The organism is Mesorhizobium ventifaucium (assembly GCF_935822925.1).
Lineage (GTDB): Bacteria > Pseudomonadota > Alphaproteobacteria > Rhizobiales > Rhizobiaceae > Mesorhizobium > Mesorhizobium ventifaucium.
Map to the genome: position 1 here is coordinate 1 of NZ_CAKXZS010000024.1, position 56,123 is coordinate 56,123.

Annotated in this window: 56 protein-coding genes and 5 pseudogenes (1 of these 61 running past the window's edge); 24 read left to right on the forward strand and 37 right to left on the reverse strand. The window is 60.6% G+C overall.

Annotation, left to right across the window (positions count from 1 at the left end; all coding sequences use genetic code 11):
* Window positions 1–793 precede the first annotated feature (793 nt).
* The 7 genes from pcaF to NMG70_RS20730 form a co-directional block, all read right to left on the reverse strand.
* Window positions 794–1,996, reverse strand: a complete 1,203-nt coding sequence (gene pcaF, locus NMG70_RS20700) for a 3-oxoadipyl-CoA thiolase (protein WP_254026256.1) — start codon at window positions 1,994–1,996, stop codon at window positions 794–796.
* A 2-nt stretch (window positions 1,997–1,998) separates the two neighbouring features.
* A complete protein-coding gene (locus NMG70_RS20705; RefSeq protein WP_091600592.1) occupies window positions 1,999–2,670 on the reverse strand; it encodes a 3-oxoacid CoA-transferase subunit B in 672 nt (223 codons plus the stop codon).
* Window positions 2,667–3,389: a 3-oxoacid CoA-transferase subunit A gene (locus NMG70_RS20710; protein WP_254026257.1), complete on the reverse strand. Its 723-nt coding sequence runs from the start codon at window positions 3,387–3,389 to the stop codon at window positions 2,667–2,669. Before NMG70_RS20710 ends, NMG70_RS20705 begins: the two co-directional genes overlap by 4 nt.
* A gap of 321 nt (window positions 3,390–3,710) precedes the next feature.
* Entirely contained in the window at window positions 3,711–4,214 is a 504-nt protein-coding gene (locus NMG70_RS20715) for a hypothetical protein (protein ID WP_254026258.1), read from the reverse strand.
* Window positions 4,106–4,705 carry a Gfo/Idh/MocA family protein gene (locus NMG70_RS33005; protein WP_367185568.1) on the reverse strand — a complete coding sequence of 200 codons (600 nt, stop codon included), beginning with the start codon at window positions 4,703–4,705 and terminating at the stop codon, window positions 4,106–4,108. Before NMG70_RS33005 ends, NMG70_RS20715 begins: the two co-directional genes overlap by 109 nt.
* Before the next feature lie 182 nt (window positions 4,706–4,887).
* On the reverse strand, window positions 4,888–5,772 hold the full coding sequence (locus NMG70_RS20725) for a sugar phosphate isomerase/epimerase family protein (protein ID WP_254026260.1): 885 nt from the start codon (window positions 5,770–5,772) through the stop codon (window positions 4,888–4,890).
* Window positions 5,773–5,880: 108 nt separating this feature from the next.
* A complete protein-coding gene (locus NMG70_RS20730) occupies window positions 5,881–6,840 on the reverse strand; it encodes a LysR family transcriptional regulator (RefSeq protein WP_254026261.1) in 960 nt (319 codons plus the stop codon).
* Window positions 6,841–6,907: 67 nt separating this feature from the next.
* On the opposite strand from NMG70_RS20730, the gene NMG70_RS20735 reads away from it, so the two are divergent.
* The 8 genes from NMG70_RS20735 to NMG70_RS20770 are packed head-to-tail and all read left to right on the forward strand — an operon-like array spanning window position 6,908 to window position 12,534.
* Complete coding sequence (locus NMG70_RS20735) at window positions 6,908–7,261, forward strand: Dabb family protein (protein WP_254026262.1); 354 nt, start codon at window positions 6,908–6,910, stop codon at window positions 7,259–7,261.
* Complete coding sequence (locus NMG70_RS20740; protein WP_254026263.1) at window positions 7,258–7,545, forward strand: YciI family protein; 288 nt, start codon at window positions 7,258–7,260, stop codon at window positions 7,543–7,545. The genes NMG70_RS20735 and NMG70_RS20740 overlap by 4 nt, the downstream gene beginning before the upstream one ends.
* A gap of 5 nt (window positions 7,546–7,550) precedes the next feature.
* Window positions 7,551–8,627: a maleylacetate reductase gene (locus NMG70_RS20745; RefSeq protein WP_254026264.1), complete on the forward strand. Its 1,077-nt coding sequence runs from the start codon at window positions 7,551–7,553 to the stop codon at window positions 8,625–8,627.
* 7 nt (window positions 8,628–8,634) lie between these two features.
* The gene (locus NMG70_RS20750; RefSeq protein ID WP_254026265.1) at window positions 8,635–9,531 is read left to right on the forward strand and encodes an SDR family NAD(P)-dependent oxidoreductase; all 897 of its coding nucleotides are present in this window, start codon (window positions 8,635–8,637) and stop codon (window positions 9,529–9,531) included.
* On the forward strand, window positions 9,446–10,246 hold the full coding sequence (locus NMG70_RS20755) for an SDR family NAD(P)-dependent oxidoreductase (RefSeq protein ID WP_254026266.1): 801 nt from the start codon (window positions 9,446–9,448) through the stop codon (window positions 10,244–10,246). Before NMG70_RS20750 ends, NMG70_RS20755 begins: the two co-directional genes overlap by 86 nt.
* 1 nt (window position 10,247) lies before the next feature.
* Window positions 10,248–10,793, forward strand: coding sequence for an MFS transporter (locus NMG70_RS20760; RefSeq protein ID WP_254026267.1), 546 nt, complete (start codon window positions 10,248–10,250; stop codon window positions 10,791–10,793).
* Window positions 10,787–11,467 carry an MFS transporter gene (locus tag NMG70_RS20765; protein ID WP_254026268.1) on the forward strand — a complete coding sequence of 227 codons (681 nt, stop codon included), beginning with the start codon at window positions 10,787–10,789 and terminating at the stop codon, window positions 11,465–11,467. Before NMG70_RS20760 ends, NMG70_RS20765 begins: the two co-directional genes overlap by 7 nt.
* The gene (locus tag NMG70_RS20770; protein ID WP_254026269.1) at window positions 11,464–12,534 is read left to right on the forward strand and encodes a 2,3-butanediol dehydrogenase; all 1,071 of its coding nucleotides are present in this window, start codon (window positions 11,464–11,466) and stop codon (window positions 12,532–12,534) included. The genes NMG70_RS20765 and NMG70_RS20770 overlap by 4 nt, the downstream gene beginning before the upstream one ends.
* A gap of 70 nt (window positions 12,535–12,604) precedes the next feature.
* On the opposite strand, the gene NMG70_RS20775 is transcribed toward NMG70_RS20770, so the two are convergent.
* The 5 genes from NMG70_RS20775 to NMG70_RS20795 all read right to left on the reverse strand — a co-directional run bounded on the left by NMG70_RS20775 (window position 12,605) and on the right by NMG70_RS20795 (window position 17,679).
* The gene (locus NMG70_RS20775; protein WP_436798440.1) at window positions 12,605–13,393 is read right to left on the reverse strand and encodes an intradiol ring-cleavage dioxygenase; all 789 of its coding nucleotides are present in this window, start codon (window positions 13,391–13,393) and stop codon (window positions 12,605–12,607) included.
* 104 nt (window positions 13,394–13,497) lie between these two features.
* Window positions 13,498–14,277 (reverse strand): ATP-binding cassette domain-containing protein, encoded by a 780-nt coding sequence (locus NMG70_RS20780; RefSeq protein ID WP_254026271.1) that lies wholly within the window; start codon window positions 14,275–14,277, stop codon window positions 13,498–13,500.
* Window positions 14,277–15,389: an ABC transporter permease gene (locus NMG70_RS20785; protein ID WP_254026272.1), complete on the reverse strand. Its 1,113-nt coding sequence runs from the start codon at window positions 15,387–15,389 to the stop codon at window positions 14,277–14,279. Before NMG70_RS20785 ends, NMG70_RS20780 begins: the two co-directional genes overlap by 1 nt.
* An 81-nt stretch (window positions 15,390–15,470) precedes the next feature.
* Window positions 15,471–16,424 (reverse strand): sugar ABC transporter substrate-binding protein, encoded by a 954-nt coding sequence (locus NMG70_RS20790; RefSeq protein WP_254026273.1) that lies wholly within the window; start codon window positions 16,422–16,424, stop codon window positions 15,471–15,473.
* 430 nt (window positions 16,425–16,854) lie between these two features.
* On the reverse strand, window positions 16,855–17,679 hold the full coding sequence (locus NMG70_RS20795) for an enoyl-CoA hydratase/isomerase family protein (protein WP_254026274.1): 825 nt from the start codon (window positions 17,677–17,679) through the stop codon (window positions 16,855–16,857).
* Window positions 17,680–17,792: 113 nt separating this feature from the next.
* Between NMG70_RS20795 and NMG70_RS32680 the strand changes: the two genes are divergently transcribed.
* A complete protein-coding gene (locus NMG70_RS32680) occupies window positions 17,793–18,371 on the forward strand; it encodes a TetR/AcrR family transcriptional regulator (protein ID WP_301555171.1) in 579 nt (192 codons plus the stop codon).
* 1,067 nt (window positions 18,372–19,438) lie between these two features.
* Here the strand turns inward: NMG70_RS32680 and NMG70_RS20805 are convergent.
* Complete coding sequence (locus tag NMG70_RS20805; RefSeq protein ID WP_254026275.1) at window positions 19,439–20,233, reverse strand: alpha/beta fold hydrolase; 795 nt, start codon at window positions 20,231–20,233, stop codon at window positions 19,439–19,441.
* Window positions 20,234–20,376: 143 nt separating this feature from the next.
* Here NMG70_RS20805 and NMG70_RS20810 point away from each other — a divergent pair, with 143 nt between their 5' ends.
* Window positions 20,377–20,847 (forward strand): MarR family winged helix-turn-helix transcriptional regulator, encoded by a 471-nt coding sequence (locus NMG70_RS20810; protein ID WP_254026276.1) that lies wholly within the window; start codon window positions 20,377–20,379, stop codon window positions 20,845–20,847.
* 24 nt (window positions 20,848–20,871) lie between these two features.
* Here the strand turns inward: NMG70_RS20810 and NMG70_RS20815 are convergent, their stop codons facing one another.
* Both NMG70_RS20815 and NMG70_RS20820 read right to left on the reverse strand, forming a co-directional pair.
* The gene (locus NMG70_RS20815; protein WP_254026277.1) at window positions 20,872–21,651 is read right to left on the reverse strand and encodes an SDR family oxidoreductase; all 780 of its coding nucleotides are present in this window, start codon (window positions 21,649–21,651) and stop codon (window positions 20,872–20,874) included.
* Window positions 21,648–21,971: a nuclear transport factor 2 family protein gene (locus tag NMG70_RS20820; protein ID WP_254026278.1), complete on the reverse strand. Its 324-nt coding sequence runs from the start codon at window positions 21,969–21,971 to the stop codon at window positions 21,648–21,650. Before NMG70_RS20820 ends, NMG70_RS20815 begins: the two co-directional genes overlap by 4 nt.
* Before the next feature lie 100 nt (window positions 21,972–22,071).
* On the opposite strand from NMG70_RS20820, the gene NMG70_RS20825 reads away from it, so the two are divergent.
* Both NMG70_RS20825 and NMG70_RS20830 read left to right on the forward strand, forming a co-directional pair.
* Complete coding sequence (locus NMG70_RS20825) at window positions 22,072–22,986, forward strand: LysR family transcriptional regulator (RefSeq protein ID WP_254026279.1); 915 nt, start codon at window positions 22,072–22,074, stop codon at window positions 22,984–22,986.
* 113 nt (window positions 22,987–23,099) lie between these two features.
* A pseudogene (locus NMG70_RS20830) lies at window positions 23,100–23,361 on the forward strand (LysR substrate-binding domain-containing protein); the annotation flags it as partial.
* 82 nt (window positions 23,362–23,443) lie between these two features.
* Here NMG70_RS20830 and NMG70_RS20835 read toward each other — a convergent pair.
* Window positions 23,444–24,409 carry an AraC family transcriptional regulator gene (locus NMG70_RS20835; RefSeq protein ID WP_254026280.1) on the reverse strand — a complete coding sequence of 322 codons (966 nt, stop codon included), beginning with the start codon at window positions 24,407–24,409 and terminating at the stop codon, window positions 23,444–23,446.
* A 164-nt stretch (window positions 24,410–24,573) separates the two neighbouring features.
* Between NMG70_RS20835 and NMG70_RS20840 the strand changes: the two genes are divergently transcribed.
* From NMG70_RS20840 to NMG70_RS20865, 6 genes and pseudogenes are all read left to right on the forward strand, one after another.
* Window positions 24,574–25,536 carry an aldehyde dehydrogenase family protein gene (locus NMG70_RS20840; protein WP_254026281.1) on the forward strand — a complete coding sequence of 321 codons (963 nt, stop codon included), beginning with the start codon at window positions 24,574–24,576 and terminating at the stop codon, window positions 25,534–25,536.
* Window positions 25,484–26,020: an aldehyde dehydrogenase family protein gene (locus tag NMG70_RS20845; protein WP_254026282.1), complete on the forward strand. Its 537-nt coding sequence runs from the start codon at window positions 25,484–25,486 to the stop codon at window positions 26,018–26,020. The genes NMG70_RS20840 and NMG70_RS20845 overlap by 53 nt, the downstream gene beginning before the upstream one ends.
* 38 nt (window positions 26,021–26,058) lie before the next feature.
* A complete protein-coding gene (locus NMG70_RS20850) occupies window positions 26,059–26,577 on the forward strand; it encodes a hypothetical protein (RefSeq protein WP_254026283.1) in 519 nt (172 codons plus the stop codon).
* Window positions 26,567–27,927 (forward strand): annotated as a pseudogene (locus NMG70_RS20855) (class-II fumarase/aspartase family protein); the annotation flags it as partial. The gene NMG70_RS20850 and the pseudogene NMG70_RS20855, both read left to right, overlap by 11 nt.
* A 107-nt stretch (window positions 27,928–28,034) precedes the next feature.
* A complete protein-coding gene (locus tag NMG70_RS20860; RefSeq protein WP_254026284.1) occupies window positions 28,035–28,790 on the forward strand; it encodes an SDR family NAD(P)-dependent oxidoreductase in 756 nt (251 codons plus the stop codon).
* Between the two features lie 240 nt (window positions 28,791–29,030).
* Window positions 29,031–29,726, forward strand: a complete 696-nt coding sequence (locus NMG70_RS20865; protein ID WP_254026285.1) for a type 1 glutamine amidotransferase domain-containing protein — start codon at window positions 29,031–29,033, stop codon at window positions 29,724–29,726.
* A gap of 124 nt (window positions 29,727–29,850) precedes the next feature.
* Here the strand turns inward: NMG70_RS20865 and NMG70_RS20870 are convergent.
* Window positions 29,851–30,189: pseudogene (locus tag NMG70_RS20870) on the reverse strand (aldo/keto reductase); the annotation flags it as partial.
* Between NMG70_RS20870 and NMG70_RS20875 the strand changes: the two are divergent.
* A complete protein-coding gene (locus NMG70_RS20875) occupies window positions 30,181–30,795 on the forward strand; it encodes a hypothetical protein (RefSeq protein WP_254026286.1) in 615 nt (204 codons plus the stop codon). The pseudogene NMG70_RS20870 and the gene NMG70_RS20875 overlap by 9 nt on opposite strands.
* A gap of 189 nt (window positions 30,796–30,984) precedes the next feature.
* On the forward strand, window positions 30,985–32,148 hold the full coding sequence (locus tag NMG70_RS20880) for an extracellular catalytic domain type 1 short-chain-length polyhydroxyalkanoate depolymerase (RefSeq protein WP_254026287.1): 1,164 nt from the start codon (window positions 30,985–30,987) through the stop codon (window positions 32,146–32,148).
* 360 nt (window positions 32,149–32,508) lie between these two features.
* Here the strand turns inward: NMG70_RS20880 and NMG70_RS20885 are convergent, their stop codons facing one another.
* From NMG70_RS20885 to NMG70_RS20895, 3 genes are all read right to left on the reverse strand, one after another.
* The gene (locus NMG70_RS20885; RefSeq protein ID WP_254026288.1) at window positions 32,509–33,024 is read right to left on the reverse strand and encodes a hypothetical protein; all 516 of its coding nucleotides are present in this window, start codon (window positions 33,022–33,024) and stop codon (window positions 32,509–32,511) included.
* Between the two features lie 297 nt (window positions 33,025–33,321).
* Window positions 33,322–33,534: a hypothetical protein gene (locus NMG70_RS20890; protein ID WP_254026289.1), complete on the reverse strand. Its 213-nt coding sequence runs from the start codon at window positions 33,532–33,534 to the stop codon at window positions 33,322–33,324.
* Between the two features lie 405 nt (window positions 33,535–33,939).
* A complete protein-coding gene (locus tag NMG70_RS20895; protein WP_254026290.1) occupies window positions 33,940–34,227 on the reverse strand; it encodes a hypothetical protein in 288 nt (95 codons plus the stop codon).
* Between the two features lie 1,384 nt (window positions 34,228–35,611).
* Here NMG70_RS20895 and NMG70_RS20900 point away from each other — a divergent pair.
* The gene (locus NMG70_RS20900; RefSeq protein WP_254026291.1) at window positions 35,612–37,597 is read left to right on the forward strand and encodes an MASE1 domain-containing protein; all 1,986 of its coding nucleotides are present in this window, start codon (window positions 35,612–35,614) and stop codon (window positions 37,595–37,597) included.
* On the opposite strand, the gene NMG70_RS20905 is transcribed toward NMG70_RS20900, so the two are convergent.
* The 4 genes from NMG70_RS20905 to NMG70_RS20920 form a co-directional block, all read right to left on the reverse strand.
* Window positions 37,563–37,862 (reverse strand): DNA-binding transcriptional response regulator, encoded by a 300-nt coding sequence (locus tag NMG70_RS20905; RefSeq protein WP_254026292.1) that lies wholly within the window; start codon window positions 37,860–37,862, stop codon window positions 37,563–37,565. The two genes, NMG70_RS20900 and NMG70_RS20905, sit on opposite strands and share 35 nt — an antisense overlap.
* Window positions 37,863–38,443: 581 nt before the next feature.
* A complete protein-coding gene (locus tag NMG70_RS20910) occupies window positions 38,444–38,587 on the reverse strand; it encodes a hypothetical protein (RefSeq protein ID WP_254026293.1) in 144 nt (47 codons plus the stop codon).
* Between the two features lie 325 nt (window positions 38,588–38,912).
* Window positions 38,913–39,992: an AI-2E family transporter gene (locus tag NMG70_RS20915; RefSeq protein WP_254026294.1), complete on the reverse strand. Its 1,080-nt coding sequence runs from the start codon at window positions 39,990–39,992 to the stop codon at window positions 38,913–38,915.
* A gap of 108 nt (window positions 39,993–40,100) precedes the next feature.
* A complete protein-coding gene (locus tag NMG70_RS20920) occupies window positions 40,101–40,925 on the reverse strand; it encodes an LssY C-terminal domain-containing protein (RefSeq protein WP_254026295.1) in 825 nt (274 codons plus the stop codon).
* An 853-nt stretch (window positions 40,926–41,778) separates the two neighbouring features.
* Here NMG70_RS20920 and NMG70_RS20925 point away from each other — a divergent pair.
* On the forward strand, window positions 41,779–42,018 hold the full coding sequence (locus tag NMG70_RS20925) for a hypothetical protein (RefSeq protein ID WP_254026296.1): 240 nt from the start codon (window positions 41,779–41,781) through the stop codon (window positions 42,016–42,018).
* A 549-nt stretch (window positions 42,019–42,567) separates the two neighbouring features.
* On the opposite strand, the pseudogene NMG70_RS20930 reads toward NMG70_RS20925, so the two are convergent.
* The 3 genes and pseudogenes from NMG70_RS20930 to NMG70_RS20940 form a co-directional block, all read right to left on the reverse strand.
* Window positions 42,568–42,789 (reverse strand): annotated as a pseudogene (locus NMG70_RS20930) (DoxX family protein); the annotation flags it as partial.
* 55 nt (window positions 42,790–42,844) lie between these two features.
* Window positions 42,845–43,276: a Rossmann-fold NAD(P)-binding domain-containing protein gene (locus NMG70_RS20935; RefSeq protein ID WP_254026297.1), complete on the reverse strand. Its 432-nt coding sequence runs from the start codon at window positions 43,274–43,276 to the stop codon at window positions 42,845–42,847.
* 124 nt (window positions 43,277–43,400) lie between these two features.
* Window positions 43,401–43,592 (reverse strand): Rossmann-fold NAD(P)-binding domain-containing protein, encoded by a 192-nt coding sequence (locus NMG70_RS20940; protein WP_254026298.1) that lies wholly within the window; start codon window positions 43,590–43,592, stop codon window positions 43,401–43,403.
* Window positions 43,593–43,889: 297 nt separating this feature from the next.
* Between NMG70_RS20940 and NMG70_RS20945 the strand changes: the two genes are divergently transcribed.
* The gene (locus NMG70_RS20945; RefSeq protein ID WP_254026299.1) at window positions 43,890–44,516 is read left to right on the forward strand and encodes a hypothetical protein; all 627 of its coding nucleotides are present in this window, start codon (window positions 43,890–43,892) and stop codon (window positions 44,514–44,516) included.
* 262 nt (window positions 44,517–44,778) lie between these two features.
* On the opposite strand, the gene NMG70_RS20950 is transcribed toward NMG70_RS20945, so the two are convergent.
* The 8 genes and pseudogenes from NMG70_RS20950 to NMG70_RS20985 all read right to left on the reverse strand — a co-directional run bounded on the left by NMG70_RS20950 (window position 44,779) and on the right by NMG70_RS20985 (window position 52,286).
* The gene (locus NMG70_RS20950; RefSeq protein ID WP_254026300.1) at window positions 44,779–45,603 is read right to left on the reverse strand and encodes an SDR family NAD(P)-dependent oxidoreductase; all 825 of its coding nucleotides are present in this window, start codon (window positions 45,601–45,603) and stop codon (window positions 44,779–44,781) included.
* A gap of 120 nt (window positions 45,604–45,723) precedes the next feature.
* Window positions 45,724–46,617 (reverse strand): LysR family transcriptional regulator, encoded by an 894-nt coding sequence (locus tag NMG70_RS20955; protein WP_254026301.1) that lies wholly within the window; start codon window positions 46,615–46,617, stop codon window positions 45,724–45,726.
* A gap of 220 nt (window positions 46,618–46,837) precedes the next feature.
* The gene (locus NMG70_RS20960; protein WP_254026302.1) at window positions 46,838–49,084 is read right to left on the reverse strand and encodes a xanthine dehydrogenase family protein molybdopterin-binding subunit; all 2,247 of its coding nucleotides are present in this window, start codon (window positions 49,082–49,084) and stop codon (window positions 46,838–46,840) included.
* An 11-nt stretch (window positions 49,085–49,095) separates the two neighbouring features.
* Window positions 49,096–49,568: pseudogene (locus NMG70_RS20965) on the reverse strand ((2Fe-2S)-binding protein).
* 460 nt (window positions 49,569–50,028) lie between these two features.
* Window positions 50,029–50,643, reverse strand: a complete 615-nt coding sequence (locus tag NMG70_RS20970) for a c-type cytochrome (RefSeq protein WP_254026303.1) — start codon at window positions 50,641–50,643, stop codon at window positions 50,029–50,031.
* 321 nt (window positions 50,644–50,964) lie between these two features.
* Window positions 50,965–51,267: a DUF982 domain-containing protein gene (locus NMG70_RS20975; protein WP_254026304.1), complete on the reverse strand. Its 303-nt coding sequence runs from the start codon at window positions 51,265–51,267 to the stop codon at window positions 50,965–50,967.
* Between the two features lie 437 nt (window positions 51,268–51,704).
* Window positions 51,705–51,995: a hypothetical protein gene (locus NMG70_RS20980; protein WP_254026305.1), complete on the reverse strand. Its 291-nt coding sequence runs from the start codon at window positions 51,993–51,995 to the stop codon at window positions 51,705–51,707.
* Between the two features lie 108 nt (window positions 51,996–52,103).
* Complete coding sequence (locus tag NMG70_RS20985; protein ID WP_254026306.1) at window positions 52,104–52,286, reverse strand: hypothetical protein; 183 nt, start codon at window positions 52,284–52,286, stop codon at window positions 52,104–52,106.
* Window positions 52,287–52,790: 504 nt separating this feature from the next.
* Here NMG70_RS20985 and NMG70_RS20990 point away from each other — a divergent pair.
* Window positions 52,791–53,540: a DUF1236 domain-containing protein gene (locus NMG70_RS20990; RefSeq protein WP_254026307.1), complete on the forward strand. Its 750-nt coding sequence runs from the start codon at window positions 52,791–52,793 to the stop codon at window positions 53,538–53,540.
* Between the two features lie 1,417 nt (window positions 53,541–54,957).
* Here NMG70_RS20990 and NMG70_RS20995 read toward each other — a convergent pair.
* Window positions 54,958–55,632: a LuxR C-terminal-related transcriptional regulator gene (locus NMG70_RS20995; protein WP_254026541.1), complete on the reverse strand. Its 675-nt coding sequence runs from the start codon at window positions 55,630–55,632 to the stop codon at window positions 54,958–54,960.
* Window positions 55,632–56,123: the end of a sensor histidine kinase gene (locus NMG70_RS21000; RefSeq protein ID WP_254026542.1), read on the reverse strand. 912 nt of this gene lie beyond the right edge of the window; the window shows 492 of its 1,404 coding nt (coding positions 913–1,404); its start codon lies beyond the right edge, outside the window — the gene reads right to left on this strand; its stop codon occupies window positions 55,632–55,634. Before NMG70_RS21000 ends, NMG70_RS20995 begins: the two co-directional genes overlap by 1 nt.

Here is a 56,123-nt window from a genome sequence, read left to right on the forward strand (position 1 = left end):
CACCCATCTCTCGGGAAGGGCATTCTACGCCGGGACGCGATATTGCGCGCCGACCTGCGATTTTTTCTGCGCATCGATCCGATTCGTTCTCCTGGAATGGCTCGCAAAACGCAGAGATGCCGATCGAAGTCAGTGATAGCCTAGCGTAGGCGCCCTCCCGTCGCCTAGGCCTGCGAAGCCCTCATCGTAGATTCGGCGGCCACATCGTGAAAAGACCTACAGCCGGCGCGATTGCGCCGAAACGAGCCGCTACATAGGTTCGGCCGGCGAAACCTTCCAGCTCGAGAACGGGAAGAATTGACCCTAAGGCGACCACTGTCAGGCTGCCACTGGACGACAGCCTTGCGCCTCCTTTTGGACATTGCGAGAGATGCCCGGAAGGTCGCGTCAAACCTTTGCGTCGTTAACCTTAGCGGGGAAGCCGCTAACCGGTCGGGTGCACTCGGCGACAAATTTGTCGCTTGGCATGCGGCCATCCGCATCGCGCGAATACTCCGGCTTAAGCCGGTTAAGGAAAAACATTTCGAGCCTGCGCCCATGCATGGTTTCGATGGCGCCTCGCGGCTTTTCGGCCATCCTACTGGGGCAGCATTTGACATATTGGAAGCGGTGTTTTGGCGCGAACGTCTTCACCAATAACGAGCCGCACGGCCCCCGAAATATGCGCGAGTCGAGCCGTGCCTAGCCTCAATGACAGAGCCATGAAGCGCGAGGGCGCAAGATAACTTGCCTTCAGCGCCGACATCGCGGTCGTCTGAAATCGCACTATCGCTCCAGCCTGTCGCCCAGTCGTCTAAACCCGCTGCAGTGCGATAGCGATCCCCTGCCCCACGCCAATGCACATCGTCGCCAAGGCGTATGTCTTCCCAAAGGCGGCGAGTTCGAGAGCAGCGGTTCCAGCTATCCTCGCGCCGCTCATGCCCAAAGGGTGCCCCAAGGCAATGGCGCCGCCGTTGGAATTCACTTGGCTTGCGTCCTCAGGGATCCCCAAGTCGCGAAGCACTGCGATGGCCTGGCTCCCGAAAGCCTCGTTGAGTTCGATCACCTCGAATTCCGCCTGTGCAATCCCAAGGCGAGCGCAAAGCTTCTTGGTGGCCGGTGCCGGGCCAAAGCCCATAATCCGAGGTGGCACGGCGGCGACCGCACCACCTAGTATGCGGGCAATCGGCGTAAGCCCGTAGCGCTTGGCCGCTGCCTCCGACGCGATGATGAGTGCCGCAGCGCCGTCGTTCACGCCTGAGGCATTGCCAGCGGTGACGCTCCCTCCAGAGAACAGCGGCTTGAGCTTCGCCAGGGCTTCCATCGTGGTGCCGGCTCGAGGGTGCTCGTCCAGCTCGACGGGGATTGCGCCCCCCTTTTTCTGAGGGACCATTACGGGGACGATTTCCCGAGCAAGCCTGCCGCTCTTCTGCGCGGCGATGGCCTTGTCTTGGCTGCGCACCGCAAAGGCATCCTGCGCCTCGCGCGACACGCCAAAGTCCCGAGCGACGTTCTCACCGGTTTCCGGCATGGAATCCACGCCGTAGTGCTCCTTCATGCGCGGGTTGACAAAGCGCCAGCCGATGGTCGTGTCGTAGATCTCGGCATTGCGAGAGAAAGCCGTCTCGGCCTTGGGCAGCACGAACGGGGCTCGACTCATGGACTCGACGCCGCCGGCGATGACCAACTCCGCCTCACCGGACTTGACCGCGCGGGCTGCCGTGATCACAGCATCCATTCCGGAGCCACAGAGGCGATTGATTGTGGTGCCGGGGATGCTCACAGGCAGGCCGGCCAGAAGCGAGCTCATACGAGCAACGTTTCGGTTGTCCTCGCCAGCTTGGTTGGCACAACCGAGGATAACGTCGTCGACCGCGTCCCAATCGACACCTGAGTTCTCAGCGATCAAGGCCCTGAGAGGAACGGCACCCAGGTCGTCCGCGCGAACCGAGGACAGGACGCCGCCGAAGCGGCCGATGGGCGTGCGTTTGTAGGCGCAGATGAAAGCTTCGCTCATTCCTAGACCTCCGGAACAATTAGGTCGCCGATCGTGCCGTCGACGAGAAGCTCGGCACCCGTTACCGCTTGCAGTACGTCGAGGCTGAGCTTGGGAAGCTTCTCGCGCAGCACGAAGCGCTGGCTCTCGATGTCAACCACGGCAAGGCTGGTATAGACGCGCGTGACGCAGCCAACGCCGGTCAGCGGCAGGCCGCAGCGTTTGACCAACTTGGGGCGTCCGTCCTTCGTCACGTGGTCGGTGATCACAGCAACGCGCTTGGCGCCATGCACCAGATCCATGGCACCGCCCACGGCCGGCACGCCCTTCGGGCCCGTCGACCAATTGGCGAGGTCGCCATTTTCAGCCACTTCGTAGGCACCCAGAATGGCGACGTCGAGATGGCCGCCGCGGACCATGGCGAAGCTGTCGGCATGGTGGAAGAAGGCTGCGCCCGGCTTCAGCGTTATTGCCTTCTTGCCGGCGTTGATCAGGTCCCAATCTTCCTCGCCCTCCGGGGGACTTTCACCGAAATTGAGCACGCCGTTCTCCGTGTGAAAGACCGCTTGTCGGCCGGGTGGCTGGAACTTGGCCACCATCTCGGGGAATCCGATGCCCAAGTTCACATAAGCACCGTCGGCAATGTCCTGAGCGGCCCGCCAGGCGATCTGCGCGTTGGTGAGTTTCTCGGTCATCCGTAGGCCACTCCTGCCCGCATAAGGGCCTCTTCCTGTTGGGCATCCGCGACTTCCACGATGCGGTTGACGAAAATGCCCGGGGTAACGATCTGCTCCGGATCGATCCCACCAGGCCGGACGATCTTTGAGGCCTGCACGACGGTCAGCCTGGCGGCGGCGGCCATTAGCGGCGAAAAGTTACGCGCCGCCTTGCGATAGGTGAGATTGCCCATGGTGTCGGCCAGTTCGGCCTTGATCAGGGCTGCGTCCGACTTGAGCCAACGTTCCTGCACGTACATGCGACCATCAAACTCGGCGACCGGCTTCCCCTCCGCCAAATCGGTGCCGAAGCTGGTCGGCGTGTAGAAGGCCGGAATGCCCGCGCCGCCGGCACGGATACGCTCGGCCAACGTTCCCTGCGGCACGAGTTCGAGCCCGATCTGGCCAACACGATACTTCTCGGTGAAGGCGCGCGGATCGGCCGAGCGCGGAAACGAGCAAACCATCTTCGCGACCATTCCAGCGTCGATCATCGCCGCGATGCCGATCCGCCCATTGCCGGCATTGTTGTTGATCACGATGAGTCCTTCGGGGGACCCCGTGGCGCGGAATCGATCGATCAGAGCATGGACGAGTTCGATCGGGGCACCTGAGCCGCCAAATCCACCGATCATCAACGTCATTCCGTCTTCGATCCCGGCTACCGCGGTGGCGAGATCGGAAACCGTCTTGTCCATAAAGCCATCCTTCACAGGCGACGCCGCTGCATCAATCGGGTGCGCGGGCTGGTGCCCGTGCACCCGAAAGGGCAGCGGCGAGCCCGATAACCGAACCAAGGAATAGTCGACGGTTTATAGCCATGTTTTTGCTCCCGTTATGGCTGTCCCAGCGAGAGCGGGCTCTTCCAAAGAATGCGACCTTCTCTCCGAGGTGCTATTCTCACATGGCGGCTGGCGCGATAAAGCGTGCGAATTTGGAAACAGTGTTGCACCACGCGCAAAAATGAACTTAAAAAGAGCCCCGCAACCTAGGAGGTTCGGGCTCGACCTAAGGTGGCCTTAAAACGTCAACGATACTTCAGCGCCCGCCAATTCAGACGACTTAAACATAGCTTCAAGGAGCCGGTTAACGTTGTGAGCTTGAGTGGCGGGTACAACGGACGGCGTTCCCGTGCGCAGCGATGTGACGAAAGCGGCCGCCTCGCGGTCGAAGTAGATAGGATTACCAATCTCGGCGATTTCAGGCGAATAGACGGTCTTCTTCGTCGCCCAGATTTCCGGGAAGCTCGTCTCACGCCACTCCGTCCATCCTTGCTGATGACCGTTCTTCCCACTGTCGTAGATCTTGTACGACGCCGGCAGAGGGCACGAGTGCATTATTCCCTCGGTCCCGTATGCCGACAAGTCCCAACTCTCCGTCCACGACAGCGGATCCCATGACATGAAGTCGACGGTCACCAGCTTGTCGGTGTAGTTGAGGATCGCGCCACCGGCGTCTTCCCGGGACTCGGCGCCGAACGCCAACGGAAACTTGGTAATTCTGGCGTTGACTGCATCGGGCATGCCGAAGTGAAGCAGGATGCGATCGTGAGGTGGCAGGCGATTACGAACATCGCTCCACCTATGTCCCCAGGTTGATTCATGTGGGCGGTAGCTGCCTCATTATGAGAGCAGCCGGCATGGGCCCTGACCTGGAGAACTTTCCCCAGTCGCCCGCTTGCCAGAACCTCCTGCATCTTGACGATGGAAGGCGCGAAACGCCAACAGTACCCAACCTGAAACAGGCCGTCCGTCCGATTGACCGCGGCGACGATACGCGCGGTGTCGGCCGACCCCCGGCCGGCCGGCTTTTCACAAAGCACGGCCTTTCCCGCTTCAAGCGCCTCGATGGCAAAATCCGCCATAGCGTGGCTTTTGGGATGCACAAGCACCGCATGGACATCGGCATCCGTCAGGATCTCGTCCTTGCTTCGGGGCTCCAACCCAAGCGCATCGACAAACGGCCTCAGAAGCGGACTTTCGTCATGGGCACCCAGCAGGCGCACCCCCGACATTCGCTGAAACGCCTTTACCCTGCCGGATGCGTGGGGGTGCGTAATTCCCAAGCAAGCGATTCCAGCACAGCATCTTCACCAATAGCGTAGCCCATGGCCGTTGACCTTCGTTGTGGAGAAAAGAAGAAGGGGCGATCCTCGTTGATCACCCCTCCAAAAAGCTCGCGCTGCCGTTGGCCCGATCAGAGATCGGCAAACTGAGCCATGGAGGACTTGAAAATCCGCTGAGCCATCTCGTCCAATCCGAGCACGCGGTGTTTGGCCGAAAGAATTTCGGTCCCGTAGACACCACTGTAGCCGGCTGCCTGTACCTCGCGGAGAAACGCCGGGACATCGAGTTCCCCTTCCCCGCATAGCTCGCGATAAGCGATCGTGTCTTCCCAAATGTCTGGTACCGGCGCCACCTTCAGCGCGTCGTCAATTTCCACGGCCTTGATGAACCGAGCGGGTATCTTGCGAATTTCGCTATAGGGAATGTTGCCTCGGGCCATGTGCCATATGTCGATCAGCAGGCCACCGTTCTTTCGATTTGCAGCGGAGACGATCGCCAAGCCGGTTTCGATGGTACGCACATTTGACCAGGGCATGATTTCCAACACGATGTCGGTGCCGTAGGCCGCAGCCTCGTCGCATAACTTGCCCAGTTCATCCGCCATCAGCTGCACGTCGGCTGGAGCATCCTCGAAGCCAGGCCCGACCTTGATATCCTTTAGCCCCAATTCCGCTGCGACCTCCAGCATAAGCTTGCGGACCTTGTCGGACTCCTGACGCTTCTCGTCGCGGTGGAACCAATTGGTCAGGAACTCGATCTCGAGGTGCTTGATGCCGTTCGCCTCCACGATCCGGCGCATTTCCCGGTAGCCGATCTGATCCCTGACATGAACTACATCCTCCGAGTGGAGGCCGAAGCCCTTGAATCCTGCGCGGGCAGCGGCTTCGACACGGTCCTTGAACGGGAAGGGGCTGATTTCCGTCGGGCCAAGCGGGAAGACGTCACCAGAGAGGGCGAAGTAAGAAATCAGGAGTTCAACGTCTGCAGCCATCACGATGTCCTTGCGGGAATGCATATCGTGCCTTCCGCGAACGGCGCGGCACTCGTTTTGGCTAACGTTCTACCGAGCGAGAATAAACCAGGTCGCCAGGGAAACTGTGTTGCGTGGCGCGCAAAAATCGGCCTACCGAGTCCACAGTTCCTCGTACTTGTTTGCGCGGAACTGCTCGACGAGAAAGTCGAGGAACAGCCGGGTCCGGGCGGGCATGAAGGATTTGCTCGGATAGGCGATATTCATTGTCAGCCTGGGGAGATCCCAATCATCGAGGACACGGACAAGGCGCCCGGCTTCGAGATCTTTCTGGATGATGTATGTCGGCTGCGCCAGGATCCCAAGGCCGTCGCGAGCGGCTGCGCAGATGAGCTGGCCGTCATTGGCATTGATGATGCCATCGACCTCGACGGTTACAGCTTCCTCGCCCTTGCGGAAATTCAGGTTATTCCAGTTGTCGGCCAGAGTGTAGAGGATCAGGTCGTGGTCCTTGAGGTCGCTGGGATGCTTCGGGACGCCGCGGCGATCGAGATACTCCGGTGAGGCCGCCAATAGCCGGCGCGTCTCGGCCAGCTTCCGAATAGTAATGGAGCTATCGGCCTCCACGCGACGCGTGCGGATCGCAAGATCGAGCCCATTTTCGATGATGTCGTAGTAGCGGTTGGATGCCACCACTTCGATCAGCACACTCGGATAGCGCTGCCTAAACTGCTGAACCACTGGCATCAGATGCAGCAACGAAAATGACAGAGAGGCCCCTACCCTCAGCCTGCCGGTTGGCGCATGAGCGCGGGCCGTAACGTTTGCCTCGGCCTCTTCCCAATTAGCCAGGATGTCTCGGGCGTCCAAGTAGAGCTGCTGGCCTTCGGTGGTCGTGCTGAGCCGGCGAGTAGATCGTTGAACCAGCCGGGCACCGAGCCTCGACTCCAGATTAACAAGGTGGCGGCTGACTCCGGAAACCGAGAGGTCAAGGGCATCCGCCGCCTTTGTCATGCTCTGTTCCTCAACGATCTTGAGGAACACCTGTAGCTCGGTCCAGCGATCCACTTTTTGCATCCGGCGGAAAGGTGTTTTGAGAAAGCCAGTCTTCATCGCATCTCAAGCAAATGCAATCACTTCCGTCAAAGTCGCACGGTCACTTGGGCTTGAGAGGGAACGGATGGATCAGGTGGCGACACAGAAGGGGCAGAGGGAGCGGGTAAAGCATGTCGTCATGTGGAATCTCCTTCCAACTGCCGACGGCCAGAAAGCCGCTGCGGTAGAAGCGGTCAAATCGCGTTTTGAGGCATTGCTCGGAGCGATCCCGGGTCTTCTGCACATCGAAGTAGGCGTGGATTTCAGTGGCGTCGATTACGCCTGCGACGTGGTGCTCTACTCAGAATTCGAAAGCGCTGAAGCCCTGGAGGCATATGCCACCCATCCCGCCCACCTGAAGATACGTGACGAGCTCCAGGGTGTCCGTATTGCGCGCTACCAGGTCGACTACGTTTCAACGGAGGAACCCTCGCCGTGAAGGTTGCCGTCTACTGCATCGATCATCCAGACGCGATCGATATTCGTCTTGCTCACTACGATGAGCATAAGGCCTATCTGGCCGCGGGAAAGATGAGGACCGTAATCTCCGGACCGCTGCTGGCGGCCGACGGCGCCACAATGATTGGGTCGCTGTTCGTCTTTGAGGCCTCCAGTGTGGCTGAGGTTGAAGCATTCAACGCTGCCGACCCCTTCAACCGGTCGGGCGTATGGGCCGAGATCAGCATCAAGCAGTTCAACCTGCGCGTTGACAATCGCGAGTGAGCAAAATGGCAAGGCTACCCGAGAGTTTCGTCTACAGCGCCAATGCGTCGCGAGTGGTCTTTGGCGCGGGATCGGTTGGAAAGGTCGGAGAAGAAGTCGACCGCCTGGGGCTACAGCGGGTTCTGGTCCTCTCGACACCCCAGCAGGAAGACTTTGCGCTGACGGTGGCCTCCCGGCTCGCGGCGAAGTCAGTTGGGGTGTTCTCGGGCGCCGCCATGCACACTCCGGTGAATGTCACCGAACAAGCGATGCGAGACATTCATGAAAAGGATGTCGATGGGCTCATCGCCATTGGCGGTGGTTCGACGACTGGCCTGAGCAAAGCTTTGGCCCTGCGCACCGATCTGCCGCAGATCGCCATCCCGACAACCTATGCCGGCTCTGAGATGACGCCCATCCTCGGTGAAACGGCGAACGGTCAGAAGAAGACGATCACTTCGCCGAAGGTCCTGCCTGAAGTGGTGATCTACGATGTCGACCTGACGCTTTCCCTACCGGTCGCCCTCTCAGGAGCTAGCGGCATCAACGCTATCGCACACGCGGTTGAGGCGCTCTACGCTCAGGACCGGAACCCGATTATCGACCTGATGGCCGGCGAAGCCATCGGTGCATTGGCCAAGGCCTTGCCCACGATCAGGCTTGACCAGCGGGACAAGGAAGCACGATCCCTGGCTCTGTATGGTGCTTGGCTGGCGGGAACGTGCCTGGGGGCCGTGGGCATGTCCCTGCACCACAAGCTTTGCCATACGCTCGGCGGAACGTTCGACCTCCCGCATGCAGAGACGCACACGATCATGCTGCCTCATGCCCTCGCCTACAACGCGCCGGCAGTCCCGGATGCCATCGATCGCCTGAAGCGCGTTCTGAAAACCGATGACCCTAGCCTGGCGCTCTACGAACTCGCCGGCCAGGTAGGAGCCGCGCGCGCCCTCAAGGACATCGGCATGCCGGAAGAGGGTCTTGGTAAGGCCCGCGCATTGGCTCTGTCCAATCCCTACTGGAACCCGCGGCAGCTCGATGAAGATCGGATTGGGCGACTCCTCTATCGGGCCTACGCCGGCCTCCCCCCTCTGGTTGAATAGGTGATCGATGGGTTTGCTTGAATTGCGGCTGCCCGACATCGTCGTTGTGACAGGCACAGCGTCAGGTCTCGGGCTCGAAGTGGCCAGGCAACTGCTGCAGAGCAACTGTCAGGTGGTCGGCGTCGATATGGCGCCATCTGCGCTCGAATCCGATCCCAGCTACCAACAGGTCACCGGCTCGATCGCTGATACAAGTACCTGGAACTGGGTGGTCGATCTCCTCGACGCCCAAGCGTCCGCAACGCTAGGGCTCGTGACCTGCGCCGCAATCCTTGACGTGGGCACTGTACCTGAAGCGACCCCCCAGCGCATCGAGCGCACCATGTCGGTAAACGTGACCGGCACCGCCTTGGGGATGGCAATGATCATCCCTCGGATGGAGGCGAACGGCGGTGGCGCCATCGTTGCGGTTGCGTCAGTCAACGCCACCTTGGCCGAGCAGCAGCTGGCCATCTACAACGCATCGAAAGCAGCCGTGCGTCAGCTGGCTCGAACCGCAGCACTCGACCACGCACGACGAGGCATCCGGATCAACGTTCTGAGTCCCGGTCCCATGATGGCTGGCCTCTTCAAGCGACACGTCGAGAGCGCCACCGACAGCTCCAGGTTCCTGGCAACCCGGGCAAATCGACAGCCGCAAGGCCGCATCCTCGAGGCAAGTGAGGTCGCGCAAGCAGCGTTGTTCCTCTTGTCAGATGGGGCAACGGCACTGCTTGGCGCAGACGTCATCGCCGATGGTGGATTGACTGCTGGTTCGATTTCCGAACCGGCGCCGAAGGGGCGTCCGTCTAAACTCACGATCGTTGGGAGGAACCAATATGGACACTGGTCTCAAGGGAAAGGTCGTAATCATCACCGGCGCCGCCAATGGCATCGGCCGCGCCACGGCCTTGGGTTTCGCTAGGGAAGGCGCCGACCTCGGACTGTTGGATATCGACGAGAAAGGATTGGCAGAGGTCGAGGCCGTCGCCAGTCACCATGGTGTCACGGTTCACTCCGCAAGCGCCGATCTCTCGGTAGCGGCTGGAGTGTCCGGCGGCATGGACGAGCTTCTGAAGGCCTTCGGGAACCGCGTTGACGTGCTCGTCAACAATGTTGGTTCCGGCGCCATCCGCAGCTTCGACGACGTCGATGACGCCGCGTGGGAAGCAACGCTTTCGCTCAACTTCATGAGTTATGTGCGAGCGATCCGCAAAGCGCTGCCAATCCTGCGGGCCAATGGCGGCGTCATCGTCAACAATGCGTCGGATCTCGCGCGACAGCCAGAACCGGTGCCGGTCGACTACTCGGTATCGAAGGCGGCAATCCTCGCCCTCACCAAGGCATTGGCCCGGGCCGAGGCTCCCAAGATCCGCGTCAACGCTGTAGCTCCTGGCCCCATCTGGTCGCCTTTCTGGGAGAAACCTGGGGGCTTCGCCGAGACGATGGGCAAGTACCACAAGATGGAGCCGCAGGCGGCCGTCGAGCACGAAATGAAACTTCGGCAGCTGCCACTGCAGCGGCTCGGGACGCCGGACGAAGTCGCGAACGTGATCCTGTTCCTCGCCTCTGATCTGGCCTCGTTCGTTACGTCCTCCGTCTGGGGCGTCGACGGTGGCTCGATCCGATCCATCATCTGACGTGAATGTCTCCGTCCCCAAGGATCGGCTGCCGGCTGGCTTCGAGTTCGCCGTCGCCTGCGTTTGCGGCGCTATCGTCGCGAACCTCTATTTCGCACAGCCCATCGTCGGGGAAATTGCCGGCACGCTTGGGTTAGCTCCCGAAGGTGCCGGTATCATCGTGACGCTTGCCCAGCTGGGCTATTGTCTTGGCCTCCTCCTTTTGGTGCCGCTCGCTGACGCGCTCGAAAACCGACGCCTCGCTTTGGCAGTGCTCGTCGTCGGCTTCGCCGCCTCGATCACAATGGCACTGACAACCTCGCCGACGCTTTTTCTAATCGCGTGTTTTTGTATCGGCGTCGGGTCAGTGTCTGTCCAGATCCTGCTTCCCTATGCGGCCGCGCTTTCCGACCCGAAGCGTCAGGGCTTGATGGTTGGGCGCGTGATGGCGGGCATCCTGACCGGCATCATGTTGTCTCGGCCCTTGTCGAGCTTGATCACCGGTCCTTTCGGCTGGCGGTCGGTCTTCTTTGTCTCTGCAGCCATCTGCCTGGTGCTGCTGTGCTGATCCTCGCACGGATGCCGGCGCGACAGCCCGAAAGCAAGCTTGGTTATGGAGCGATGCTGAAGTCCATGGCTTCGCTCGCTTGGGAAAATCGCTTGCTTCAACGTAGGGCCGCATACCAGTTCCTGATGTTCTATTCCTACACCCTCTTCTGGACGGCCCTGCCCCTCCTTCTGAGCAGGCCGCCCTACAGCCTCGACCAAGTTCAGATCGCACTCGTGGCGCTGGCGGGAGCCGCAGGCGCGATCATGTCACCGTTGGCCGGGAGGGGAGCTGACCGCGGAGCGATCACCTTGGGAACGACGCTCTCCCTCAGCGCCGGCGTCCTATCCTGGATCGTCGCCGGCTGGGGCGGATCGGGTGGCGTGGTGGGGCTGGCGGCCCTGCTGGTTGGTGCCCTCCTTCTCGACGGCGCCGTCCCCGTGTCCCTGGTGATGAGCCAGCGTGAGCTCTTTTCCGCTCACCCTAACGAACGGGCTCGCCTCAACGGCCTCTTCATGGCAGCCTTCTTCGTCGGTGGGGCAACTGGCGCCAGCGTCGGCGTCTGGGCGATTGAGAGCTTTGGTTGGCATGGCGCTATGATTGCAGGCGCTTCGGGCCCCCTGCTTGCGCTGACACTGCATCTGATTTTTCTGGCGCTACAAGCGCCGCCACTTTCCAAAGGAGTTCCAAAGTGAGAGCTGCCCGCTTCTACGCCAAAGGCGACGTCCGAGTTGAGGAACTTCCGGATCCGGTCGACCTGCAGCCGGACGAAGTTCTTGTCCGCAACAGGTTGTGCGGCATTTGCGGCACCGATCTGCACGAGTTTGCCGACGGACCCCACTTCATATCTGCTCAGCCCAACCCTTTCTCGGGGGCCTCAATTCCGCAGATTCTCGGCCACGAGTTCAGCGGTGAAATCGCGGCCGTTGGGAGCGACGTGTCCCACCTGAAGATCGGAGACCGCGTGGCGATCCAGCCGCACATGGGCCCGGCCGATGGTTACTTCGGCGTTCGCGGCCTGCATTTCCTTGGCACCCGCGGGGCCGCGACTGGCCTGACATGGAATTGGGGAGGGTTCGCGGATTTCGCGGTCATGAAGGCATCCGCGACCGTCAAAATGCCTGACACCCTGACTTTCGAACAGGGAGCGATGGTGGAGCCGGCGGCTGTCGCGGTGACAGCAGTCGACCGCAGCGGGCTTGAGCCGGGCGGCTCGATCCTGATCACTGGTGGCGGCCCAATCGGGGCGCTTACGGTCATGGCCTCCCACGCTGCCGGCGCCGGCAAGATCTTCCTCAGCGAACCCAATGCGGCCCGCCGCAAGCGCATCGAGTCGTTGGGCATTCCGGTCATCACGATCGACCCTACCAAGACGCCGCTTGCAGACTTCATTCGAGAGCACACATTCGAGCGCCTCGGGTGCGATTCAGCTATCGAGTGCGCGGGCAACCCGCGAGCTATTGCCGACTGCATCAAGTCGGTGCGCTCGCAGGCAACGGTGGTGCTTGTCGGCCTCACCAACGCCAAGGTTGAGTTCTCACCTTTTGACCTGATCACGCGCGATATTCGATTGCAGGGGTCGCTCTGCTACCCGACGACACTATGGCCGCGTGTTTACGCAATGATCGAGAGCGGCCGTTTGCCAGTTGAACGCCTAATCGATGACACGATCGCCTTGGACGACATCGTCGAGAAGGGATTCAAGCCGCTGATGGATCCGAGCGGGACTAAAATGAAGATCTTGGTCGAGCTGGGCGCTTAGCTGGCAGGCCCGCAGTCGTCGACACCGCTGCGCGACTGCCGCCCCTCTGAATGAGCCGCTGACGACGATCCTACAATCGCTTCAGGACGAAGTCGAACTTAACTTTCCACTTGGTCGGCGCGTCGACGAGCGGCTCGAAGGCGACGATCAATGTGTCCTTCACCCCAAACACGGAATCCGACTCCAGGTAAGGGTCTCCCTCGACGAAGATGTGCGTGCAGAGGCGATCGTAGCCGTTCGCGCCAACCAGGAAATGCACGTGCGCGGGGCGGAAAGGATGACGCTCGAGCTGTTCGAGCATTTGCCCCACGGGTCCGTCGTTTGGAATGGGGTATGAAGTCGGCTTGATCCCGACAAAGCTGTATCGACCGTCAACGCCAGTTCTGAAGATGCCACGGTTGTTGAACGGCGGCTGTATGTCAGGCTGCTGAACGTCGTAGAAGCCTTCGTCGTTGTCTGACCAAACGTCGACATAGGCGTTGTCGATTGGATTGCCGTCAAGGTCGAGGACGCGGCCCTCGTAAAGACAAAGCTCACCTTTGCCATCGAGGTTGATGTTGTCACCCATCTGCCGTTCGGGCGACCCGTCGACGTGGAATGGTCCAAACACCGTGTTCTCCGTGGCACCGGTGGGACGCCGATGATTGATCGCGTCCACCAGCATCGAAACACCGAGCACGTCCGAGAGCAGGATAAATTCCTGCCGCGTGTCGCTGCACATCTGCCCGGTACGGGTCAGAAACGCGATTGCAATCTCCCACTCTGCCTCGGTAAGTTCGACATCGCGAATGAAACCATGGAGGTGATTGATCAGCGACTCCATAACGGTACGAAGACGAGCATTCGTTCCATCGCCCATCCTCGCGAGGACCGCTTCGACCGAGTTCTGTTCATTCAGGTACTTTGACAATTCGACCTCCTCTCGGTCGCGCTCCCAATTCGGGCCGCCCTCCGACGCGATCCCTAGATCGTTTTTCCGAGCGATGCTTCGAGCTGGGCGAGTTCCTGCCCACCGGCCATCAAACTTTGCAGTTCTTCTGATGAGATATGCCCACGATCGGCCGTGCCAAGCGTCTTACCGCGGTTGAGAACGGTAAACCGGTCTCCGACCGCCATCGCGTGCCGGACATTGTGGGTGATGAACACGACGCCGATGCCCTTCTTGCGTACCCGGTCGATTGTCGTCAGCACATTGGCGGTCTGGCGCACGCCAAGCGCCGAGGTCGGCTCATCGAGAATGAGTACCTTGGCGCCGAAATAGACGGCACGCGCGATCGCGACGGTCTGTCGCTCGCCTCCCGACAGAGTGCCAACCGCCTGACCCGGCTCTCGCAAATTGATACCCATTTGCTTCATCTGCTCGAGTGTGATGGCATCGGCCTTCTTGAAATCCAGCCAGCGTAAGGGGCCGAGGCCGGCCTCTGGCTCGCGGCCGAGCCAGAAATTCCGGCTGACGCTCATCAGCGGGATCATGGCAAGGTCCTGATAGACGGTGGCGATACCGGCAGCAAGCGCCTCGCGAGGGCTTGTGAAGTGGACAATCTCGCCTCCCACCCTCATCTCGCCACTCGACGGGGTATGGGCTCCCGACATTGTCTTGATGAAGGTCGATTTGCCGGCGCCATTGTCACCGAGCAGGCAGTGACACTCACCCGGCATGACGCTGAACGACACGCCTGAAAGGGCGATGATGCGGCCGAAGTGCTTCTGGATGTCAATCATTTCCAGGATTGGCGTGGTCATCACCTTTCTCCTGTGATCGAGCGGCGGATGTACGTGTTGGCCACAACTGCGCCGAGGAGGATTGTGCCAAGGAACACTCGGAAGAGTGAGCTCTCGACGTTGGTGAAGAACAGACCCTGCTGGACCACACCGAAAATAACGGCACCCAGAGCGGCGCCCAACACAGACCCGTAGCCACCGGTCAGCAATGCACCGCCGATGACGACACAAATAATCGCCTCGAATTCCTTCATAATACCGCGATCGGACGCAGCCGACCCGAACTCGATCGCTTGGGAGATGCCGAGGAGCGCTGCGCATATTGCGGCAACGATAAACATCAGTACCTTCACTCGAGCCACGGGAACGCCGACGTTGCGGGCAGCCTGTGGGTCACCGCCGGCAGCGTAAATCCAGTTGCCGAACTTGGTACGGGTCAGAACCCACTGCCCGACGATCACCAGGCCGATGGCCCACAGTATCAGCATGGGAATGCCATCGACGATCGGTTGCCCTGCCCGCGTACCTCGGGTGTACGTTTCGATGACGCCTTGCTGACCCAGCCATGTGAACAGGCCTGTGAACGCTTTACCTCCGAAGAGCCAGGCGATGGGGTCGCCCGCTGCCGCATCACCGATACCCGATACCACCGGCTGTTTGTTGAAGGTGATCGCACTCCAGATCGTCGCGCCGCGAAGGATGAACATGAAGGCCAGCGTCACGACAAAAGACGGAAGACCCGTGCGAATGACGAGGACGCCGTTGATTGCGCCAATCAAGGCACAGACTACAAAGGTCAGCAGGATCGCTACCCAGACTGGAATGCCAACGTGGATGACCAGCAATCCGAACACCATGCCGGAAAAGCCCACCATGGACCCGAGCGACAGATCGAACTCGCCTGCGATCATCAGCAGCGACACGCCCACGGCCAGCACGATGAACTGCGCCGAAACGGTGCTCCAGTTAATGACACCATCCAGGGCGAACATCTGGGTGCTGCCGGCGAGAATGAGGAAGAAAGCGAACACGGCTGCCGTGCCGCCAATTGCTCCAAGCTCCGGGCGAACGAGCGCTCGACGCAGGAGTGAGTTCCGCTTGAGGCGCTCGTCGGTGCTAGTTGTGGACGTCATCTGATCTTGCCCGCAAAAGGGATCTGTAAGAAAGGAAGGGCGGAAGCGCAGGTCGCTTCCGTCCCCCGGGAGGCGAGGCGCTTACCGGTACTTGCCGGCCAGCGACTCGACGAGAGCAAGGTTGTCCTTGGTGACGAACCCCGGTCCCGAAAGCACCGAATTGGCCTGCAGCACGCCATAGCGGAGATCATTGGTCAGCGTGATGACCGGCAGGTAGCCCTGCAGGAAAGGCTGCTGGTCGATGGCGAAGTTGATGACGCCATCCTTGATCGCCTGCGATATGTCGGGATTGAGATCGAAGGTCGCGAAGTAGATGTCGCCCGCCATCCCATTGTCCTTCAGCGCTTTGATCGTCGGAATCGCGGTCATGGGGCCGAGGGTCAAGACGGCGCCCGTATCCTGATGGCTCGAAAGGTAAGCCTTCACTCGGTTGGCGATTTCCGCCGCGTCGGTGCCGGAATCGATCATCTGCTCGCCCAGAGGCACGCCCAGACCTTCCGCGAAGCCTTCACAGCGCTGCTGCCCTGCCACATTGGGGAACAAGCTGTTCACGCAGAGGAACGACTTCATGCCTTCGGCTTTTGCTCGTTCACCGGCGCCCTGGCCGGCTTCAAATTCAGGCTGACCGACGTGCAGCAGGGCACCAAGTTTTTTGGATTCCTCGGCCGTGCCCGTGTTCATCGTCACAACAGGGATACCTTGGGCAACCGCGTCCTCGATTGCGCCGCCCACTGTTTCGAGATCGGGGATCGTAACGATGATCCCGTCGGGCTTCTCGGCGGTCGTTTGCTGGATGATGCGCACCATGTCCGCCAAGTCGCCGGACGGCGGATTGCGGAACGTGACGGTTGCACCAACTTCCTCTGCTGCCAGGCTGGCGCCGTTCTTGACGGTGTTCCAGAACGTCTCGCTGTCAGGGGAATGGTGGATAAGGACGTATTTCTCGTCGGCAGCGCTTGCTGACTGTACGACGCCCGTTGCGGCTGTTGCGGCGAGACCCGCCAACAACACCGCCTTAAACGATAGCTTTTTCATCTGCTCCTCCACGTTGTTGACTGTCGCTCTACTGGCGCAATCGGGTTCTCCGCTTTGCGCCACGGTCCCCCTCAACCGCCAGCGTGGGATTTATGCAGCTATCTTGTCGTGGGATGAACTGGGGCCAGCACAAAACTCTATTGCAGATCACGCAATAATTGCCGGCAGAATGCCGTCCGCATCACGACCAAAGGCAAAGTCGGCATGAATGGGGCCATGGACCCGACGTCGCCTTTCACCTTGCGACTAGGCGAGCTCGCGGGGTGAGCACAACGTTGATGGGAGAGGACGTGCACGCCCAATCCACACTCGACGGACCCAGTGACGGTTAGAATGGGAGATCGTCACCCGCTTAAGTGCGATCTCTAACGCATACCGGGCACTAAAAAGGCGGGCGCCCCTTTCCGAGGCTGGTTGGTTCTGTGGTCCGCTACCGAGGGCCGATGCGCTCACCCAGGTTGAGTTCCAGATCGAGGATCATATCCGGCGTCGCCTGCCCTAACTGCTGGAAACGCTGCTGCACGGAATCGCGGGCAAGCAGCTGGCTGTAGCGCGCGTACGAGGCCTTGAGGCTTTCGCCGGTGGGCGGGGGGTTCTCCTCGTTGAGGATCGCCTTGACCGCGACCAGGGCCTCGGCGTCAAAGAAGGCGATCCGCTGGGCAAAGCGGTCGACGAAGGCGTCGAGTTCTGCGTCGGGGACGGCGCGGTTGATCCAGCCGTAGCGTTCGGCCATCTCCGCGTCGTAATCCTCCCCCGAGGCGATGATTTCCAGCGCGCGGGCTCGGCCCGTAAGCCGCGACAGCCGCTGCATCCCGCCGCAGCCCGGGATGATCCCCATGCCGACCTGGGGCTGGCCAAGGATCGCGTTCTCGCGGCTGGCGAAACGCACGTCGAGAGCCAACAGGAACTCGTTGCCGATGCCGCGCGCACGGCCCCGTATGGTCGCGACGGTGATAAAGCGGGCCCTGCCCAGGCGGTCGATGAGGTCGAACCACGTCGGCATGCCGTCCCCGAACTCCCGCGTTCTGCCCACGTTGAGATGCGCCATGAAAAAGTCAGCCAGGGCACTGTCGAAGACGACGACCTTGACCTCAGCGTCGGCTTCAAGCTGGGCGACGATCCGAACTAAACCCGCCTCGACCTCGGGGTCGTAGAGGTTGAGCGGAGGATTGTCGAAGGTCACCCGCCAGTAGCCGGGTCCGCGGCGCTCGGCGCGGACCGGCTGACGCGCGGTATCCATTGCGGATTCGTTCATGTGTCCTGTTCCTTCAGCGAAAAAGTGACAACCCCCTGCGGGAAGTCGAGACTGGACCGTTCTGTCTTTTCGTGCGGTTGACAAATAGACCGATCTGTCTGTATTGACAAGGGGTGCCAAAGAAAGCCAGGAAACGTGCGAAAGCCACCGAAGTCGGCGTTCGTGACCGCCTTCTCAACGCCGCCGATCGGCTGTTCTACCAGGAGGGTGTGCGGGCCGTCGGTATCGACCGCGTGCTGTCGGAGGCCGACGCGGCGAAGGCGTCGCTCTACCAGCACTTCGGCAGTAAGGATCAACTCGTGGCGTCGTACCTCGAGCGCAGAACCAAGAACGCCCGAGCGAACATCGAGGCGTACCTCGCTGGTACACCGCCGTCACTACGCGCGCTCAAATTTTTTGACTGGGTGGTGGCGTGGGCCGAGTCGAAGGATTTCCGCGGCTGTCCGTTGCAGCACACGGTGAGCGAGCTCACCGATGCCGCGCATCCGGCGCGCACCATCGCTCACGATCAGCGAGCGTGGTTCGCGGAGCGCCTCCGGGAGTGGACGACGGCGGCCGGAGTGAAGGACTCCGAAGCGACGGCTCGCGCGCTGATGGTGCTCTTCGACGGCGCCGTCGCGGGGTCCGAGGTTGACGGACCGCAACGGGCGAGCGATGCTCGATGGATGGCCAGGAAGTTGTTGGCCGGCTGAACGCGCGCGCTGTCCTCACTTCGACGACAATGTCTTGTCCGAAATATGTATACAGATTTCGGACAGCCGCAGCACCCGGTTGGATTTGAACCAACGGCCTCTGCCTTCGGAGGGCAGCTCTCGCCCTCGATATCGAACGTGGGCGGACGTCGCCGATTTCTCGCCAAGGCTTCCATTCGCGCGATCGAACCGCTGCAGACATTGCCATTCTCCGGGAATTGGCCAAGATCGGATCATGCCGCCTCATGATCGGTGGCGCGATAATGCCGTAGCCGACCTTGATGAGCAGGCCCTCGTCGCACATGCGGGCCAGGTAACAGCGGGGAATTCCAATGTCAGTTAGGTCGCACGTTCGCACTTCACCCTTTTCGCGGGCGAGTGCGACAGCGCGTTCTCTGAGGGATGGCTTCGGCCCGCCGGCCAATCGGATGCGCTCGGCGCGCTCGCGGTCGCGCTTCCGAATCTTGATGGTGGGCTGTGGCGTAGTTTCGAGGGGAATCGGCAGCTCGTAGTTCGCATCTTCTACGATCCCGGGGAGCCAACGCTTTTCTACGCCAGGGCGCGAAATTGCGCGCCGACGTGCAATTTTCCCAACTTCGATCCGATTCATTCTGCTGGAATGGCTCGCAAACAGCAGAGATGCCGATCGAAGTCAGTGGTAAGCTAAGCGTAGCGCCCTGCCCTCGCCTAGGCCTGCAAAGCCCTCATCGTAGAATCGGCGGCAACATCGTGAAAAGACATTCACCCGGCGCTACTGCGCCGAAACGAGCCGTACATAGATTCGGCCGGCGAAACCTGACCACTGTCAGGCTGCCGCTGGACGACTGCTTTGCGCCTAAGTCGGTCGTTTCAGCGATATCCGAATTAGCCTGAAACCGGACATTCCTCGACCGCCTTGGACGTAGCGAAGTGCCGGCGCAGTCCTCTGCCGGTGCCGCCTCAAGGAGTGGTCTGCGGACGTTGGAGAGAATCACTCTCGAAACAAAACCGCCGGACGATCCATCCGGCGGCCGTATTTTCGTTTTCACCTTAAAGCTCGAAATGTCCGCACACGGCGCGTGGCCGGACTATCGCGCTTCGACAGATCCCTTGCGGGCAGCTTCGTCGATCACGTCAGCGACGACCTTTGGCTGAGTCATAAAGACCGCATGGCTTGCGGCGACCTCCGTGATTGTCGCCCCGATGCGCTTCGCCATCGCTTGCAACATACGCTGATCGAAGGCCCTGTCGTCGGTTGCAATCACTGCCCAGCTCGGCTTGCTTCGCCAGGCGGCATGCTCGAGCTTGGTTGCGAAGGCGGACATGTTTATCGGCACCTGAGAGTCCCGCATGAAAGCGGCATCCGCGTCCGTCGTGTCGTTGGCGAAGCCAATCTTGAACCTGTCGGGATTAACGAAGCCGAAGCCGTCCGCGGTAGTTTCGATGACAAATTCAGGCGGGGTCTGGTAACCCTCGTACTGCTGCGCAGTCGTCTCTCCGGCATCTGGCGACAACGCCGATACGTAAACCAGGCCTGTCACGTTTGAATGGGTGCCTGCTTCCGTTATCACGGTGCCGCCCCAGGAATGTCCCACAAGGACCGCAGGTCCATCCTGACGGTCAAGAATGCGTTTGGTTGCGGCAACGTCGTCCGCAAGCGAGGCAAGCGGGTTCTGGACGATCGACACACGATAGCCGCGGGCGGTCAGTTCGTCATAGACGCCGCGCCAACCCGATCCATCAGCGAACGCGCCGTGCACCAGCACCACGTTCCGGACGGTCTGGTTGTCGGGAATTATCTCGGCAGAGTGAGTGGCCGTGGCTGCGGCAATTCCTGCGACGGCGGCAGTTGCGGCCAGAAGGTTGGTCGTCCTGGAAGTCATGCTGATCTCCTCTTGTTGATCCGATAATAATTATCGCGATATCTTTCCTTACGGTTCTATCCGCGATATGTCCAGCATAATTTTTATCGCGATATTCTTTTTTGGGATCGGGTAGGCTATATCGGGTCCAAGGAGAGCCACCCATGCCGGCAAAAAAACTCAACAACCCATTGCCGCTCGACGATCAGCTCTGTTACGCGATCTACTCTGCCGGCATGGCCATCCAGAGAGTGTACAAGCCACTGCTGGACGATTTGGGCCTGACCTATCCCCAATATCTCGTACTCAATGTCCTCTGGCGCGAGGACAAGCTGACCGTTGGCAGCATCGCCGAAAGGCTCGCGCTGGAGTCGAGCACTCTGACGCCCTTGCTCAAACGGCTCGAAGCGGCAGGACTTCTGCGCCGGACACGGAATCCCGCGAACGAGAGGCAGGTCGTGGTTGCGCTGACTGATAAGGGACGCGAACTCAGATCTCGTGCAGGCTGCCTTGCTGACGCTCTGCTTTCCTCCTCAGGACAAAGCCCAGCGCATCTCAACCAGATTAACCGTGACGTCAGGGGGCTACGTAACGCGATCTATGAACATACGGGCGTCTGGAGGAGCACGGCCTAAGCCGGCAAGCATGGGAGGCTTTTTTTACACTGTAGGCACGGTTCCTCCGTCGACTACGTACTCCGCACCCGTGATCGAAGAGGCACGATCGGAAGACAGAAAGGCAACGAGATTGGCGATCTCGGCCGGGCTTGAGGGGCGACCGAGGGGGATTCCACCGAGGGAGTCCATTATGATCTTCTTGCCGCCTTCAACGTCGGTGCCTGCCTCATCCGCGAGACGTCGGGCGAGCTTGACGGAAGCCTCGGTTTCTATCCAGCCCGGAGACACGCGAACGACACGCACGCCTTTCGGCGACACCTCCTTGGAGAGGCTTTTGCTGTAGGTCGACAACGCCGCCTTCGCCGCGGCGTATGCGGTCGTGGCTTCCGGCAGGGGAAGCAGCCTCTGGATGGAGGAGACGTGGATCACCACGCCGCTTCCCTGCGCGATCATTCCCGGTATCAGTTCTCGGTCGAGCCGCACGGCGGGAAACAGGTTGAGATCGAGTTCCTTGTGCCAATCACTGTCGCCCAGCGCCGAGAAGCCGCCTGCCGGCGAGGAAGAACCGCCGAGCATGTGAACGATAATATCGACGCCGCCCAACTTACCCCTGACAGCTTCGGCCACCGTGAAGCAGCCTTCGCTGGTGGAAAGATCGGCAGCCACGAAAAGCTCCGCCGAAGAGTTCGCGGGGAACGAGCGGGCCGTCGTCAGCACACGCGCGCCGAGTTTGCGGAACAGGTCGACGGTTGCGGCACCGGCTCCCTTTGTGCCGGAAGTGATCAGGGCGCGCTTGCCTGACAAATTCAGGAAGTCGCTCATGCGCCGATCTCCAAGGCTGCGATCTTGTCGCCCTTCAGACGGAAGATGTAGGTGAGATTTGCAGGGCTGCCGGGAAACTCGCCGGTGACTTTGGCGATCACCTTCGTCCCATGCTCGTCAGTGAGGGCTTCGAGCGGATCGGCGACATGCCGATACCTGGCTTTCGACCATTCCCACCAATTGCCGATGGCATAGTGCCCGGAGTGGGAGCGGCCCTCGTCATGGACAGCGGCCGTCGGCGCGAAGCAGGCCAGCAGAGCCTCGCAGTTGTTCTTCCGATCCGCTTCGAAATAAGCCTGGATCGCCTGAGGCAGTTGCATCTCTCATCTCCTCTTGGGATTGTTCGCTCCACAAGTAGGCGTATTCCGATGTTCGGATAATTGGGATAAATATGGATGTCGAATTGCGGAAAGTGGGATAATGCCGAGGCCTGGCCTTCACGATCTGGAAGCTGTCGTAGCCGTTGCTCGCAGATCCTCTTTCCGCGGCGCGGCGCTTGAATTGGGAATGTCGACGACTGCCCTTAGCAATGCCGTCGGCAAGCTGGAGGCCCACCTTGGCGTTCGCTTGTTCAACCGAACCACCCGCAGCGTATCTCTGTCGGATGCCGGTCGCCTGTTCGTCGAGAACGTCGGTCCCGCGCTGCAGGACATCCACGGTGCCATGGATGCAGCGCGCTCAAAGCAGGCAAACCCCACGGGAACGCTCCGCATCAATTCCTATGCCACTGCCGCGCGAGAAATCCTTTCACCCCTGCTTCTGGAGTTCATCAGGCGTTACCCGCAGGTCCATATCGATCTGGTCACCGAGGGACGGCTCTTGGACATCGTCGCGGAAGGCTTCGACCTGGGCGTGCGTCGCGCCACCCTCGTGCCGAGTGACATGATTGCGATCTCGCTGGGTCGGCCGCAGAGAAATGTGGTCATAGGCTCGCCCGACTATTTCAAAAGCTATGGTATGCCTTCCACGCCGACTGACCTCCTTCAACATCGGTGTATCCGTATCCGGCTGCCGAATGGCGCGCTCTTTCGCTGGCGCTTCGAGAAGGATGGGGAACCGCTATTGATCGATGTGAACGGACCGATGACTTTGGATGAGGCAAGCCTGTCCCGCGGCACAGTGCTCGAAGGCGTGGCGCTGGGCTACGTAATGGAACGTGACGTGCGCGAGGATATTGAGGCAGGGCGGTTGATCAGCGTTCTGAAGGAATGGCTGCCGCCTTCCGACGAACTCTGTATCTATTACCCGGGACGACGGAATCCATCCGCGGCGCACAGAGCATTCGTTGAGCTAGCACGGGAACTCGGCTCAAAAAGCCGAAACACGGCTGTGTAAGCGCCGTTCCGTTTTGCGCCCAATTCCAGACAAGCGGGTAGCCGTGCCTCAGCCCCGAAAGCGGACATCGCGGCGGGTAGGTGAATGGTTGACGCCCCACGGGCTATCCGCCACAGAGCTTCAGTGTCGCCGTCGAGCCGGAGATCACGACCAACGACATGGCGCTGATGATCAAGCTCGCCGTCGCCGGCGCCGGAATCACCTTCGGCATGGAGGAGAGCCTTTCGCCCGGCGATGGAACGCAAGGAGCTCATCCCTGCCCTCGAGGATTATTGCCCGTTCTTCGCCGGCTTCTACCTCTACTATCCGAGCCGCAGAAACGTCGCGCCCAAATTGCGCGCGCTTGTCGAGCATGTACGATGGCGCGAACGGTAACTTCGACGGGCCGAAGTTGGGTCGTCGTTAGCCTTTCTGATCGTACGCGCACAAACGGCCTGGTTGTGCCAGTGTCCGGCCTCTATAGAGCGGATCCCCCTGCAAGGCGGCGTGATTGCACCTGCGCCCGTTGATTGACGCCTGGAATAGCCAGCTCGGGTGACGGCTGCATTCGCGTCTCGGCAGCCTTCCTGTCGCGAGCAGGCGGCATGCCGAACATGCGGCCATATTCGCGCGTGAACTGGGTGACGCTCTCATACCCCACCGCGTAGGCCGCGTTGCTGATCATCTCGCCGTCCGCCAACATCATCCGGCGCGCTTCGATTAGCTTGAGCTGCTTCTGGAACTGAAGCGGCGTCAGCGACGTGACGGCCCGGAAGTGCTCATGGAATGACGACAAGCTCATATTGGCGGCCTCCGCCAATTGCTCCACGCCGATCGGCTTGGCGAAATCTGCGCGAATGAGCGCCACCGCGCGAGCCACGCGCTGCGCGTGGCTATTGGTTACGCCGAGGTTGCGAATGGCTCCGCCGTGCCGGCCCGACAGCAGCCAGAAATGCAGTTCGCGAATCAACTGCGACTGCAGAACCGGCAACGATGCCGGCCGATCGAGGAGACCCATCAAGCGCAATGCGGAGTCGGCGGCTACCGCCTCCGTCGGATCGACGCGGACCGGTGTACCGGCGGTGAACGGGATGGAACCCATGTCGACGACGAGGCTCTCGATCACCGCGGGATCGAGATCAACGACGACCGAGAAATATGGAACGCTGATGTTTGCGCGGGTGATCTGGCTGACGGTCGGCACGTCGGCAGTGATCAGGAGGGACTCTCCCGCGCCGAAGTCGAACGTGCTGGGTCCCATGGCCACCCGCTTGCTGCCTTGGAGAACCATGGCAACCAGCGGCTTGTTGATGGCGTATTGCAACTCGGTCGGGGCGGTCTGGCGAATGAGCGTCAGCCCCGGGATCGGCGTCTGGGCAACGCCGTTCCCGTCTGCATGCGCTTCCGCATAGCGGCGCACTGCATCAAGCAAAGTGTGAGCCATGGGCAAATACTAACCTACATCGCTTGGCGTCACAACGCTGCGAGGAGAATTGGGCAAGAACTTGCGAGTTTCCGGCAACTCACAGCGCTCCCTTAGTGGGACATGAGACGGGCGTGACGTGGCTTGCCCGTTGGCGCCATGTGAAGACCGCAGGAGACCCGTCAATGAACCTCGACTTCAATCTTCTCATCGACGGCAGCAGCCGTGCCGGCTCGACCGGGCAGAGCGAGGCCATCCTCAATCCGGCGACGGGCGAGAGCATCGGCCGTGTCGCCTATGCCTCGCCCGAGGACCTCCGCGAAGCCCTCGCCGCTGCCACTCGCGGCTTCAGCGAATGGCAGGCGGTGCCCGCTTGGGAGCGCGGCCGGATACTGAAGAAGGCAGCCGACATCTTGCGCGCCGACATCGACACGGCGGCCCACACGATGACGCTCGAACAGGGCAAGCCGCTGGCGCAAGCCCGGTCCGAGGTGGAACGGTCGGCCGACTTCCTCGAATGGGGCGGCGAGCAGGCGCGGCGCATCGCCGACCGCGTGGTGCCCGGCCGCGAGGCGGGAAGCCGTACCGAGGTCCAGCACCATCCCCTCGGCGTGGTGGCTGCGTTCACGCCGTGGAACTTCCCAATGGCGCTTGCGGCCAAGAAGTTCGCCGGCGCGCTGGGTGCGGGATGCTCGATCATCTGCAAGCCGTCGCAGGAGACGCCCGGTTCCGTCCTGGCGATGGTCAAGGCGCTACTCGAGGCGGGCGTCACCTCCTCCGCGATCGCAGTGGTTTTCGGCCATGCCGATCAGGTTTCCGATCATCTCATCGCCGCACCCGAGGTCGCCAAGATCACCTTCACCGGTTCCATTCCGATCGGGAAGCGTCTCGCCGCTGCCGCCGGCGCCGCGCTCAAGCCAGTCACGATGGAACTGGGTGGCCATGCTCCGGTGATCGTGTGCGGCGACGTCGATCCGGAACGGACGGCCGACCTGCTCGTGCGGGCGAAGTTCACCAATGCCGGCCAGATCTGCCCTCTGCCCGTCCCGCTTCTTCGTGGAGGAAAGCATCCGCGAACGGTTCACCGCGCGCTTCGTGGAACAGGCGCAAGCATTGCGCGTCGGCGACGGAACGGACCCCGCGACTGAGATGGGACCGCTCGCCAATGCGCGCCGTCTCGAAGCAATCTCGGGGCTCGTCGAGGACGCGCGCGCCCGAGGCGCGTCAGTGCTGGCCGGAGGAGAAGGCGTCGGCAATCGCGGGTTCTTCTACGCGCCGACCGTCCTCGCGGGCGTGCCGGACGGTGCGGAGATTCTCCACGAGGAGCCGTTTGGCCCGGTTGCGCCGATCCTCCCGTTCACCGACGAAGCCGCGATGCTCGAAAAGGCGAACGGGCTTGAGTTTGGCCTCGCCTCCTACGTCTTCACCAACAATGTCCGCCGGCAGCAGCGGCTCACCAATGCGCTGGAATACGGCGTCGTCGGCGTGAATGGCGCGCTGACGCACCATCCCGAGGCCGCGCTGGGCGGCTGGAAGGAAAGCGGCATCGATACCGAGGGCGGGATCGAGATCCTCGAACCCTATCAGCGGGTGAAGCACGTCAATCTCCGGTGGGGCTCCAATCCGGCCTGACGACCGCGGAGTTGCGCGAGCGGCCCATGGGAGGTGCAGTGACCATGATCGACAATCCGTTCTTTCCGCTGTCCTTTATCGCCGGGCCGGCGATCCTGACGAACGCCTGCGCGATCCTGCAGAATGGCGCGACCATGCGCTACAACCTCGCCATCACGCAGTGGCGGGAGTTTCGCGCTTTGCTGGCGGCTCGCGATGACCAGTTGTCGTCGCAATATGCGGATCCGGCGACTGCGGTCGCTCTCGCGGAGCGGCGCATACGCTTACAGCTGCGCGGATTGGGCCTGCTCAATGCGGCAATCGCCCTGTTTGCCGCAACCACAGTCCTGGGCCTCGCCGGTTCGTTCTTTGTCCAACTCCGGCATCTCCCGGCCGCACCCGTCAGCGCGGTCATGGTGGTCACCGGCGGTGCCGGGTTTCTCTTTCTCCTCGCTGCCACCGTGACGCTCTTCCTGGAGGGCGCTTGCGGCAGGGCGATGCTCCGCTTGCATCTGCAGCTCGGCGGCTCCGTCGGCGCGGAGATGCAACAACGGAGATACGGCAGCGATGACCTCTGACCCCCTCCTCCCGCTTTCATTCGTCGACTCGCCTCTATTCGGAGCGAGCTTCGTCGATGCACGCGTCCGCGACGTGTTCAATTTCAGATCCTATGTGCAGCGCTGCGTCGAGACCGAGGTCGCATTGGCCCGGGCCGAGGCGCGTCTGGGGATTATCCCAGAGGTCGCGGCCGCGGGCATCGCGGCGGCGGCCGAGACCTATCCATTCGATCTGGATCGGCTTCGTCGCGAGACAGAGATCGTCGGCTATCCGATCCTTCCGCTGGTGGAGCAACTGGCCGACGCCGCCGGCGAAGCGGGGCGCTATCTGCACTGGGGTGCGACCACCCAGGATATCATGGACACGGCGACCGTCCTGCAGGTCCGAGCCGCGATCGAGGTCATCGAAACGCGCCTCGCTGAGACGGTCGAGGCGTTGAGGCGGCTGGCGGCTCTCCACCGCGACACGCCGATGGCCGGACGCACCCATCTCCAGCACGCGCTGCCGATCACTTTTGGCTACAAGGCGGCGGTTTGGCTTTCGGCGCTTCAACGTCACCGCGAGCGCATCGAGCAGATGAAGCCGCGCCTTCTGATGATCGGTTTTCCGGCGCGTCCGGAACCCTTGCCTCACTTGGCAACAAGGGCCTGCCGGTTCAGGCGGAGCTTGCGCGCGAACTCAGTCTCGCTATGCCGTCGATCACCTGGCATTCCTGCCGCGACGGCTTCGCCGAAGCGGTCCAACTCCTCGGCCTGATCACCGGCAGCCTGGCCAAGATCGCCGTCGACGTCTCGATCATAATGACCACCGAGATCGGCGAGGTCGCCGAGCCCTTCGTCCGGCACCGGGGCGCCTCCAGCACCATCCCGCAAAAGCTCAATCCCGTCTCATGCGAGCTGATCATCGCCGCGGCGAAGATGGTTCGCCAGCACGCCGGGCTAATGCTCGACGCGATGGCGCATGATTTCGAACGCGCGACGGGACCGTCGCACCTCGAATGGGCGGCGGTGCCCGAGAGCTTCGCCTTGGCATCGGGCGCGCTGGCACAGGCCTCGTTCATGCTGTCCGGGCTCGTGGTCCATCCTGGTCGGATGCGCGAGAATCTCGGCGTGTCGCGCGGCCTGATCGTCGCGGAGGCAGTGATGATGGCGCTTGCGCCGATTACGGGCCGGCAGGCCGCGCATGACCTGCTCTATGCCGGGTGTCGTGAAGCCGCGGAAACCGGAAAGCCGCTCTTCGACGTCCTCGCGAAGGTCCAGGATGTCGCGACTCCGCTCGGGCTGGAAAGGCTGCGGGAACTGACCGACCCGGCCAACTACCTCGGCTCCGCCCGGGAAATGGTCGATCGGGTTTTGGGCGTCGCACAGCGCGTGCCTTCGTTGAATCAGGCAAAAATGCCCGACTATCCGGCAACATGGACCGGGTTCGGTCGACGACAGTGCCGATGGGCGTAACGCTCACCAACAAGGAGATACCGATGACCACCATCTCGATCGTCACCGGCGGCAGCCGCGGCCTTGGCCGCAACACCGCCATCAGCATCGCGCGCCATGGCGGCGATGTCATCCTCACCTATCGAAGCGGCGCCGAAGGCGCAAAGGCCGTCGTGGCCGAGATCGAAGGCATGGGCCGCAAGGGCGTCGCACTGCATCTCGATGTCGGCAACATCTCTGCTTTTCCGGCGTTCGTCGAAAGCGTCCGATCGGCGCTGAACTCGACCTGGGGCCGCCAAAGCTTCGATCACCTTGTCAACAACGCCGGTCATGGCGAAATGGCCGCCTTTGCCGAAACGACCGAGGCGCAGTTCGACCTCCTGTTCAACGTCCACGTCAAGGGCGTGTTCTTCCTCACCCAGGCCCTTCTGCCGCTGCTCGCCGACGGCGGGCGCATCATGAACTTGTCCTCGGGCCTGACCCGCGTCAGCTATCCGGGCTTCTCGGCCTACTCCGCCGCCAAGGGCGCAGTCGAGATCCTGAGGCTCTACATGGCCAAGGAACTGGGCAGCCGCAGCATCACGGTGAACACCATCGCCCCCGGCGCGATCGAGACGGATTTCCTGGGCGGCGCGGTGCGCGATACGCCGGAGTACAACGAGGCGTTCGCCAACATGATCGCGCTTGGCCGCGTCGGCCTGCCCGATGACATCGGTCCGGCGGTTGCCAGCCTGATCGGTTCCGACAATCGCTGGGTCACCGCGCAGCGGATCGAAGTGTCGGGTGGCCAGAACATCTGATGCGACCAGCCCTAAAACGGGCCGAAAGGTTCGCGTGGTTGCGGAAGGCCGTTGCGTCCGGGCGCGGCGGCCTCCGTTTCCCCGGCGGATATGCCAAGCTCGCAGATACCGGACTTCAGGTAAGGATCGGGGAGCTTCAGGCAACACGGCGCGGATGGTGCGCCGATACTTTGATCACCGCCGATCCGGAATCGCCGGTTGACGGTGAACGAACGAGCAAAGCAGCTACGGAGAAGAAAGATGTCGAATATCCTGATTGTTCTTTCGGCGGCCGACAGGTGGACCCGCGCGGACGGCTCGGTCTACGAAACCGGCGTGTGGGCCGAGGAATTCGTCGTTATCGACGAGGCATTCGTCCAAGCCGGTTTCCAAGTCGACATCGCCAGCCCCGGAGGCGTGACCCCAACGATGGATAAACGCAGTCTCGATCCCGCGATCGTGGGCGAGGAAATCGCAGAGCGCATGCGCAGCTATCTGGCCAGCAATTCGGATCGGCTCGAAAAGCCGCTGGTCCTCGCCAACGTCGACGTCAGCCGCTATGACGCAGTCGTCGTTCCCGGCGGGCACGGGCCAGTCGAGGACCTCTACAAGGACCCGGACATGGGTCGTGTGCTGGTCGAAGCTGATCGGGACGAGAAGGTCATTGCCGCGGTCTGTCACGGCCCGGCGGCGCTGCTGGCGGCCAGGGATGAGAACGGCCAGTGGCCTTTCGCGAGGCGCAAGATGACTTCCCTCACCGACGAGGAGGAAATCGAGTTCGGGACCGCGGACAATGCGCCCTGGCTGCTCGCCGACACTCTGCGCAAGTCCGGCGCCGTATTTCAGCAAGGGCCGAACTGGGGCATCTACGTCGTCAAGGACGGCAACCTTCTGACCGGTCAGAATCCGGGATCATCGGCGGCGCTGGCGGGCGCAGTCATCGCCGCGCTTCGTTGACGAAGAGCGCGCCCGGCCGGCTCCGGCAAGTCGGCCGGGCCTCGCTCGCCGATGCGACAACCGGCGCGGGTGGTCACCGACCTGCCTTGTCGTCCTGGGCCTCTTGCGCCCGTCGACCCGGGCCTCAGGCGAAGCCGACGTCAGCCGCGACCCGGTCCAACTCGCCGAATACATCTTCCGGCAAGTTCAGCGCGGCCGCGGCGAGGTTCTCCCGCAAATGCTTCAGGGACGAGGTGCCGGGGATCAGGAGGATATTGGGTGAACGCCTAAGCAACCAAGCGAGCGCCACTTGCATCGGTGTGGCGCCCAGGCGGCGGCCGACAGCCGACAAGGTGGATGATTGCAGCGGCGTAAATCCACCGAGTGGAAAGAACGGCACATAGGCAATGCCGTCCGGGAGAAGCTCGTCGAGCATGGCATCGTCGGCCCGGCACGCAATACAGGATTTGTTTTGATGACAAACCGACACGACAAGTTGATCGCCGACGCCGCCAAGAAGATCCTCGCTCCGCTTGGCTTCCGTCGAAAAGGCCGATCACGCGTCTGGTTGTTAGATCACGGTTGGTGGCTGACCGTGGTCGAGTTCCAGCCAAGCGGGTGGGCGAAGGGTAGCGGCCTTAACGTCGCTGCCCATTGGTTGTGGATTGAGCAGGAACATTTGAGCTTCGACTACTTCAGACGTTCCGAGCCGTTCATCGAATACACGTCTGACGCTCAATTTGAACCCGAAGCTACGCGCTTGGCTGATTCAGCCGCCCACGAAGCAAACCGGTTGGATCAGACTTTCATATCAATCGAAGCTGCGGCAACGGTGCTGGCTATGGAGGAACGAGGGCTTCCCGAACAAGCGCAAGGAAGCTGGGCTGCCTATGATGCCGGAATGGCAATGGCGCTATCAGGCAGAACTGACGACGCAACGGCCCTGTTTAACTCGGTGCGAGACGAGCGCGTGCGACCAGCCGTGGCCCGCGTAGAGAAACTTCTCTCTGATCCGGTCGAGTTTCGTCGGGAGGCTGACAATCTCATTGCGGTGCATCGCAAGGTTGTGGGTCTCGTGCCGCGACAATAGCGGTCACCTAACGCTCTATCTCACAGCAAGTCGAGGCTGAAGACGTCTACTCCCGGCCGAGTCAGAGGGTCGGCCGGACTCCATCTCCCGCCACGCTCTCTTGTTATTGTGCAATGCAGCAACGATATTGCGACACGTGCGTTACACAGATTGCCGTCCATTCCGGGCGTCAGAACAGGGACGGCGCCATTGCGAAAAATCTCCGACACCATCGCCCGCCTCGCTGCGCTGCAGGCACGACATGCCACGCATATCGCCGACCTCGGTGCGTCGGATCCTCTCGAGACGCTGGCCGACTTCGGTACCAATCCCGGCGGGTTGGGAGCGAAGTTCTACATTCCTAATGACCTATCCAAGGGCGCCGCAGTCGTCGTCGTGCTGCATGGCTGCACACAGAACGCGGCCGGCTATAACCATCATTCCGGCTGGTCCCAACTCGCCGACGAGGCTGGCTTCGCGCTGCTCTTTCCCGAACAGCAACGCGGCAACAATCCAAACCTCTGTTTCAACTGGTTCCAGCCTGGCGACACCAAGCGTGGTTCGGGCGAGGCGCTTTCGATACGCCAGATGATCGAGACGATGGTCGTCACCCACGGTCTCGACCGAAGGCGAATCTTCATCACCGGCCTCTCGGCCGGAGGCGCAATGGCGGCGGCCATGCTGGCGACCTATCCGGAAGTGTTTGCCGGCGGTGCGTTAATTGCCGGCCTGCCTTTCGGCAGCGCAACGACCATCCCGGAGGCCTTCGATCGCATGCGCGGCCACGGCGGTCCTTCGGAACAGGATCTGCAACGGGCCCTCCGCGGCGCATCGGATCATCGGGGACCCTGGCCGAGGATTTCGATTTGGCACGGTGCCGCTGACCACACGGTGTCGCCTTCCAACGCGGAAGCGATCGCAGGTCAATGGCGGGGAGTCCACCGGCTTGAAAAAGCGCCTACGCTTCGGGAAGCTGCCGGATCGCACGCAAAGCAGGTCTGGCGTAACGGCGCGGGAGATGTCTTGATCGAAATCAACATGATCGCCGGGATGGGCCACGGCACGCCGCTCGGCAACGGCCTCGGCGCTCCGGGACCTTATATGCTTGATGTCGGCATCGCCTCCACACGGGAGATCGCGCAGTTCTGGGGGATCGCGGTAACCGAGGACAGCGCCTCCCGGAAGTCGAGGCCGCAAGTGCCCGCCAGCCAACGGCCACTACGCCAGTCACCGGCGCCAGGTCTAGAAAATGCGAAGTCGAAGCCCCCGCAGCCGACTGTCATCCATCAGTTCCCGCGTCACACGGAATTGGGCCAGCCCGGCGTGAAGAAGATTATTGAGAATGCCCTGCGGGCAGCGGGCCTGATGCGCTAGGCGGACGGCGCAAATCCGCTCGCCCACTGACCGCCGGCCCGCGAAGGTCAAGCGGCTCTGACCAGGCAAAGGACGGCGTTGGTCTTTGCAATCATGGACCGCTTTTCAGCGAGCGGTCTCATGCACCTCGTCCAGATACTGCTCCAGCATCGCGCCGGGTCAGGTCTCGCTCCGGAGATGCTGATGCGCTCTTTCCGACAGAGGACGCCTTGAGCACGGCGCCGACTGGTCGACGCCACGTCCACTGCACTCGTCCACTGCCGGGCTCCTTCGTTTGAAGCGAGGCGCACACCTGCATTCAGGCAGGCCCGTCGTAACGCTCGACCGGCCATCTGTCGTGGTGCCACCCCACAATTCACGCTAGCCCGTCCGATTTAGGCGGCTTCTCGTCGCGTGTAGAAGCGCCTTCGAATAGATTCTGTGAAAGCCCATTAGAGAATGGAATATGGGGCCTATTGTTTCCTCGCCGGTCGCTTCGTTGATAGTCGCCGTAACGGCCGAGCCGAAAAACAGAAGGGTGGCGCGACGCGTTCCGCGGGTGGTCGCCGCAATCATGAACCATGATCGGGTGCGAGTGGTCAAATCGCACATTAGCAGTTGATGTTCCGCTCGTTCCTCTACGATCCAAGCCGCGAATGTTGAGCGCGTGCCGGCGGCGAGTTCCTTCGCTTGCAGGTCCGTGGACGGCTTAGCAGCCAAGACCAGCAAAGCCCTTTCGAGTTTGAACAGCCACGTTGTGTAGAACGCTTCGACAAAGGCGGCTAAAGAAATCTGGCCGGCCATCTCGATGACAAAGCAGTCCGTGTAGCCGCCACCTTCAGCGTATTTGCTTAGGAACGCTTGTTCTGGAAGCGCGCACGTCTGGATAACTGTCATACTATTACCCTACAAGCAGTTCGTGACTTTAGCTTGCCCGAAAGCACCTCATATTCAGGACAAGCGGCCCGGGTCTCGCAAGAAGCGCCGAAGACTACGCGAACTTCCGGGCGAACGCATCCGGATTGGCATTCATGTCGCCGACGCCGACTACAGGTGGTGAGGCCTCCAGCGACCTTGGCCCGTTTCTCGTGTCCTACGTGAAAGCGCGACCAGTTTGCGCAAGGGCGGGCGAATTGCAGCAACAGCGATCAAACCAACTCGCTCTGGATAACTAGGTACTATACGCGGCGGTCTTCACTGCGTGTCTTCAGGGCATCGGCTTTCCTGATGGAGCCCCAAAGCACCGGAGGCGACAATGAAGAAGCCGATCCATGCGATCAGCTCGCCGAGAACTGGTGAACCTCTAAAAGCTACGGGGCTGCTAACATGCGAAATGGCATCGAGAGCAAGTTCAGGGGATTTGAGGCGATCAACCGCGACGGCGCGTTGATCGGTCCACGGAACCATGGCTGCATTCCTCGAAATTCGGCGGCCGAGAGCACGCTCCCGCTTCATTCCTAGTGCTTCGAACTGCCGCCCTGCGTGATACGAGTAGGGCGATGGCTCCATACGACAAGCTGGCGGAAAACTATCTCGCTGCCCTCAAGCTTGTAGCCGTCCGCATTTGAATACGCAGTAATGAGTTACGTCCCAGCCACTACGGATGTTATTACAGTCTTGCGATCGTCGGCGATCTTCGCACGCCGGAGGCGGGATGACGCCCGACGACATCGGCAGAGGGCGGCTTCGGCCGTCCCTTCCCGACTTTGGATGGGCAACGGATGACGTTCGGGCGCTCACCACGGCGGCGACGAGCCTAACATCACTACCGCAGGCGATCGCCGCGACGGGCGCCAAGGGCCGTACCTGTCTCTATGTTGCCTTCACGATTCTCGGTTTAGTCGGTCGGCGGGCTTGAGCTGCACTCTCAAGGACCAAGGCCAGCCGCTTCTCGTCTTCGATGGCGCGATCGACTGCCTCGATTTCCTCCTGGAGCGCCTTCAGCTCGGCTCCGTAACTGGAGCCGTCGCTGTCCCCGATCTGAAAGCCACTTGCCCGCATTGCGTCGCGAGTATGGTGGACGTTACGGACTCCTTCGCGTCGAGTCGCGACCAGGATTTCCCTGAATTCTCCAAGACGTTCAACGTGATTGCGGGTCATTGCGTTCTCCTATTTCGTCGTCATCGTCGCCGACGGACGGCTGAACCTTACGGCGCAGAAGGTTTAAGTGACTACAGGAGATGGAAGCTCAAATTTGAACGTCTTGCAATTGCGTTGAGCGCGGCAGGCGGAAATTGGCTTGGGACCCGATCGATCACCGACCAGCTTTTCGGCCGAGCGCGTCTGGATCGTGAGGGCCCGTTTCTCAGCGCCCCACGACGCTGGTCTCAATGTGCGACAAGATACACGGAGCCGACGTTCAAGCGGAATCGTTGTTGTCGGGTTGCCAGACCATAGGAGATCATACGAGAGATATGGGTTGGCGAACCAGCCGCTAAGATGGTTTTGTGTAGAAAACATCCCCCCTGCCAACCAAATCCATCCCAGCCATACTGGCCTGCCCTGTCAAATCCTCACGATTGGTGGGTTCGTTCCTGCCAAGGTCAGCAACGGGTCACCCCATAGTCATCACGCCGTGTGACCTGAACGTCCGCTCTTGCCTTTTGGACGCCAAAATCTGCCGGGCGTCAGCTTCCTCTGCCGCTACTTGCCCGTTCCAGAGCACAAGCCCCGCCTCTTCTGCGCCAGCGTATCTAATCCTACTCCGGCTCTCGTCAGCATCTCGTGCCCCTCAAGAGTCGTACTTATCGTGCCATCAAGCCGCTTTGGGAACGGCCGCACGATGGCGGCCGTAACCCACCTTCACGAGCAACCCTTCCTCGCATATGCGGGCGAGGTAGCAACGGGGAACGCCGATGTCGGTTAGGTCTTTTGTCCGGACTTCGCCCTTCCCAAGAGCGAGCGAGACGGCGCGTTCCCTCAATGTCGGCTTCGGACCACCGGCAAGCCGGATCCGCTTGGCGCGATCGCGATCACGCTTCCGCAACCTGACGGAGGGCTCTGGCGTAGTTTTGAGGGGAATCGGCAGCACGTAGTTCGCGGTTTCGTCCAGCCCGGGGAGCCACCGCCTTTTCTACGATACGGCCCGATCCTGCGCGCAGTGTGCGATGTTCCTTACGCTTCAATTTGGTTCGCTTCTGCCAAAATGGTTGCAAACAGCAGAGACGCCTATCGAAGTCAGGGTAAGTTAGCGTGGCGCCTTGCCTTCGCCTAGGCCTGCAAATGGCTCATCGTAGAGTCGGCGGCGACATCGTGAAAAGACATAGACTCGGCGCGATTGCGCCGAAACGAGCCGTCTCAGAGATTCGGCCGGCGAAACCTTCCAACACGAGAACCGGAAGAATCGACCGATCCGGACATTCCGGTCCTAAAGCTAAACAGCTGCAATCAAGCCCGCCTCCAGACTGCACCATGACCATGAGACTGGAGATCGACTCGCATCACACATCCTGTGCTATTTGTGATATGTGACTGAGGCGGTGACATGCTGCAGCATCTACGAGTCCAAGCTCAAGGTTCCGATGCCGCCGACCAGACGCGGCAGTGGACGAGTTCAATTTGGCTCGCTGTTGTCGTCGGTATCGCGTATTTCCTGGCGGCACAGTTAAGCCTTTCCCTACTCACTCCTGATGGCGTTGCCGTGTTCTGGCCCGCCGCTGGTATCGCCGCGGGCACGTTGATCGCCCTTGGGCCAAGAGCGCGATTGGGGGTTGTGGTTGGGACGATACTCGCCACCATCGCGGCCAATCTCTTGGGTGACCGAGACCTCGGGAGCGCCACCGTCTTCGCCGTATGCAATGGGGTGGAAGCCCTGCTTACAGCTAGTCTGATCGAGCGCTACTTCGGTTCCGAAGTGAGTCTCAACCGCCTGCGCAACGTGCTGGGACTGTTAGGGGCGGCGATCGTCGGTGCCGCTGCATCCGGGATCGGCGGGAGCTTGGGGTTCACTTTATTCTATGGCGCGACGACATCGATTTTTGCCATTTGGCAAAACTGGTTCTTATCTGACGCGCTTGGCATCGTCACGACTGCGCCGCTGGTGATCGGCCTCGCCTCAGCAGCACGCGAGCCGCCGCCGCAAAGCGAGGCAATCGAAGGTCTCTTGGCTCTGGCGGCGGTAGCCGCGATGAGCCTCGTCGTCATTTCCCTGCCAGCGGAGCCTTGGAAAACAGTAGTGCCGATCGCGCTACTATTCCCGTTACTCTTGTGGATAGCGGCCCGTTGCCGGCCGATCTTCGCTTCGGCAGCGGCGTTCATTGTTGCCGTTGCAATAGTGTGGACGACGACGTTTGGAATTGGCCATTTCGGCGACCCGGATCTTCCGGTTGCGGACCGCATCCTTGCCGCTCAAGCCGGCATACTGATGGTTGCGCTCTGCGCATACGTCCTTGCTGCGCTGTTCGCCGAGCGGCGTCAGCACGAGGACGCGCTCATGGAGAGCGAAGCCCGCTTGCAAGAGGCGCTGTCGGCAGGGGCGGCCACGGCGTTCGTTTGGGATGTCCGGACGGGCTCGTCGCTGCGCAGCGCAAACGCCGCGCAGATCCTGGGTTATGAGCCGCGGCAAACGCTGACCGCCGGTAACTTTCTCTCGAGAGTCCATCCGGACGACCGCGGGCGCTTCAAAGCGCTCGTCCGCGGTGTCCGCCCCGAAAGCCCCACATATACCGTAACATTCCGCTTCAAGCGCTGCGACGGTTGGGAAGTCTGGCTAGAGGAAGTGGCCAAGGCCGAGTTCGATGCAATGGGGCGCCTTGTATGCCTCAAGGGCCTCACTGTTGACGTCACCGAACGCAAGCGGTCTGAGGAGCACCAACGCCTGTTGGTCGCCGAACTGGATCATCGCGTCAAGAACTTGCTGGCACGCGTTTCCGTCGTCATCACGGATACGAGCCCGGGCAGTGGTTCGCTGGACGAATACATTCAAGCACTCGATAGGCGCATTCAATCCATGGCCGCCGCCCACTCGCTACTCAGCCAGAATCGTTGGCACGGCGTTGACCTCATGGACCTTGTCCGCCATCAGCTTGCGCCCTACGCGACGGATGCAAACACAACGATCCGTGGCTCCAACTTCACACTCACGGTCGCGGAGACACAGGGGTTGGCGATGGTGCTCAACGAGCTGGCAACGAACGCTGCGAAGTACGGCGCACTGTCGACCAGAAATGGGCGGGTGGAGGTGGTCTGTAACCGCGGGCCTAGCGAGAATGCGACAAACCTGTCGATCGTATGGCGTGAGATTGGCGGCCCCGCAATTGCGGCTTCGCCGCAATGCGGATACGGCGTCAGCCTCATTCGTGATCTTATCCCTCACGAGCTCGGCGGTTCGGTCGACCTCGTATTTGCATCCGAGGGCGTTTGCTGCAGAATTGAGTTTCCTGTCAAGGCCGTGACCGTGACAGACATAAAGGGAGCCACTTCCGGCCATCCAGCAGCTAGCGCGACGTCACTTGACGCACCGTTGCAATAAGATGTGCCGCGCTGACGGGTTTATGCAAGATAGCTTCAACTTTGCCCGGTGCTATCGGAACGACCTCGTAGCCGGTAATGACGATGACACTGATCCCTTGATCTTGCAGACGGTCGATCAGGTCATGAGCGGGCTCGCCGTCTCGGAGGCTAAAGTCGACGAGCGCTACATCAGGGCGGCGTTCGGAGATGAGGCGCTCGGCGTCGGCTGCGGTTGCAACGGGCCCGGCCAAGTCAGCCCCCAACGCGTTAAGCAGCCTCGCCATAGCTCTTGCGAGGTGCCAGGAATCCTCAACCAAGAGGATACGCACGCCCGTCAATGACCCGGCCGTGGGCGTGCCGCGGGGGCTGGGTGAAGTCACCGGCTCCTCAACATATTATGTTGGACCCACCTCTATCCTAAACGCTGTTGGCCTACTACGGGTAATTTCCTCCAGACTGGAGTTCCGGCTGTCGAGGAATACGTCGAATGTCGGCTCGACTAAACTTTGCGAGAATTGTGCTCACGTATCGACACGCCCAATCTTGCCGCGGAATACCACGTAGACGCCGATCGTATAGGCAACGACGCAGGCAGGACGACAATTCCACCATAGAAGAAAAACAGCAGCGAATTTTCCGGGGCAGCAGCGTCGGCTACAGTCACCGCGTAGGGGATGAGGTAAGGCCAGAACATCACGCCAAGTGAAGATCTTTCCCCAGTCTTTCTTCACGCTGAGGACGAGCCATCCGTTCTTCATCGCGTCGTCGCAGAGTTCCTGTGTAAAAGGGCCCACCTTGGTCTCGGGAGCCCCTGCGCCGGCCCGTAGGCATATTCGCGCTCGGCATCGTCGTGCAACAGCAGCATCTAGAGCCGCGGGCCGTCGCCTGCTTCGGTATATTCCAGCATCTGCCTGTCGCCGGTCGAATTGCCGAACGCGACAACCGGTCTGCGGCCGATCATCAAATGAATGCCGTCCGGCTTGCCATGTTCAGAACGAGAACGTTTCAATCAAGGCTCTCAGTGGGCCAAGGTCCCATTCACCGCACTGAATTTGGTGGCGCCGATCGCCGCTCGCTGGCGAGTCCAGTGCTCCTTAAGCTGCGGAAAGTCTTCGGGTACATAGTCAGTTGACGCAACGGGAGCTTATGGAGCGTTTTCGGATGGCGATATTGTTCTTTGGAGAAGTCGGCGAGACTTCTGTGTGGCGCGTTCACCTTCGCTACTGGCGGCGCTCTGGTAGCAAGGCCGTAGGTTGATTTCTCGAAGGCCAAACGCGCCTGCAGAGTTCGGTGCATAATCTGCACCCACACAGCTGGCACCACTTTCGGTCTTTTCACTGCTCCGTGCTAGAACCGGCTGAAACGTCGTGACCTGCGCTTGCTAGAGATTTCCGCCTCGCGAAGCGCAGGATAACACCTAGCGAAGCCGCGATTGGTATCGCTAGCAAGACACCGATGAAGCCAAACAGCCACCCAAAGGCGAACAGCGCAAACATCATCCAGACTGGATTGAGGTTGACGCGACGACCGATGAGGCGCGGCGACAGCACATAGTCGGCAAGCATTTCACCAACGATGAAGATGCCCCCCACAACAGCGACAGGTGCCCAATCGGGCCAGAACTGGTCCACTGCAACGCATACGGACACCAAGATACCGCTGGCTGCCCCGAGATAGGGAACGAAACTGATGAGGCCTGCTGTGATGCCGATCAAAATGGCATGGTTGAGTCCGGTCAGCTTCAAAGCAGCGGCATAAATGACGGCAAGAACGAGGCAGATGACGACCTGACCGCGCACGAAGCCGGCAACAGTATCGTGGATTTCGCGCCCCAGCGCCCGAATATCGTCGCGGTACTCCGGAGCAAACCAACCATCGACCGTTGCGATCATTCGATGCCAGTCAATCACGAGATAGATGGCGATGATTGGCGTGACGACGAGCAGGGAAAGAAGGGAAATCAAGGCTCTTCCGCTCGACCATAGCGAGGTAACGACGCCGTCGAGCCATTTGCTGCCCACCGTCCTCACGACATCGACAGACGATTGCTCGATGTGAAGATTCTCACCTATGACACTACGCATCCAGGGGCCACTTGCATCGGTCGCAAGGGACTGCAGACGCGTGATGTAGCGGGGAAACTCCTCAACAAAAAATCTGAGTTCGCCAATAATTACCGGGAGCATGACCAACATTAACCCGATAATGCCCACGATCAGCGGCAAGAAGACGGCTAGTGCTGCAAGGGTTCGATTGATCCCGAACCGCTCCAACCTGTCGACCGCCGGAACGAGGAGATAGGCGAGCAACGTGCCTACGACAAATGGCAGCAGGATTTCGCGCAACAGCACCAGCGCAACCAAGGCGACTGCGGAAACCCCAATCCAGAACGTAGCTGGTTGCGCAATTCTCATCGACCTTCTCCCCACATCCCGTTTCGAGCTCAACTGTCGGCCACTTGTTGATCTCGGCGCACGTGTCATCGGATCCAATGGAGGGGCGACGGTATAGATCTTCCTTTGTCAATTCTCTATCAAGCTGGCGAAGGCGATCTCACCATCGGTAATGTAATGGTTGACCTTTCCGGTCTGCAGACGTGAACCGGACTGGTGCAATACGACATCCCCGATCACCCGCTTCGTCTTCAGCTGGGTGACTATGTAGTCTCGTTCAGCATTCGTGTCTGAATCGGTAGCGTGTGTCACTTGGAGCGTCAGCCTGGTTAGCGATAATCCGGTATCTCTGGTGCCCGCCCCGACCCACAGGACACGCTGATCGTTCGGCGGTCTATCCGTATTTAGCCAGAAGCTTGCTGCCGTGATATCGTCGCTCGAGTGGGAGAGGCCCAGCGCCCAGAAGCGGATATGATGGCGCTTGCGCGGACTGTCGTTGATGGGCTGTTGAAAACCTATGTCCTGCCTTCGTCCAAAGAGATAGAGCGTGCTGAATGGGGCAGTGGGATACGAAAAGTTGAGCAGGAACGCTCGTACCATCCGCCACGAGCTTGCAACCCCCAAACGATCAGCCGTTGACCAGCCCGCTGCTGCAAATGCATCGCAGAGTTGTTGACGGGTCCCGATCAGGACTAGATTTACTGGATCGCCGGGCAAGCCGTCTCCGGTGATTGAGTATCTAGGAATGAGCCTCCGGTGCAGAACCTTAAGGCCCATTCGGACTACGTTTGGCAAAATGACATAGGCAGCAAGCCCGTAGGTAAGACCTACGGCTAGGACCCATGGAAGTCTGCGGTCCGCAGTATCGAAGACGATAAAGACTATGAGCCAAACGCTGACTACTCCCAGACAGATGATGAGAAATCTCTGGAATAACCGCGTAAGTGTCCTCAAAATTCATTGTCCCGTATGGCGCCAATAGCCTCGGCGTCGACTTCCCGGTTCGTGCCCGGATTCTGCCGATTGAGCATAGCCGCCGTCAGACCATTTTTACCTCACGTTTCGTCGTCACGATATTGCTCTTTGGGGAAGTGCTATCGGCAAAGGTCTTGTTGGTCCCGAACCGCGCGGCCGGTCCATTCGTATGCAAACGTCGGTGGAAGGCATTTTTTGGGCGCGAAACAGACGTTGGCGAATGACCGCTTTCGGCGGCGCGATAAATGCCGTAGCCGACCTTGACGAGCAGGCCCTCATCGCACATGCGGGCCAGACAACAGCGGGGAATTCCAATGTCGGTTAGATCGCACGTTCGCACTTCACCCTTTTCGCGTACGAGTGCGACAGCGCGCTCTGAGGGCTGGCTTCGGCCCGCCCGCCAATCGGGTGCGCTCAGCGCGCTCGCGATCGCGCTTCCGAATCTTGATAGTGGGCTGTGGCGTAGTTTCGAGGGGGATCGGCAGTTCGTAGTTCGCAGTTTCGATCAGCCCGGGGAGCCACTTCAGATCAAAATTGCGAACGCCGCTTACACGCGGTTCCACTCCAGAGCCGCTTTCGTACGTGGCGAAAGTCTGTAGGCCGATCCGGCCAATCCAAGCGTCCCTCGCCGATGTGCCGCTGATCCGCCCGACCCACCGCATCGACCGCAGCCGCCTATCCGGCCTGCGTCCGACATGCGATAGGCTGATCATTCGGCCCGCGCCTTCCGGCCAGCACTGAAACCCGGTGTTAACGTCGTTCTCGGCTTGGAGGATGCGGCCACAGCTGGAAAGTGTAGGGTACAGTTCGCTGTCAGGCCACGGAGGCGAAAATGAAATTGCTTGGGATTGCGCTCTTTTGCACGGGCATGATCAGCGTAGCAATGCCGGCCGTTCGCGCTGAGGATCAGCTTGTTCCGCCTAACCATGTAGAAGCGCCGGAGCCGGCAGTTCATTGCGAAGGCCAAAACTGCCTTCCACCAGCCGATAACCCTGTCCAGGAATGCAAGGGGCAGGATTGCACGCCGGCTGCGCCGGTCGACCCGGGCCCGCAGATTGAACAGGTCGACTGAACAGCATCAGCCGACAACTACGAAGGTGATCGCAGATCCGTGGAGAAGGTTGGATTTCAGGTCCTCTCCCTCGCCAGCATGTACCAATGGGACTAACGCGCGTCGCGTTTGACCGGCCTCATGCGACGCGCTTTAGGTTTTTGTTTTTTCGCATGTCGCTATCGCAAAACCGCTGCACACTTTTGCGCGACATGCATTAGGGCTCATATCTGGCATCACAGCCTGCACAGCCCACTCCGGTACAGCGGCTGCAATCGGAACGGTGATTTGGCCTCCGCATAGCCTTTCAGAGGTGAGAACTTCACGTTTTATGCTTCGATCGTCTCCTCAGCTACTTGCGCTCGCCACCGCTGGCGAGATCGCGATGACTTCCCGGATAGCGTTCCTTCAGCGTGCCATGCGCTTGATCCGATCCGTCCGGAACGTGCGAAAATCCTGTCGCAGTTCAGACCAGTCGGCGATGAAGCGTTTCGATGGCCTGGAGGCTCCGGTCCTCAGGAGGCTTGGGGGTTACCTCTCCTGGGTCAGCGATGGCGGACAGAGATGCACCTAACCGCGAGGCGCAATTGGCGCCTTGAACCAACGGCCCCACACGACAAACAGCGACAAGCCAAGCAGCGCAAGATTGAACGGAAGTGCAATTGCGAGATCGCCGCGCGCCGCGTGAAAACCGATGGCCAGCACCTGGATCGTGACGAAGCCCAGCGCGGCCAGCGGCGTGAGGCGTGGCAGGATGCGGGTCAGAGCCGGCAGGATGATGCCGATGGCGCCAGGGCAAACAAGCTGTTGGGCGGAATATGATCGCTGGCGCGAATTTCGGTCAGCTTCAGCCGTCCCGCCTGATGGCGCCGCAGCGCCTCGCGCCAGAGATCAGCACGGACCCTGAGTTTGGGGTGCGTCGCGACAAGCGGGGTGTCATCGCGCCGTTCACCTGTCCATAGCCGTAGAGATTGCTGTAACTCGCCAGCACCGCGCCCGTCCTCTCCGCGGCGGTCATCATAGCCTCGAACAGCGGCGGCCAGTCGGTCGGCCACCGGTCGTTTGCCGGGCTGGCGCAGCAATAGATCGCCGATGCACCCTGGCTGATCGCGGTCAGCCGTTCGGGATCCGTGGCATCGGCCGCCACGCGCTCGATCAAAGGGTGCACCGGGCCAGTGCCACGGCGCGTCACGAGCTTGACCTGCTCGCCGGTGCTCGCAAGCAGGTTCGCCGTAGCAGTTCCGACGCTGCTCGCCCCGACAATGACGCTGAAGCTCATGATAGCGCCCGCAGCGCTTCGCCAAGCGTCCTCACAAAGGGCCTTGCGGGCCTGCCGGAAAGCTTTTCGACATCGCCGGTCACAATGTTGTTGCCGCCTGCAGCGAACTTTTTCTGGATGCTGATCAGGCATCGATCACGACTTCAGGGTAGCCGAACTGGGCGAACCCCGCCCGCAGGGCCGCTTCCGCAGCGGTCTGGAAGCGGATCTCGCGGCCAAGGACTTGCGACGCAATGGCGGCGCGCTCGGCGCCGGTCAGGCTCTGCTGGCCGGTGAGGTTGTAGATTGCTCCATCATGGCCGTCGCTGACGAGCATGCCCGCCGCTGCAGCGGCAATGTCATTGCGCGAGATGAAGGCGACTTTGTTTTTCCGCCAGCCCGAAGACCTGATCGGTCTGCGGCGCTGTTCGTCTCAGGACTCTCCCACACCGCAAAAGAGATCGCAAAGCACAGGTTTGCAAAGCTCATCATAAGGCCGGTCCGGGGTAGACTTATCCCTGAATTTGCGACCGGGTGCACCCTGTGCCAGGCTGTCTTGCTGCGAGGACGCAACGACAGGCAGCAAGTTCGGTGTAGAGACAAGCTGCTTCCAAAATTCTGAAGGGGGGAAGTGATGGAGGACGAAGCTCTACGCATTCTGCCGCAGTCGAGGCTTGTGGCTAATTCCACTGCGGCGGCAGGCAAGGGCAGCCTTGCGATGCTGCTTATGTGTTTGGTCGCGGGTCCGCTCTTTGCTCAAGAAAGCGTAGCCGACCTCGCAGTCGAGAGATCGATGGCAACGGCGGCATGGTGGCAGGTCTGGTTGTCGGCAGCCGGTATCGTCGCCCTGACCTTTACGCTGCGGTTGTCGATCATTGCCAACGGAACCGCCACGGCGGCGCTTAAACAAAGCGACGAGACAAGCAAGCGCGAACTGCGGGCCTATCTGAGCGTAGCTCCTGCGGGAGTGTTGCGCATGAAACGTGTTGAACCAACAATCATTGGATACATTGCGCTTGAGAACGTTGGTAGCGTCTTTGCGACAGATGTCAGGCTGTCAGTTAAGATGCTGGTCTCGTTGGACCGCAACTTGGCGACATTTCCGGCTGACGAGCAAAGTGCGGAATTAATCGGGGCGGTGCATCCCGGAGCTACGGTGCGGCGGGGTGCAGACAAAGGCGCTGCTCCACCGAAACCTCGTCGTCGGTTCGAAGACATACATCTACGTCTGGGGCGGTGTCTGGTACACAGACGGCTTTGAAACGCGACGCTTCACCAAGTTCTGCCACCGATACAATGCGGCAAGCAGGTCGAGCGGTGGCGGCTTCACTATCGATCCCGAGAAGGCGCGGTACCACGACAAGGGCTCCAACGACGCTAACTGAACCATGTGCGACCCCTACAACATCCCCACAAGCCGATAGTCCATTCGCCAGTGGACCGTGCCTTCCGAGACATTTTGGGCAACCTAGAGCCTTCCATAGACAGCGTGGCCCGCTCTTCGGGCTCTGATCTCGCCCGGGCTAGAAAGACCCATCTGTCGAATTGGACAGGTCCTCGAATGCGCGAATTTCCTCAAGCCTTGCCTCAAGCGCCGCCCTTGTCGCAGTAACGGCGTCGCGACCGGCAAGGAACTGCTTGGGCGGATTGTCCATGCCGGCGATTTTCACAAGGGCCTCGCCAAGTTTGGCGGGGTCACCCTGCTGCTTGCCGTTGTAGCCGGACCACATGGCTTTGGCGCTGCCTTCTGCAGCATAGTCGTCGATGGTGCTGCTGCCGTACTTGGCGTTCTGATCATCGAGGAGGTCCGTGCGGAAAAAGCCCGGCGCGACGGCTGTGACCGTGATGCCGAATTGAGCGACTTCCTGAGCCACCGACTGCGAAAGGCCTTCGACGGCGAACTTGGCGGCGCTATAGGCCCCGCAATGCTTGAAGCCGATGATTCCGGCGAGCGAACTGACGTTGATAATTTGTCCTGAGCGCTGCTTGCGCATTACGGGTAGGACTGCGCGCAGGACGTGAACCACGCCGTACAGGTTGGTCGAAATCAGCCCATCGATTTCAGCGGTGGTCAACTCTTCGAAATTGCCGAGCAGGCTGTAACCGGCATTGTTGACCAGAACGTCGATGCGGCCGAACGCCTCAATCGCCTTATCGACGGCCGCCTTGGCCTGAATTGCATCAGCCACGTCCAACTGGACGACCGCAAGTCTGTCGCTGGCGACACCACGCAGAGCGTTACTCATCTTGTCGAGATTGCGGCCGGTGGCGACCACCCGATCGCCTGCTCTCAGTGCCGCCCTCGCGCTTTCGGCGCCGATGCCGCTGCTAGTCCCTGTGATGACCAAACTTTGCTCATATCCAACTCCTGTTTCGATGAGCAGGAAGTAGGTGATGGCGCGCCGGCCGATTAGGCGGCATAATCGGCATGAAGTTATAAATCACATTGATAAATAGCCGGCCGCCCGCTATGCCCTGTATCGGAGCGCGTCGACCAGAAGCGTGAAGGCAGCTGTATGCTGCCGCCGGCTTGGATAATAGAGGTGGTAGCCAGAATATGGCGGGCACCAGTCTTCCAGCACCCGGACCAGGCGGCCGTCCGCAATATGCTGGGATATCTGGTTTTCGAACGTGTACACCAAACACAAGCCATCGACTGCGGCATGCAAGAGCATCTCGTTGTCGTTGAAAATGACCGGTCCATTGACCCGGACCTCAAGTTCGACACCGTCCTGTTCAAACTCCCAGGCATAAAGGCCGCCCCCGGTGTTCTGATGATAGCTCGCGCATCGGTGTTCGCTCAAGTCGCGGGGTGTCTGCGGGACGGGACGATTGGCAAAGTACGACGGGGATCCCACGACTGCCATCCTGACGTCCGGGCTGATCCGGACCGCCACCATGTCCTTTTGCACCTGTTCGCCCATTCGGATGCCGGCGTCGAAGCGCTCAGCGACAATGTCGGTGAGACCTTCATCGACATGAACCTCAACCGTGATGTCGGGATAATTCTGCAGGAGTTTCGACAATACGGGCCACAGGACAGTCCGGGCGGCATGCCGGAACGTGGTGATGCGGATCGTGCCTGCAGGCTTGTCGCGAAGCGCCGTGAGCGCAGCAATTTCACTGTCGATATGGTCAAATGCTGGCCGCAGGCTGGTAAGTAGCCTTTCGCCTGCCTCGGTCAGCGACAGGCTGCGCGTCGTTCGCGAGATCAATCGCACACCGATCCGTTGTTCGAGCATGCGCACCGCATAGCTGAGTGCGGATTGGGAGAGGCCGAGCTTTGCGGCCGCGCGTGTGAAGCTCCCCTCCTCGGCAACCGCGATAAACACAGCCCATTCGCTGAAGTCGCCTCGTCTCACCTATAAACCTCATTTCTAAATCTATGAGGATTATGGCGGATAATCAGCATGCCTGTCTCGACATATTTATGTTCTGCGCAGCCCCGCCGGTACGAGTCAGCATCGGGACCGCCTGGTACTGCGCGGATTCCGAACGCCCGATGGCAGCCGAGCGCCGAAGGCGCCTCGCTCGCTGCCGGAACAACAAGCAGCGAGCAGAAGCGGTTTGGCGTAAAAAGCACTACGCCAGATTGAACGGCAATTGACGCAGCGGTTTTCCTGTGAGCCGTGCTATGGCGTTGGCAAATGCCGGTGCCAATGGCGGCAAGCCGGGCTCGCCCATGCCGGTGGGCGGTTCGGCGCTTAGCACGATGTGGATATCGAATTTCGGCACGTCCGTGATGCGCGCCACCGTATAGTCGCTGAAGTTGCTCTGCTCGACGACGCCGTCCTTGAGCGTAATTGCAGAGCCTGCCAAGCACATCGACAAGCCCATGATCGCCGCGCCCTGTACCTGCGCCTCCACGGTCAGAGGGTTGACGGCCAGATTGCAGTGAACCCCGGCGGTGACCCGATGCAGTTTAGGCTGTCCGTCGGCAACAGAGGCTTCCACCACGTAAGCGACCACTGAGCTGAAGGACTCGTGCACCGCCACACCCCAGGCCCGCCCCTCGGACAATTGCGTCTTGCCGTACCCGCTCTTGTCCACGGCCAGTTGCAATGCGTCACGGTGGCGAATGTGCTGATCACCGAAGAGCCGCATGCGGTAGGCTACAGGGTCTTGGCCGGTTGCACGCGCTATATCGTCGAGCAAGGTCTCCATCACGAAAGCGGTATGGGTGGAGCCAACGCTACGCCACCACAGAACCGGCACGTTGGCCTTGGGATGATGCACCGTCAGGCGCATTGGAAGCGGATAGGGGTTGCGCATGCCCTCGGTCGTGGCGGCGTCGATGCCGTTCTTCACCATGAACTGCTCGAACACGGTTCCCGTAAGTATGGACTGGCCGACGATGCTGTGATCCCAGGCCAGCACATTGCCTTGACCGTCAAAGCCGATGCGGGCGCGGTGCAGGTGCATTGGACGGTAGTAGCCGCCCCTCATATCGTCTTCGCGGCTCCAAAGCGTACGGATCGGTGCATTCAGCCCCGCCGCCTTGGCGGCCTTAGCTACTTCGCAGGCCTCGACCACGGTGTCGTAGGTGCTGGAAAAGCGCCGACCGAAGCCGCCGCCGGACATCTGCACGTTAAGCACGACCTGTTCCGGCTTAAGGCCGAGCGCGGCTGCGGCAGCGGCGGCATCGGGTCCGGCACTTTGGCTCCCCATCCAGATCTCGGCACGATCGTCGGCAAGCCGTACCGTGCAGTTCAGCGGTTCCATCGCCGCGTGGGCGAGATACGGGAACACGAACTCAGCTTCCAGCTTCAGGGGCGCCGTTTCCAATGGCACCATGTCGGAATCGAACTGGCGCGGGCCGGGGCGACTGGCCATCTCGCGATACTGCGCGAGTTGCTGTTCGCTATCGACCTTTTCGACGGCAGATGTGTCCCACTCCACCTTAAGGGCATCGCGGCCCTGAGACGCCTGCCAATATCCGTCGGCCACTACAGCCACGCCCTCGGCACCGCGATCCAGTGGCACGCGCAGGACGGCCTTCACGCCCTTGACGGCGCGGGCTGCGCTGTCGTCCAGGGAGGCTATCTTAGCTCCGAAGACCGGAGGACGAGCCACCACCGCCGTCAACTGCCCCGGCAGCTTGAAGTCGATGCCAAAACTCTGTTGGCCGCTGCTCTTGGCTTGAGCGTCCAAACGCCGGGTGGGCTGGCCGATAATGCGGAAATCCTTGGGATCCTTCAGCGCAATCTTCTGCGGCACTGGCAAGGCCATGGCCGCCTCGGCAAGCTCTCCGTAACCGAGCTTGCGGCCATCGGAGGCCAGAACCGCGCCTGCCTCAGTTCGCAGAGTGGACACATCCACGTTCCAGCGGGTCGCCGCGGCCGCCAGGAGCATGGCGCGAACACGAGCACCCAGTTCGCGATACTGCGTAAAGCTATTCTTGATTGTGTTCGAACCGCCGGTAAGGTGCATGCCGAAGAGCGGATCGACATAGGCCATGTCATTGGTGCCGAGTTGGCTGCGCACCAAGTTCCATTCCGCATCGAGTTCTTCGGCAAGGATCATGGGCAATGCCGTTTGGACGCCTTGACCGAACTCCAGCCGGTTGATTGTGACCGTAACCTCTCCATTGGGCGCGATCTGAACAAATGCAGAGGGCTGCTCGGTTGGCTTCAGACTGGCTGCCGCCTCATCGGCGTCGGTCGACTGCGCGACTGCCAAGTCAGGGAAAATGCCGACAGCCAGGCTGAGGGCCCCCGTGAGCTTGAGAAAGCTGCGGCGTGGCATCGCCTGGGCCGTCGTTGAACGGCCCCGTTCCATGATATGCTGCAGCGCACGCGGCAGCTCTTTGTGATCTATGTTGGGGAACATATGCGTCTCCTTCAGACGAGAGTGCTGGCGGCGTCGGCTATAGCGGCGCGGATACGGGCATAGGTTCCACATCGGCAGATGTTTCCGGCCATGGCGGAGTCGATCTCTTCGGCGGTCGGCTGCGCGCCGGGCGACAGCGACGCGAGCAAGGCCGTCGCGCTCATGATCTGGCCGCTCTGACAGTGGCCACACTGCGCCACGTCGTGCCTGACCCATGCAGCGTGGACAGCCGCGCCGACACGGTCGGTGCCGTCGGTTGTCTTTTCAATCGTGGAGATCTTGCCGCTTTCAACGGCGGAAATCGGCGTGCTGCACAAGCGGATTGCCTCGCCATCCAGATGCACCGTACAAGCGCCACAGAGCGCTGCGCCGCAGCCGAATTTGGTGCCGCTCATTCCTAGCGTGTCACGCAGGACCCAAAGGATCGGGGTTTCGGGGTCAACGTCAACCTCGTGCTCTCGCCCTTGATATTCAGTGAAATCATGGCCGGTAGGTTCTCCTGGGTTGCTCCACCCAAACAGGCTTCCCAAGCGGCCTGGAGCTCCCGGCCGACTGAGACATTGGCAATTTGGTGGCTAGCGCTAAAGCTAGCTCGCCGGGCGATGCTGGATTAGACAGCGCAATTTGCATGACCTTAGAAACGTGGTTTCTGAATGCGTGGCACAGGCGAGGCACGTCCGCATTTGCGTGGTTCACTGGGCTGGAATCGCAGTACCTGCGCCACTTGCGGCGAACGGCCCTGAAAAGGACTGCTGCTTCCGCTTCGAAAAGCACCTGGCAATATTGGGTAGGCGTCAGAACAAAGCGGGGCCGTTGCCGCAGGTCGCAGAGACTGCACATGTGCTCAGGGTTGGAGGCCGGCACATGACCGAAGGTGGCTCGCCACTTTCCGATAGCGGGCGGGTTCGAAAACGATGCCCGCATTCCGGGACGCAAATTCGAGTCTACTGCGACAAGGACTTCAGGTATGCGACTATATTCTGTCGGTCCTCAGGCTTAGACACGGCCATCGTCATCGTTGTTTTCGGAACAACCTCGCGGGGCGCCGCTAGAAACCGGTCGAGCGTTGCCTCGTCGCATACCACTCCGGACGACTTCAGGGCTGCCGAATAACGGAACCCCTCCATAGATCCGGCGGGCCGTCCGACAATGCCGCCGAGGCCGGGGCCGGCTTTTCTCTGGTCGGTGGTTGAATGACAGCCTGAGCAGCGTTGAAACGCTCTTTGCCCCAGCGTAGCATCCTCCTGCGCAAAGGCAGGGGCGGATATAGACAGAAGGGCCAAGGCAGAGGACGCGACGCAGAGCAGAATTCTTTTCACACGAATTGTTCCCGAATTGGACAACCAAAAGCCCGACCGGAATTGCTTAGCGAAGAGATGATCCGACTTCGATTTGCTCGGGCTTTCTATTTGGCGACGATAACCTCTGCGCCAAAGCCGGATTAGCTGGCGTTCGTTGCCTAAGCCCAGAAGTGCGATCTCTAAATACGCAGTTCCGATCGGCGAGCGTGCTGCAGGCAAAGCCCATCGAAGCGTCGGAAGGGAAATCCTCGGAGGCATAGAGGAGCGCCGCTATCAGCAGGCCCGGCGAACTTCCGCGATCACGCCATAATCAATCTGGCGAACTTTGCTACTCTTTCTTCATGGCGAACCCCAACGCCACCCGGCCGGCGACAACCTAGGCAACCCCACCTCCCCCGCTCCCTGCGGCGCCGGCCATCTTTCACGAATGCACGTCGCGCAAAAGCACGCCCTCGGGCTGGAACCGAGGGTGCGCAGCGGTTTTGCAATAACGGCATGCACAACTACAAGAGCCTAAAGCGCGCCGCATGCGTCGCATGAGTCCATTCCAACGCGACGCGCTTTAGGCAGCTACAGCGGTTACGCCGTCACGCCACCGCGACCGGTTTTCTGTGCCGTCATCCAGGGCATAGCTGCAGAGACGTCCTCGAGGATCTTGGCCGATCTCGCGAAGCCGGCGAAAGCCTCGCGTGCAACTGAAATAGGAACCTGGCCATCGTAGGCGCGCTGGCAGGCTCGGAACGCCGTTTCAAAGATTGGCCCTCTGCGATTCTTCGGCCATTCCTGCAGGAACTCGAAAGCATCAGCCAAGCATTCGACTTCCTCCACCATGAACTCCCCTTTCCTGACGAAAACAGGCCGGTCGAAAGTCCTGTCGTTCATTAGAACCTCCATTCAACTGAACGAGCGTTTGAGCTTCCACGAGAGCCGTGAGCGACGGCTGCGCGAAATATGTGAAGCGCACTTTTTGCTGTCAAGGAACGGCCAATTCGGGACTGATGCAAAACTCCTCGCAGGACTGAGACCGCATGCGAATCGTCGCTGTGTATCGCTGCAACCTGCAACCGAGGACGGTCTGAACTCCATTGCTCGCGATGAAACCGAACTCTCGCAAAGGCAGTCGGCAGCATTCGTCACGCCGGAAAGGGCCTGGACAACAGCAGAAAGCCCGCGCCCTCGGGGAGAAGACGCGGGCTGACCGGAGCTACCGATCTCGCAGCAGTTGTATGAGGGGACAATACTACGCTGCTGGCACTAAACTTTCGTCGCAGGGCAGTGTTCCAACCTCAAAGGAAAAAACCGCAGGTCTGTGTTCGCCGCTACAGAAACACCTCCCAACGAAGGACCGCGTAGACTGCCCCGGCCACCATCGAGAGCACAGTAAGAACCAGGAGCAAGACGAACGGGTACGGCTCGCTGACGGCGGCGTCAGCTTCCTCTTGCTTCTCGTTCAAATTCTCGTCTCGATCGCCTTTCCAGATGACGCTGCGGGCATTTTCCCCCTGCGTCTCTTTCGAAATTTTTGTAGCGATATCCCATGCGATCACCGGATCGTCGGGTAGATGCCTCTGAAGCCATTCAGGGAAACCGCTGCCAGTGTTCTTGTCCATTTCGCGAACAAGTCTTCTGCTTCAACCATGTCCCAACTCGCTAATATACATCTTTAGCTTTCCGCAGTTTTCAAGGCAAGACGGCCCAGTTTTTCCGGCTGCTTCAGTTCAAGGCTCGGCAGACACGTCCTGGTCCTTGGACCGCTTCAGCAGCGCTCGCGACGCCTGCACCAAGCGTTGTGACAGGGCCAGTGTGTAGCGAAGGTCGTCAACTAGCGCCCTTCCACGCTCGGCGGTCTGCCGAACGCGCGCCGCATGGATTTTGGTGGTTTCCCAAATAGGTTCTTCCACGGTGTCTGACTCCCAGGGCTGCGTCGTGGAATGGAGCATTGGCCCTTTGCCTTATCCGCGTAAGGACGACGAAGTTCTAGCGCAGACGAAAAGGCCCGCCGTACCCGCAGGTGCGACGGGGCGATCAAGCATTCACCAAGCACGGCTTGGGGGCTAGGATGATGTGCCCGGTGCGCGCGGACCGGCAAATCATACGCGCGCCGGCTGCCCGGCGTCTACCAACCGGCGGTTGGAAGGGATTTGTCCAGCAGCGAGCGCGGATTTCTCAATCACCACCCCTGTCAGGACCTCGCGTCGGCCGAACAAGAACCCGCGCCTCTGCCGGAAACAGGACATGAACCCTATTCGGCGCGCGCACCATGGCTCAATACGGCGCGCACATGAACGCGGACTGTTTGTTCCAACAGGCTCCGATCGCTTCCGCCCGGTCAATTCGCCTGGAACAAAACTTTCCAGAGGTGGTTTTCCCCGTGAAGGGACAGACTTTTTCGAAGGAGACGTCTCGTGAAAAAAGTTCTGATCACCAGTATGCTGGCCATCGGCGTTGGCTGTGGTGCAGCGCTCGCTCAGGAACAGCAGCCGGCCCAAACCCAGTCGGGCGCCGATACCAATTGCCCGGCCGGTTCTGCCGGTTGCCCGGACGGTGAGATGGGCGAACAGTCTCAAGGTAAGGCCGGCGCCACCACCGAGGAGCAGGCTCAAGGTAAGGCGAAGATGCAGACCGATGAGCAAGCCCAGGGCAAAGCCGGTGTAACCACCGAGGAGCAGGCTCAAGGCAAGGCCAAGATGCAGACCGATGAGCAGGCCCAGGGCAAAGCCGGCGTAACCACCGAGCAGCAGACCCAAGGCGAGGCTGGCGCCACAACCGACCAACAGGCGCAGGACAAGGCGAAGGTCCAGACCGAGCAGCAGACCCAGGGCGAGGCCGGTGCCACTACCGAGCAGCAGACTCAGGGCACGACCTCTACTCAGGATGAGACTTCGACCGGCGCGATCAGCAATGTGACCGTTGAACAGAAAACGGAGATCACCCAAATCCTCAAGCAGGAAAGCGTCGAACCGGTTGCCAGCGTCGATTTTGACATATCAGTGGGTGTCGAGGTTCCGCGGCAGAAGGTTAAGCTGCGTCGTCTGCCCCCGCGAATCGTCGAGATCGTCCCGGCTTACGAATCCTATGAGTATTTCGTGTTGGCCGATGGCCGAATCGTCATCGTCGACCCGGGTACGCTCAAGATCGTCCTTATTCTGACCTAACGCCCTTGTACGGCGTGAAGAGGCTCGCCGCACTAGCGGCGGACCCCTTCACATGCATCGATTGAGGTTGGAGAGCAGTCTCGGACGGCGGCAGCTATTTACGTGCCGGTGCATCGCTCTTCAAGCTGACGGTCTATTCCGTGTTGAGGATCCTTCCAGCCGTTATCCACATGGACAACTCCTCGACGGCGCCTTTCATGCTCAAAAAGGCCTGAGATAGGACTTCAGTCTGCCCGCTGTCCGACCATGGGCTGGCGCCGGCAGTGCTTTGGTCGGGGACCCTCTATCGCAAAAGCCTGAGATGGGAGAGTCTTAAGGAACCGAGCTCCTGCAGGCGTCGTTGCAATGCCAACCCGTGACACGAGGTTGCAATGGACCCCAGCATTCACCAGGCACGTTGGTTGCTTTTTCCGGTATTTGGCTCGGTGTTCGGGGTCGCGGCCGTCGGGCTTATTATCGGCTGATGGGCCCGATCAATGAAGGCAACACACTTGCGCAGTAATGAGTCCCTTCCTGCGCTAGCGAGACCCCACCGGTTTCTCCCCGTGGACTGGTGGGTCTTGACACCGCCTGATGATGGCGAAAGCGTGATAGATGGTGCAGAGTACACAGGATTGGCTCGGGCGAATTCGAAACAGGTAGAAATGCAACGCAGACCGTGACGGTCAGAGGATATTCTAGCGTGCTTTTGGCAAATTCATTGGCCACAGACGCGACACGGCCGCAACGCCTGAGGCTTCGTGCGACAAGAGTTCTCGGCAGGATGAATGTGCGGCCTGCGTGCTCTCAATCGCAGCGCAGGCTCAAATCTCTTCGAACGCTTCGCGTCGCCATCTGCCTCACCGCATCGACCTTGGTTCTCGTCGTCAGCCCCTATCGCGTGGCACAGGACGGCCTGTCCCTGACGCTCAGCCTGCAGGCCGCCCAGGCACAAGGGAACTCTGGGAAGTCTGGGAACTCTGGGAACTCTGGGAACTCTGGGAACTCTGGGAACTCTGGGAACTCTGGGAACTCTGGGAACTCTGGAAACTCCGGAAACGCTGGAAACGCTGGAAACTCCGGGAATGTTGGAAACGCTGGACCCGGGAACTCGAACTCCAATGCCAACGCGGGCAAGGGCAAATCAAAATCATCGAAAGGCAATCCCCCCGCAAATCCAGTTGCCGCGGTAAATCCCGGCAACAAGCCAAAAATATATGTCAACACGATCACTGGAGACCGGATCGAAGTGCGCGGGTCAAGTGTGGGTGTGGTGCATTCCAACGGGCTCAGCGAGCGCATCGACGGTGGCCGTTATGAAATGCGGGATGCGATGGGCCGAACCATCATTCGGCGGCAGGCAACGCGCTCCGATCGGGCAAGACTGCTCGCCATGATCGAGTGATGGCGAGTTCACAGGCCGCAACGCTACCTTGCTTCACGCAGGATGGGGCGCAGGCGGATGCTGATGCTCGGTCGCGTCGCGCAGTGTCATCGCGGCTTCGGTCCGGTTGCTCACATTGAGCTTGGCGAGAATTCGCGTCATGTGATGCTTTATGGTTTTCTCGTGCAGGTTCAGCTTAAGACCGATCCGCTTGTTGCTCAATCCCGCGGCAACGAGCGTCAGGATCTCTCTTTCGCGACTGGTGAGTTCGGCCAGCACGTCGGGTTTCGCGGTCGCGGTTGGTTGGCTAGACAAGTCGACCAACACGCGCGCCGACAATTGCGGGCAAACATACCGTTCGCCCATCGCCACCGTGCGCAGTATGGCGGCTAGGGTTCTCGACCCGACACCCTTCAGGACATAGCCTCTTGCCCCGCTCTGCAAGGCGGTCATGACGTGCTGGTTTTCCTCCGAAACGGTCAGCATCACGATTTTCAGATCCGGGTGCCGCTCCAGAGCCGGTTCGATCGCGCTGAGGCCCCCTCCAGGCACCGAGATGTCCATCAGGAGAATATCGAGCTGCTGGTCTCCCGATATCCGCAAGGCGTCATCTCTATTGCTGCCTTGGGCAACGATCTCGAACCCGCCTATCTGCTCAAGAGTGCGCACCACGCCTTCCCTGAACAGCGGATGGTCGTCGATAATGGCGAGCTTTATGGCCGCTGCCATCACGCCTGTCCTATTTCGACTATGTTGAGAACCATTTTCACCACCGTGCCATTCTGTGAAGATGTTACCCCAAATTGGCCGCCGAGGCTTTCTACCCGCTCACGCAGCCCGATGAGCCCCAGCCGTTCAGGGTGGATGATCTTCGGGTCGAAACCTGGGCCGGTGTCGGAAACCTCGATACAAACGCGCTCCCCGTCGAAATGTTTCCCGACCGATTGACCGGCACCCCCGGCATGGCGGAAGCCGTTGTTCAGCCCCTCCTGAATGAAGCGAAAGATGCAGATCTTGGCCGCTGGCGACAAGGGTGTGTGGCCCCCGGTCATGGACAGCATCACTTTGACGCCGGTCCGCTCTTCGTGCGCTCGCACGGCAAGCTCGAGGATTTCCGTCAACTCGGCATTCTCGACATGCGGCAGCATAAGGCCCTTGCTGACATTCCTGATTTCTCGCATCGCGTCGTCCAGATTCGCTTTAACCACCTGCAATTCCCG

Coding starts and splice junctions, on each gene's coding strand:
- NMG70_RS20875 (WP_254026286.1), top strand. CDS start 30,181: ATGACAAACCGACACGACAAGTTGATCGCCGACGCCGCCAAGAAGATC.
- NMG70_RS20980 (WP_254026305.1), bottom strand. CDS start 51,995: ATGGACAAGAACACTGGCAGCGGTTTCCCTGAATGGCTTCAGAGGCAT.
- NMG70_RS20825 (WP_254026279.1), top strand. CDS start 22,072: ATGCCGAGGCCTGGCCTTCACGATCTGGAAGCTGTCGTAGCCGTTGCT.
- NMG70_RS20995 (WP_254026541.1), bottom strand. CDS start 55,632: ATGGCAGCGGCCATAAAGCTCGCCATTATCGACGACCATCCGCTGTTC.
- NMG70_RS20940 (WP_254026298.1), bottom strand. CDS start 43,592: ATGCTCGTCAGCGACGGCCATGATGGAGCAATCTACAACCTCACCGGC.
- NMG70_RS20775 (WP_436798440.1), bottom strand. CDS start 13,393: ATGGGCGATGGAACGAATGCTCGTCTTCGTACCGTTATGGAGTCGCTG.
- NMG70_RS20960 (WP_254026302.1), bottom strand. CDS start 49,084: ATGTTCCCCAACATAGATCACAAAGAGCTGCCGCGTGCGCTGCAGCAT.
- NMG70_RS20750 (WP_254026265.1), top strand. CDS start 8,635: ATGGGTTTGCTTGAATTGCGGCTGCCCGACATCGTCGTTGTGACAGGC.
- NMG70_RS20900 (WP_254026291.1), top strand. CDS start 35,612: ATGCTGCAGCATCTACGAGTCCAAGCTCAAGGTTCCGATGCCGCCGAC.
- NMG70_RS20785 (WP_254026272.1), bottom strand. CDS start 15,389: ATGACGTCCACAACTAGCACCGACGAGCGCCTCAAGCGGAACTCACTC.
- NMG70_RS20970 (WP_254026303.1), bottom strand. CDS start 50,643: ATGCCTCCGAGGATTTCCCTTCCGACGCTTCGATGGGCTTTGCCTGCA.
- NMG70_RS20865 (WP_254026285.1), top strand. CDS start 29,031: ATGTCGAATATCCTGATTGTTCTTTCGGCGGCCGACAGGTGGACCCGC.
- NMG70_RS20815 (WP_254026277.1), bottom strand. CDS start 21,651: ATGAGCGACTTCCTGAATTTGTCAGGCAAGCGCGCCCTGATCACTTCC.
- NMG70_RS20805 (WP_254026275.1), bottom strand. CDS start 20,233: ATGACTTCCAGGACGACCAACCTTCTGGCCGCAACTGCCGCCGTCGCA.
- NMG70_RS20810 (WP_254026276.1), top strand. CDS start 20,377: ATGCCGGCAAAAAAACTCAACAACCCATTGCCGCTCGACGATCAGCTC.
- NMG70_RS20715 (WP_254026258.1), bottom strand. CDS start 4,214: ATGCCCGATGCAGTCAACGCCAGAATTACCAAGTTTCCGTTGGCGTTC.
- NMG70_RS20735 (WP_254026262.1), top strand. CDS start 6,908: ATGGATCAGGTGGCGACACAGAAGGGGCAGAGGGAGCGGGTAAAGCAT.
- NMG70_RS20755 (WP_254026266.1), top strand. CDS start 9,446: ATGGACACTGGTCTCAAGGGAAAGGTCGTAATCATCACCGGCGCCGCC.
- NMG70_RS20745 (WP_254026264.1), top strand. CDS start 7,551: ATGGCAAGGCTACCCGAGAGTTTCGTCTACAGCGCCAATGCGTCGCGA.
- NMG70_RS20780 (WP_254026271.1), bottom strand. CDS start 14,277: ATGACCACGCCAATCCTGGAAATGATTGACATCCAGAAGCACTTCGGC.
- NMG70_RS20795 (WP_254026274.1), bottom strand. CDS start 17,679: ATGAACGAATCCGCAATGGATACCGCGCGTCAGCCGGTCCGCGCCGAG.
- NMG70_RS20925 (WP_254026296.1), top strand. CDS start 41,779: ATGAAATTGCTTGGGATTGCGCTCTTTTGCACGGGCATGATCAGCGTA.
- NMG70_RS20915 (WP_254026294.1), bottom strand. CDS start 39,992: ATGAGAATTGCGCAACCAGCTACGTTCTGGATTGGGGTTTCCGCAGTC.
- NMG70_RS20945 (WP_254026299.1), top strand. CDS start 43,890: ATGGAGGACGAAGCTCTACGCATTCTGCCGCAGTCGAGGCTTGTGGCT.
- NMG70_RS20895 (WP_254026290.1), bottom strand. CDS start 34,227: ATGACCCGCAATCACGTTGAACGTCTTGGAGAATTCAGGGAAATCCTG.
- pcaF (WP_254026256.1), bottom strand. CDS start 1,996: ATGAGCGAAGCTTTCATCTGCGCCTACAAACGCACGCCCATCGGCCGC.
- NMG70_RS20935 (WP_254026297.1), bottom strand. CDS start 43,276: ATGAGCTTCAGCGTCATTGTCGGGGCGAGCAGCGTCGGAACTGCTACG.
- NMG70_RS20790 (WP_254026273.1), bottom strand. CDS start 16,424: ATGAAAAAGCTATCGTTTAAGGCGGTGTTGTTGGCGGGTCTCGCCGCA.
- NMG70_RS20905 (WP_254026292.1), bottom strand. CDS start 37,862: ATGGCGAGGCTGCTTAACGCGTTGGGGGCTGACTTGGCCGGGCCCGTT.
- NMG70_RS20840 (WP_254026281.1), top strand. CDS start 24,574: ATGAACCTCGACTTCAATCTTCTCATCGACGGCAGCAGCCGTGCCGGC.
- NMG70_RS20710 (WP_254026257.1), bottom strand. CDS start 3,389: ATGGACAAGACGGTTTCCGATCTCGCCACCGCGGTAGCCGGGATCGAA.
- NMG70_RS20885 (WP_254026288.1), bottom strand. CDS start 33,024: ATGACAGTTATCCAGACGTGCGCGCTTCCAGAACAAGCGTTCCTAAGC.
- NMG70_RS20725 (WP_254026260.1), bottom strand. CDS start 5,772: ATGCATTCCCGCAAGGACATCGTGATGGCTGCAGACGTTGAACTCCTG.
- NMG70_RS20835 (WP_254026280.1), bottom strand. CDS start 24,409: ATGGCTCACACTTTGCTTGATGCAGTGCGCCGCTATGCGGAAGCGCAT.
- NMG70_RS20730 (WP_254026261.1), bottom strand. CDS start 6,840: ATGAAGACTGGCTTTCTCAAAACACCTTTCCGCCGGATGCAAAAAGTG.
- NMG70_RS33005 (WP_367185568.1), bottom strand. CDS start 4,705: ATGTCGGGGGTGCGCCTGCTGGGTGCCCATGACGAAAGTCCGCTTCTG.
- NMG70_RS20890 (WP_254026289.1), bottom strand. CDS start 33,534: ATGGTTCCGTGGACCGATCAACGCGCCGTCGCGGTTGATCGCCTCAAA.
- NMG70_RS20975 (WP_254026304.1), bottom strand. CDS start 51,267: ATGAACGACAGGACTTTCGACCGGCCTGTTTTCGTCAGGAAAGGGGAG.
- NMG70_RS20820 (WP_254026278.1), bottom strand. CDS start 21,971: ATGCAACTGCCTCAGGCGATCCAGGCTTATTTCGAAGCGGATCGGAAG.
- NMG70_RS20860 (WP_254026284.1), top strand. CDS start 28,035: ATGACCACCATCTCGATCGTCACCGGCGGCAGCCGCGGCCTTGGCCGC.
- NMG70_RS20705 (WP_091600592.1), bottom strand. CDS start 2,670: ATGACCGAGAAACTCACCAACGCGCAGATCGCCTGGCGGGCCGCTCAG.